The 54068-nt window shown below is 49.9% G+C and carries 26 protein-coding genes; 6 read left to right on the top strand and 20 right to left on the bottom strand.

Annotated elements, in window-relative coordinates:
* From MHN31_RS21180 to MHN31_RS21150, 7 genes are all read right to left on the bottom strand, one after another.
* Positions 1 to 8121 (bottom strand): non-ribosomal peptide synthetase (locus MHN31_RS21180; RefSeq protein WP_239445253.1); only part of this gene is annotated, 8121 nt, incomplete at its 3' end.
* 131 nt (positions 8122 to 8252) lie between these two features.
* Entirely contained in the window at positions 8253 to 9929 is a 1677-nt protein-coding gene (locus tag MHN31_RS21175; protein WP_239445252.1) for a cyclic peptide export ABC transporter, read from the bottom strand.
* 113 nt (positions 9930 to 10042) lie between these two features.
* Positions 10043 to 17494 carry a non-ribosomal peptide synthetase gene (locus MHN31_RS21170; protein WP_239445251.1) on the bottom strand — a complete coding sequence of 2484 codons (7452 nt, stop codon included), beginning with the start codon at positions 17492 to 17494 and terminating at the stop codon, positions 10043 to 10045.
* On the bottom strand, positions 17491 to 24237 hold the full coding sequence (locus tag MHN31_RS21165) for a non-ribosomal peptide synthetase (RefSeq protein WP_239445250.1): 6747 nt from the start codon (positions 24235 to 24237) through the stop codon (positions 17491 to 17493). Before MHN31_RS21165 ends, MHN31_RS21170 begins: the two co-directional genes overlap by 4 nt.
* A gap of 202 nt (positions 24238 to 24439) precedes the next feature.
* Positions 24440 to 31132: a non-ribosomal peptide synthetase gene (locus tag MHN31_RS21160; RefSeq protein WP_239445249.1), complete on the bottom strand. Its 6693-nt coding sequence runs from the start codon at positions 31130 to 31132 to the stop codon at positions 24440 to 24442.
* A gap of 379 nt (positions 31133 to 31511) precedes the next feature.
* The gene (locus MHN31_RS21155; RefSeq protein ID WP_125560616.1) at positions 31512 to 31709 is read right to left on the bottom strand and encodes a hypothetical protein; all 198 of its coding nucleotides are present in this window, start codon (positions 31707 to 31709) and stop codon (positions 31512 to 31514) included.
* Between the two features lie 870 nt (positions 31710 to 32579).
* On the bottom strand, positions 32580 to 33641 hold the full coding sequence (locus MHN31_RS21150) for a hypothetical protein (protein ID WP_194868769.1): 1062 nt from the start codon (positions 33639 to 33641) through the stop codon (positions 32580 to 32582).
* A gap of 665 nt (positions 33642 to 34306) precedes the next feature.
* On the opposite strand from MHN31_RS21150, the gene MHN31_RS21145 reads away from it, so the two are divergent.
* From MHN31_RS21145 to MHN31_RS21130, 4 genes are all read left to right on the top strand, one after another.
* Entirely contained in the window at positions 34307 to 35143 is an 837-nt protein-coding gene (locus tag MHN31_RS21145) for a pirin family protein (protein ID WP_239445248.1), read from the top strand.
* 44 nt (positions 35144 to 35187) lie between these two features.
* Positions 35188 to 36159 carry a glutathione S-transferase family protein gene (locus tag MHN31_RS21140; RefSeq protein ID WP_239445247.1) on the top strand — a complete coding sequence of 324 codons (972 nt, stop codon included), beginning with the start codon at positions 35188 to 35190 and terminating at the stop codon, positions 36157 to 36159.
* Positions 36160 to 36349: 190 nt separating this feature from the next.
* Positions 36350 to 36526, top strand: coding sequence for a hypothetical protein (locus MHN31_RS21135; RefSeq protein WP_164517542.1), 177 nt, complete (start codon positions 36350 to 36352; stop codon positions 36524 to 36526).
* Between the two features lie 17 nt (positions 36527 to 36543).
* Positions 36544 to 36903, top strand: coding sequence for a hypothetical protein (locus tag MHN31_RS21130; RefSeq protein ID WP_239445246.1), 360 nt, complete (start codon positions 36544 to 36546; stop codon positions 36901 to 36903).
* A 48-nt stretch (positions 36904 to 36951) separates the two neighbouring features.
* Here MHN31_RS21130 and MHN31_RS21125 read toward each other — a convergent pair whose 3' ends face one another.
* Positions 36952 to 37452 (bottom strand): zf-TFIIB domain-containing protein, encoded by a 501-nt coding sequence (locus MHN31_RS21125; protein WP_239445245.1) that lies wholly within the window; start codon positions 37450 to 37452, stop codon positions 36952 to 36954.
* A gap of 96 nt (positions 37453 to 37548) precedes the next feature.
* Positions 37549 to 38628 carry an EAL domain-containing protein gene (locus MHN31_RS21120; protein ID WP_239445244.1) on the bottom strand — a complete coding sequence of 360 codons (1080 nt, stop codon included), beginning with the start codon at positions 38626 to 38628 and terminating at the stop codon, positions 37549 to 37551.
* A 238-nt stretch (positions 38629 to 38866) separates the two neighbouring features.
* On the opposite strand from MHN31_RS21120, the gene MHN31_RS21115 reads away from it, so the two are divergent.
* Positions 38867 to 39460: a cytochrome b gene (locus tag MHN31_RS21115; protein WP_239445243.1), complete on the top strand. Its 594-nt coding sequence runs from the start codon at positions 38867 to 38869 to the stop codon at positions 39458 to 39460.
* A 74-nt stretch (positions 39461 to 39534) separates the two neighbouring features.
* Here the strand turns inward: MHN31_RS21115 and MHN31_RS21110 are convergent, their stop codons facing one another.
* The 11 genes from MHN31_RS21110 to MHN31_RS21060 form a co-directional block, all read right to left on the bottom strand.
* Positions 39535 to 40890: a trypsin-like serine protease gene (locus tag MHN31_RS21110; protein WP_239445242.1), complete on the bottom strand. Its 1356-nt coding sequence runs from the start codon at positions 40888 to 40890 to the stop codon at positions 39535 to 39537.
* Positions 40891 to 41138: 248 nt separating this feature from the next.
* Positions 41139 to 41486: a hypothetical protein gene (locus tag MHN31_RS21105; protein WP_194868766.1), complete on the bottom strand. Its 348-nt coding sequence runs from the start codon at positions 41484 to 41486 to the stop codon at positions 41139 to 41141.
* Between the two features lie 139 nt (positions 41487 to 41625).
* On the bottom strand, positions 41626 to 42954 hold the full coding sequence (locus MHN31_RS21100) for an ATP-binding protein (RefSeq protein ID WP_239445241.1): 1329 nt from the start codon (positions 42952 to 42954) through the stop codon (positions 41626 to 41628).
* A gap of 2 nt (positions 42955 to 42956) precedes the next feature.
* Positions 42957 to 44339 carry a sigma-54 dependent transcriptional regulator gene (locus MHN31_RS21095; protein ID WP_239445240.1) on the bottom strand — a complete coding sequence of 461 codons (1383 nt, stop codon included), beginning with the start codon at positions 44337 to 44339 and terminating at the stop codon, positions 42957 to 42959.
* 33 nt (positions 44340 to 44372) lie between these two features.
* Entirely contained in the window at positions 44373 to 46799 is a 2427-nt protein-coding gene (locus MHN31_RS21090) for an ABC transporter permease (RefSeq protein WP_239445239.1), read from the bottom strand.
* Positions 46796 to 47533, bottom strand: a complete 738-nt coding sequence (locus MHN31_RS21085) for an ABC transporter ATP-binding protein (RefSeq protein WP_239445238.1) — start codon at positions 47531 to 47533, stop codon at positions 46796 to 46798. The genes MHN31_RS21090 and MHN31_RS21085 overlap by 4 nt, the downstream gene beginning before the upstream one ends.
* Positions 47534 to 47630: 97 nt before the next feature.
* Positions 47631 to 48887, bottom strand: coding sequence for an HlyD family efflux transporter periplasmic adaptor subunit (locus MHN31_RS21080; RefSeq protein ID WP_239445237.1), 1257 nt, complete (start codon positions 48885 to 48887; stop codon positions 47631 to 47633).
* A 928-nt stretch (positions 48888 to 49815) separates the two neighbouring features.
* Positions 49816 to 50094 (bottom strand): hypothetical protein, encoded by a 279-nt coding sequence (locus MHN31_RS21075; protein ID WP_239445236.1) that lies wholly within the window; start codon positions 50092 to 50094, stop codon positions 49816 to 49818.
* Between the two features lie 121 nt (positions 50095 to 50215).
* On the bottom strand, positions 50216 to 50533 hold the full coding sequence (locus MHN31_RS21070; protein ID WP_239445235.1) for a hypothetical protein: 318 nt from the start codon (positions 50531 to 50533) through the stop codon (positions 50216 to 50218).
* 310 nt (positions 50534 to 50843) lie between these two features.
* Positions 50844 to 51167, bottom strand: coding sequence for a DUF5992 family protein (locus MHN31_RS21065; RefSeq protein ID WP_239445234.1), 324 nt, complete (start codon positions 51165 to 51167; stop codon positions 50844 to 50846).
* 1342 nt (positions 51168 to 52509) lie between these two features.
* A complete protein-coding gene (locus MHN31_RS21060) occupies positions 52510 to 52824 on the bottom strand; it encodes a hypothetical protein (protein ID WP_239445233.1) in 315 nt (104 codons plus the stop codon).
* 973 nt (positions 52825 to 53797) lie between these two features.
* Here MHN31_RS21060 and MHN31_RS21055 point away from each other — a divergent pair.
* Positions 53798 to 54068 (top strand): hypothetical protein (locus tag MHN31_RS21055; protein WP_239445232.1); only part of this gene is annotated, 271 nt, incomplete at its 3' end.

The raw sequence follows: 54068 nt of genomic DNA, 5'->3' as shown, positions 1-54068 counted from the left end.
TTTAAGGATGGCCAGCACCGCCACCATCATTTCCAGCGAGCGGCCCACACACAGACCCACCAGCGTATCCGGGCCTACCTGATGCTCAGCCCGTAAATAGTGTGCCAGCTGATTGGCGCGTTCATTAAGCAGATGATAAGTCAGAATGTCATCATCATAGCTGACAGCAACACGGCCCATGGTTTTCGCGGCCTGTTGCTCAAACAGTTGGTGTACCGAAGCTTGTGGTAAGGCCACAGCCGGCCCTTGCTGTGCACTCAGTAACGCCTGGCGCTGCTCGGCAGAGTACGCTGTCCACTGAGCCGGTGATTCTTCGGAATCTCGCATTGCGTGGTGCAATAAGTTATCGATGGCAGTATTCATCAGATCAGCCACCAGCGCCAATGGAACGCGCGCATCAGCCTGGAAGTCGAGGGTGAACTCATCACCAAAGTCATTGACCGACAGATCCAGCGGATAGTTGCTGCGTTCACGTACTGCAGCAATGTCATAAAGGCTGCTTTGTTGCTCATCGAGGTTTTCGGAGTGGCGGAAATTCAGCGTGGTGCTGAACAAGGGCGAACTGGCATCAACCTGAGAGTGGCGCTGCGCTTCGGCCAGTGCCACCTGCTCGTAAGGGATCAATCCCTGCAGCTGATCATGTACCTGAGTCAGCAAGGCTCTGGCATCTACATTGGCCAGCTGTACGCGCACCGGCAAGGTATTGATAAGCATACCCAGCATGCGTTCTACGCCCGCTTCACCACTCATACGCCCGGACAATACAGTACCAAATACCACATCCTGCATATTACAGCAGTGGCTCAGCACCTGTGCCCAGGCAGCATGGAACAACACCGCCGGACCCATTTGTAACTGCCGCGACAGCTGACGAATACGTTCACCCTGCTCTGCTGCCAGCGCATAGCTGAGCTCCTGCGAATTCGACCCATCACCCAGCGTATCTGCCAGGCCAAAAGGTAAAGTTGGCGTATCAACATCTCCCAGACGCGCCGAGAAAAATGCCGCACTGTCGAGGGTGTTGGCAATGTGTTGTGATTTGGCAACGAATTCGCGATACGGTACTTGTGGCGGTAAACTAGCCTGCTCGCCCGCCACACACATGGCCAGCTCTTCCAGGATCAATTCAACCGACACATGGTCAGTGATCAGGTGGTGATGTTTAAACAAAGCATGCACTTTACCACTGTGCTCATCCCGAATAACCTGCATGCGTACCAGCGGTGCCTGCTCTACATCGATTTTATGATTACCATGCTCAACGAACTCATTAAATGCGGCCAGCACATCTTGCTCAGCACCGAAGTCCAGCCACTCAACCAGACTGCCCACCTCGCGCTGCACCACCTGCACCGCCTGTTCACGGCCGCGCCAGAGGATCACACTGCGCAAAATATCATGACGAGCAACGACCTGCTCCAGAGCCGCAACGAAAGACTCAAACTTTGCCTCATCTGCAAAGGTCAGTACCGCAGAAATCACATACGGGTCAAACTCCTGCTGCAATGAGTGTGCAAATAAAATGCCTTCCTGCAGTGGTGCCAGCGGGTAAATATCCTGAATGTTTGCCATGCCACCCGGCACCTGCTCAGACAAGGTATCAATATCGCTTTGACTCAGGCTGATCAGAGGTAACATCTCAGGTGTAATGGCTGTGGTGTCAGCCGTTATGCCATTTGCGGGCACTTGCCAGCTATGCTGTGCTTCCAGCGTACTGACAGTTGAGGCCATTTCGGCCAGCGTCTGGGCTTTAAAGATAGCCGCCGCTTCTGCCGTATACCCGGCCTGTTTAAGGCGGGCATGGATCTTCATGACCAACAAGGAGTGGCCGCCCAACTCAAAGAAGTTCGCGGTACGACTGACTTTGCTTGTTTCAATACCAAGTAGCTGTGACCAAATCTCACTCAGCAGGCATTCAATATCGCCCTGTGGTGCCTCGTACTGGCCCTGTCCTGCGGCCATATCAGGCTCTGGCAGCGCACGCTTATCAATTTTACCATTCGCATTCAAAGGCCACTGCATCATAGCCACAAATGCGCCGGGAACCATGTAAGCCGGTAAACTATCACCCAGCGCCTCACTTAACCAGTGACTCAGCGTCTGGTCTTCAGGCACCTGAACCGCAGGCTCGACATAGGCCACTATCATGGCATTGTTACTAAGATCTTTGCGGGCAACGACTAGTGCCTGCTCAACCTGCTCCAACGCATTCAGCGTGTGCTCGATTTCACCCAACTCTACGCGGAAACCCCGGATCTTAATCTGGTCGTCTACTCGTCCGACGTACACAATCTCGCCCTGTTCATCATAACGCACCAGGTCGCCAGATCGATATAAGCGCTGAGGCTGTCCCTCACGCCCGGCAAAAGGGTTTTCAATGAAACGCTCAGCACTAAGCTCTGCCAGGTTGAGATATCCCAGCGCCAGTCCATCACCACCGAGGTAAAGTTCACCAACAGATCCAACAGGCAGAAGTTGCTGTTGTGCAGACAAGATATAACAACGGTCTCCACAAATTCCGCGGCCAATCGGCAACACGCCTCGCGCGATATCGTCGTTGTTAACCGCGTACCAGGTCGAAAAAGTGGTGTTTTCTGTCGGTCCATAGACATGAACAAACCGACAATCTGGGTTGCTGCTCAGTGCCTTTTCCCAGCTATTAAGACGAGCAGCCTCACCGCCAGACAACACGCAACGCAATGAATCCTGGGTAACGCCGGTACGGCTCCATTCATCAAACAACCCGGTCGTCAGGAACATATCAGTGATCTGCTGCTCAAAAATCACCTCGTCCAGACGAGACACGGTTAAAAACTCATCCGGGAACAGCACACAGCGACCGCCGTTAAGTAGCGGCCCCCAAATTTCTATGGTCGCAGCATCAAAGGCAATGTTGGCACATTGTAAGAAGGCTGTCTCACCACCGAGCTGAATAAAGTCAGGGTTATCCACCAGGCGTACGACCGCCCGGTGTGGTGTCATTACCCCTTTAGGATTACCCGTTGAGCCTGACGTGTAAATGATATACGCCAGAGACTCTGGCAATTGAGTATTGGCATACAGCGGATTATCAGTACCATACTGCGCAAAACGTGCACTATGGGTGTCCACAGCCAGTAATTCGGCATCGCTAAATGCCAGTCGCTCACTTAGCGCCTGCTCCGTCAATATCACCTGTGCACCGCTGTCCGACAGCATAAACTCCAAACGGGACTGAGGGTAATTAGGCTCTAATGGCAAATAGGCACCACCGGCTTTCAATATCGCCAAAGTGGCAACCACCATCTGAATGGAGCGACCAATACACAAGCCTACTAAAGTGCCATCAGCAACCTTATGTTGCTCACGTAAGTAATGTGCCAGCTGGTTTGCCTGAGCATTCAGCTCACCATAGCTGAGTGTCTGCTCATTGAGTTGTAGCGCAATGGCGTCCGGCGTTGCTGCGGCCTGTGCTTCAAACAACTCTTGGATCTGCATGTCGCTGCGATACCAGGGCGCACTCGCCTGCCACTGCACCAACTGATGTTGCTGTGCCAGCTCAGGCAGCACGCTGTAAGAGACGGGCTGATCCGGTGTTTCTTCTAATGCTGTCACAAGCTGCGTCAGCGCGTTGGTGAGATAAGCTGCAACCTGCTGTACTTCGACCTGCTGATCGATTTGATACTCAAGCGAGAAACCTTGTCCCAGGTCGTTAACTGACAAACCGAATGGGTAGTTGGTGCGCTCTTTGGCACTCAGCAAAGTCCAGGCAGCATTATCCTGCTGCAGCGCGGTCATATCATCCTGTGTCGCAGAATGACGGTAGTTCAGCATGGCGCTAAACAGCGTTGCACCGCTGGCAAGACCGCTATATTTTTGTGCTTCAGCGAGCGATACCTGCTCATAGGGCAGCAATGCTTTAAGGCTCTGATCAACTCGCTTAAGTTGCGCCAGCACCGGGGCATCATCCAGAGAAACACGCAATGGCAGAGTGTTTATCATCATCCCCATCATGCTCTCAATACCCGCCAGACCATTCATCCGACCCGACATAACACTGCCAAACACCACATCCTGCGTGCCACAACAGGCCGCAATCACCTGTGCCCAGGCCAGGTGGAACAGGGCTGCCGGACTCAATCTTTCACGCCGTGCCAGGGTACGGATTGCCTCACTCAGCTCAGCCGGTAATGTGTCATGATGATCAACGATAGTCTCACCATTGCCAGTCACTTCACTCAAATCAAAGGGCAAGGTGGGGGTTTCTATGTCGCTCAGCTGCGCCGAAAAGAACCCGGCAACATCCAGATTACGATTGTGCTCCAGGGTATGGGCAATAAAGGCACGATAAGGCAAAGGCGCAGGCAGTGCGCTATCAGGCTCATCACATAGTTGCTGTAACTGAGAAACTAAAATGTCCAGTGATACATGGTCGGTCGTCAAGTGGTGGAAAGTCAGCAATGCATAGTGCTTGCCCTGCTCATCGGCCTCCGTGATCGCCAGCTTGATCAATGGAGCCGCTTCCAGATCTAATGTATGCGGATGCTCCGCTACGTAGGCTTCAAAAGCCGTTTTAACCGGTTGCTCAGTATCGAACACCAAATGTGACACACTTAACTGTGCCTCTCGCAGTACGACCTGCAACGCCGTTTCGCGCTCGCGCCACATCACTGCCGTACGCAGCACATCGTGAGTCGCAACCATATGTTGCAATGCCCGCTGGAAATTCGCTAACTGCTTGGCTCCTTGAAACTCAAATGCCGCAGTCGTGACATAAGGGTCTGAATGCGTATTCAGGGTGTGCACAAATAGCACCCCTTCCTGAAGGGGCGCTAAAGGATAAATGTCAGCAATATTACTATGTTCACCCGGAATTTTTGCCGCAATTTCGTCAATTTCCTGCTGATTCAGCTCGACCAGATTTAGCATCTTGGGGGTCACCCGCGCACAGTCTGCCGGGATAGCGTTAACAGGCACAGTAAAGGCCTGAGACTGTTTGCCCTGCTTATCAAGCAGTTCAGCCATCTCCCGAAGCGACGCAGTGGCAAACAAATCATGCACCCGCGCTTGCCAGCCCAGACCCTGAAGCTGACTGGCCAACTGCATCAATAACAGTGAATGTCCCCCAAGTTGGAAGAAGTTCGCAGTCGCGCTCACCTCGTCTACTTTGAGTAACTCAGACCACAGAGCAGCCAGCGTAACTTCCGTGTCGGTTTGCGGCGCCAGATATTCTCCCTGCAAAGCGATGGTTGTGCTGGCCAGCAGTGCTTTCTTATCGATTTTTCCGTTTGGGGTCAGTGGCCACTGGGTTAGTAAAGTAAAATGACCTGGCACCATGTGTGCTGGCAGCTCTTGCTCAAGTTCCCGTTGCAGAGCAAAAACAAATTCAGCCTGTTCTGATCCTGTCACTGGTTGCTCCGGGATAACACAAGCCAGTAGTTGATTCGTGCCACCCTGACGCTTCGCCAGTACCACACAAGAGTGCACCGCCGACAGTTTATTCAGGCCATGCTCAATCTCACCCAGCTCGACACGAAAACCTCGCACCTTCACCTGATCATCGGCGCGGCCAACGAACTCCAGCTCACCGTTTGGTAAGTAACGAACCAGATCGCCACTGCGATACAAACGCTCTCCAGTCTTCTGATTTTGTTGGTAAAATGGGTTGACTACAAACTTATCCTGGCTCAATTCAGGACGATTCAGATAGCCCTGAGCCAGCCCGGCACCGCCGATGTACAACTCACCAATAGAGCCAATCGGCAGCATTTTTTGATATTCATCCAGAACAAACAAAGACACATTGTCGAGCGCTTTGCCGATACGAATAGGGTTGCCGGGCGACAACTTGCAAACCGTGGCACAGACTGACGCCTCTGAAGGACCATACGCATTATAGAATCCATAACGGGCAGACCATAAGTCCATCAGTTCCTGCTCGCAGGCCTCACCAGCCACAATAAGGCACTGAAGCGCATAGTCATCACGGCATTCCATGGTCGCCAGAAATGCCGGCGGTAAAGTCACATGAGTGATCTGCTGTTGGACAAATAAATCAGCCACCTTTGCTGGCTCAAGGCGCGCTTCATCACTGCTGATCACTAAAGTCGCCCCGTTTAGCAGCGCCATCACCCAGTCCCAGGTGCCTGCATCAAAACTGATCGAGGCATAATGTAAGACCCGGCTTTGTGCCGTGATAGCGAATCTGTCTTGCTGGTTTTGCGCCAGATTGACGATCCCCTGATGAGTACACATCACGCCTTTCGGTTTACCCGTCGAGCCCGAGGTATAAATCAGGTAGGCCAGTTCATCGCTGTGTTGCTGTATCTCTGTACTGAGGTTGCTCTGGCTAAACTGTGCCCATTCGCAAGCCTTTGGTTCAGTAGCTACATTTTCCAGCGAAATCACTTTGTCAGCGGCAAACGCCACCGACTCTCGACAGCGGGAATTAGTGAGGATCACGCTCACCGCAGAGTCTTCCATCATATAAGCAAGACGGTCTGCCGGATAATTGGGGTCCAGTGGTACATACACCCCGCCCGCTTTCAACGTGGCAAGGATCGCGATCATCATCTCAAGTGACCGGTTAATGCAGACACCCACATAGCTGCCCGGCATCACTCCCTGGTGCACCAGGTAATGGGCCAGTTGATTGGCTCGTTCATTCAGCGCCTGATAGCTCAGTGATGTGTCTCCAAACACCAAGGCTGACTGCTCAGGGGCGGCAGCAACTTGTTGCTCAAATACCTGCTGGATAGTCAGCTGAGAGGCATAGTCGGTCTGGTTGCCGTTCCAATCAAACAGCTGCTGCTCGATTTCCTGCTCGGTTGCCAATGCGTAATCACCAATCAGCATGGTTGGATTGGTCACAACATCTGCAATCATGGTAGTCAGACGGCTGACATGGCTATCTATTTCATCGTCATTGAAGAAATTACGATCAAAATTAAACTCGACATGAACGTTATTAATATTATCATGACTGCGCACATAAATAGACAAAGGATATGAGCCGAATCCGCTGTTCAGTACGGCCTTATGGCTAGTCACTTCGCCAAACTGGGTATCCGAAGGATGCTCTTCTACAGACAGCTGAATATCGAACAGCTGGCCTTCGCCGTCATTCAGCGGTCTGAGGTCACGAATGATTTCGTGCAGCGGGTACTTCTGATATTTGTAGCTGCGTTTGAGCTCGGCAGCGACCGATTTGAAGGTATCGGCGAAACTATCAGTACGAGAAAATGCCACACCAACGGGGATTACTGACGCCATCATGCCGATAGTCTGACGTAGCTTGGCTGAACTACGATTGTGCACCGGCATACCGATATGGACCAGATCACGTTTATCGTTCATCTGTGAAAAATAGACGGCGATCAGAGTTGTGAAAAAGTGCGTAGCTGAACAGCCATACCGTGCGGCAACAGCCCCTATCTGATTGTATTGTTGCTGCGTAAATTCGTATTCGCGACGCGCGAATGGCTGATCATCAAACTGATTAGTTTTCTTCAGCAACAATGGTTCGGGTAAAGTAGCAAACTTTTCCTGCCAAAAAGCCTGGTCTTTTTCGAACCGGCTGCTCTGCCGGTAAGCCAGGTCTTTTTCAATAAATTCACTATAGAGTGGACGCTCAGGAACCTCTCTGAGAAAGCGACCTTGTCCATCCATTGCCAGATACGTTTCGCTGAGGTATTCAATAAATAAACTGCCCGCGATGCCATCCACTATCAAATGATGGAACACCATGCACATGGCACTTTCTTGCTCGGAGATTTTTAACCAGTGAATACGCCATAAACAAGGACCATAAATATCAATGGGCGTAGACATTTGATTTTGACAGTAGTCTGCCGCACGCTGATGCGCATCCGGGTAGCCACTTAAGTCAATACACTTCCAGTCCAGTTCCAGATCATCATTGATAATTTGCGACGGCTGTGTATCTTCCAGCACCAGATTGATCCGATAGGCGTCGGTATGTGCGACAACGTGATCCAGTGCATGTTTAAAGCGTACCGGGTCCAAGGCCCCCGTCAACACAAACCGACCCCCAACGTTATACAGCGGGGACTCACTTTTGAATACTTGTTCCATCCAGACAGGTTGCTGGGATGATGTCAGGGGATAACGTCTATTACTCATGATTGGTCTATCCATACTCACTGGCCCCTCTGTGCGGGAACCTTGATAATACTCTGGCCCTAAGGCAATGCCTTTGAGCCTCGCCCGAAGGCAACGAAACGTGGCGGGCCAAAAGCCCGCCTGTCAGACGATTAAGCCAGAGCTGCTGGCTGGCGCTCGGTCACTGGCGCTGTCGCTGAGAATGACGTCGATACGTCTTCCATCTGACCGGCTTCAAATTTGAGGATCCGGTCTGACAGTGAGAAGTAATGCTCGTCATGGCTAATCACAAACACGGTTTTACCCAACGATTTCAGCTCGGGTAACAGTTCACGATAAAAGAAGTTTCTGAAGTAAGGGTCTTGATCAGCGGCCCATTCATCAAAGATATACAGTGGCGTATCTTCCATATAAGACAACAACAGACCCAGGCGCTTTTTCTGACCCTGAGACAGTTCTGTGGTGGACAAAATCCCCTTTTCTACCGTGACTTTCTGATCCAGTTTAAGCTTGCTCAGGTACTGACTAATCTTGTCATCATCTGCCAACATACCGTTGGCATCGATCACTTGTTCAAACAGGTAAAAGTCAGAAAAAATGGTGCTAAAGTGACAGCGATACCAATCCATTGCATGTGCAGCATCGCGACCATCGAGGCGGATACTGCCCTGAGTTGGCGTATATAAGCCACACAACACTTTGGCGAAGGTTGATTTACCGCAGCCATTACCGCCGATCAAAAAGACAATTTCACCCCGCTGGATCTGTGTACTAATTGGCCCAATGGAAAAATGATAGTCGTCGCTGTCATCCCGACGGTATTCATACTCAATGGCTTCAATGTCAAGGGTTTGCCAGTTATGTTCCGGATGCAATGTGTTATCCAGCTGGTCGGTCAGGATCTCCTCGGACAGTTGCAGCTTTTCAATTTTCTGGCTCGACACTATGCCTTCGGCAACCACAGAGTAAGTGTTGATCAATACTGTCAACGGCCCTATTACATACACCAGGGTCAAAACAAAGCTCACTACCACGGCCGTGGCGATACCACTTAAGAATAACTGTGACATAAAGACCACAGACCCCAGTGCCAGGAATAAGATTAAATTGGTCCAGTTGCTCAGAATGATGAAAACAATATGCGCTGATATCGTCGACTTTTTAATCTCCTGAATGTTTGGTGTCACCACATCCTTGTAAAAAAAGCGCTTACGATTGAAGTTGATGTTCAGCTCTTTACCACCGTCGATCAGCGCGCGAAAGTTCTTAAATAAGCTGTCATCCAGCTCACGCACCGCCTGGAAACGTTGTATGCCTAACCCCATCAACAACTGGGCAACCACCATAGCCAGCAACAAAACGCCACCGACAAATAAAAACAACTGCCACGACTGATAGGCCATGTAAGCAAAGCACAGCAGTACCGTTGCCAGGTTATAAGCGACATGTGGCACAGCACTCAGCGTGGCAGTGAGTGACTCAATATCTTTGGTCAGAGTCGCGAAAATACGGTGACCACCAACGCGTTCAATCTGCTCATAACTGGTCGATAAAACCCGCTGTACCAAATTCTCCCGAATACTCACCATGATTTGAACAGACAACTTCGTCAGTATGTACTGAGAAATCACACTGAAGGTTAAAAATCCCGCCAACGCAGCGAAAAAGATGGTCAGCCCCCGGATCACATCCGAGTCGGGATTAGACACATTTTCTATCTCAGCATTGACCAGTGAGATGATGCCAATGCCAGATAATGCACTGACCACGCTCAACAAAGTGGCAAGGATGAGGAGTTTCTTATGAGATAAAACTAGCCGATATAACATAAAACAGCCTTGTAATGGTTACTTAAAACTAAAATGGGTATTACTCAGGCTGAGGCACTGTTGCCTCAGCCTGCCTGTTTGGGTCAAAGAGCCCGGATTTTCGTGCTGTTAACTCATGCCAGTAGCGTCATGAGTTTGTCTGCCAGACCACTAACATAAGGACTTTTCACCATAGTGACGTGTTTGCCCTGAGTGTTGATGGTCGTGATTTGTGTACTTACATGTGCCTGCAACTGTGCCTGCTTTTGCGCCCAATACGCGTCTCCCAGTTCAGGGGTACTGATCATACTGACTGCACCTTTGAGGCTCGCGTCAGGCTGATAACGCCGTGACCAGTCAACCTGCTGGAAATAAACATTGAACAACCGCTGTGTCATGGCCAGACTCAGCCAGGAAAGTAATTGCTCCTCGCTGTCTTCGGGTTTCAACTCTCTGGCATACGACAGCATAAGTTCCTGCTTTTCAGCATCGCTGATTTCGAACTGAGCCTGATCATCGGTTGCCACTAAACACTCACACAGTAGCAGCTGTGTTTGACACCCTAATGACTCCAGTCTGAGTGCCGTTGCAAAGGCCACTGCGCCGCCTGAACTATGGCCCATCAGAACCGCAGGCTCATTCTGAGCACCACGCGCTGTGCGCTCGCTGATAATGGCGTCGGCGTAGCAATTGATGAGTGCATCCCAACTGTCGATATCCGGGTCCTGCTCGCTCATTCCCACCGGCTCCAGACTCATGATCTGTACCTGAGGTAATGCCCGCGCCAGATCCATATAGCCACCACTGGTCATGCCCGCACCTGGGGCCAGATATATCGTTGCAGCCGGGTCAAAGTCCAGTGATAACACAGGGCGAATAGCCTGCCATTCATGGTCATTGTGATCTTCGATTAGCTGCGCCATGGCTCTGAGTATGGGCCGCTCAACTACTTTGTTGATGGCGATACCGTGGGTTTTGAAAATCTGGTCAATGTTCTGCACCAGCTTCATCACCAGCAGTGAATGGCCACCCAGTGCAAAGAAATTAGCATCGCGGCTGATCTGCTCGGCTGGCAGCTTGAGTACATCGGCCCAGACCTGAGCGAGCATCACTTCGGTGTCACTCTGTGGCGCTTCATAGGCACCAGCCAGTCCCGTCAATTCTGGTACTGGTAATGCCTTGCGGTCAATCTTCCCGTTTGGTGTTTGCGGCCACTGGCTAACAAACATAAAGCTGTCGGGCACCATGTACTCGGCCAGTGCCTCACTGAGCTGTGTTTTGATGGCTGCAACTAATGCCAGCTCATCACACGCCTGTAAAGGCTTCACATACGCCACCAGCCGTTGATTGCCATGCTCATCCGTCAGGGCCATAACCAGCGCAGAATCTACGTCGCTGTGCTCACCGATATAAAACTCAATTTCGCCCAGCTCAATACGCAAGCCACGGATCTTCACCTGATGGTCCATCCGGCCCATGTATTCAATATTGCCGTCCTCACGGTAGCGCACTAAATCACCGGTTTTGTAGAGGCGCGGGCTGCTGTTCGCAGCACTGGCATCGAAAAATGGGTTGGTAATGAAACGCTCTTCAGTCAGCTCGGGACGATTGAGATAGCCACGCGCCAGGCCCTCCCCGCCAATATGCAACTCGCCACACGCTCCCTGAGGCAACAGATTAAGCGCTTCATCGAGCACCAGTAACTGAATATTCTGAATCGGCTTACCAATGGGCACACTGCTACTATGAGGTTGCGCACAATCCCAATAGCTAACATCGATGGCTGCCTCCGTTGGCCCATACAGATTGTGCAGTTGTGCCGTTGGTAAACACACCTTAAATTGCTCAACATGGCTTATCTGCAGTGCCTCGCCACTACAGAACACCTGCTGTATTGAAGTGCAGCGGCTCAGATCACCGTGCTCCAACATCACACCTAACATAGAAGGCACAAAGTGCAGCTTAGTCACACCTGTGGCTGTGATCAGCTCGCTCAGATAGGTAGGGTCTTTGTGCCCACCCGGTTTGGCAATCACCAGCTCAGCACCTTTGAGCATCGGCCAGACAAACTCCCAGACCGAGACATCAAAGCTGTAGGGCGTCTTTTGCAGGATTTTGTCTGAAGTATCGCAGCCATATTCCGTGTCCATCCAGTCGATGCGGTTGTGCAGCGCCTGATGCTCCAGTAGCACGCCTTTGGGTTTGCCTGTTGAGCCTGAGGTATAGATCATATAGGCCAGATGCTGCGCCGTAAGTCCGATGTCGCTCGCCGGGATATTGTTTTCGTCATAGGCATCAAAATCAAACCCATCCAGTGCCACAACCTCGGCCTCACCCAGTTCGACACGATTGGCTACCGCGCGGGTGCTGAGCACCACATCAGCACTGGCATTCTCAACCAGATAGTTGAGTCGTGCCGCAGGTAGCTCTGGGTCCAGCGGGACATAAGCACCACCCGCCTTGAGAATACCCCAAATACCAATCACCATTTCAAAGGAGCGCTCCACACACAAGCCAACCAGTGAATCCGGCCCTACACCATGGGTGTCTCGCAAATAATGCGCCAGCTGATTGGCCTTGCTATTGAGCGCGGTATAAGTGAGGGTCTGGGCCTCAAAACGCAATGCAATGTTGCCCGGTGTCGCTGCGACCTGCTGCTCAAATAACTGATGTACACACACGTCGCGCGCATAGTTTTGCTCTGTATCATTCCACTCACTCAGATAACGATGCTGCTCGTCATCTGGCAACACCCTCAAGGAGGCAACCGGCTGCGGTGAGTCACTTTCAAGCATCTCCAGCAACTGAGCCAGTGCTGTGACCAGATAATCATTAATTCGCTTACCATGAACACTGCTGTCCACTTGCAGCGTCAGGGAAAAATCACTGCCAAGGTCATCGACCGACATCACACACGGGTAGTTAGTGCGCTCTTTCACACCCAAGAGTTTCAGCTCCGCCTGCTCGTCTGGCGCACTGACGTCGTGAGAATGACGATAATTGAGTACTGCGCTGAACAGGGGCATATTGCCTTCGACGCCCGAAGCCTGCATGGCATCAGAGAGCGGAGCCTGCTCATGTGGCAGCAACGCCTGAAGGGCAGCATGCACGTTGTGCAGGGCATCCCGTGCGGAGCGCTGGTCCAGTGTCACACGGATCGGCAAAGTATTAATCATCATACCCAGCATCTGTGCCATCTCAGGACCACCTTGCATCCGCCCCGATAACACAGTGCCAAACACCACATCTTGCTGACCCGCGCAGGCTGCAACAACCCGGCCCCAGGCCAGATGAAATAACGCCGCCGGGCTCATCGCCTGACTTTTTGCATAATGCCTGGCCCGGCGTGCAAGCTCAGTCGGGATACGCTGTTTAAACTCATCAATGTGGGCACCATCCCCGTTTACTTCACTGAGCCCGAACGGATAAGCCGGCTGATCAAAATCCCCCAGTTGAGCTCTAAAGTACTGCTGACTGTCATGATGTTGTTGGTCATGCAGCACCCGGGCAATGAAGTGGCGATACGACGTGACAGCAGGCAAACTGGCTGCTCCCTCGCTTTCAATCTGGGCCAGCTCTGCCATCAGAATGTCCAGCGATACGTGGTCAATCAGCAGATGATGCACCTTAAGCACCGCATAAATTTGCTGCGTTTGCTTATCCTCCATGGCCTGCAACTGCATCATAGGGGCAGATTCAAGCTCAAGGCGGTGTGCACCCTGTGCGACGTAATTCTCGAATACGGTTTGCACGTCCTGCCCGACTTTAACTGGCAGCCATTGCGCGGCAATTTGCGCAGCTCTCAATACCACCTGAACCGGCTCTGTGCGGCCGCGCCATAAAATCGCAGTGCGCAATACATCGTGGCGGGCAATCAGGGTATTAAGCTGTGCTTCCAGCAATGTTAATAATTCTGGCTGTGAGAAAGAAAAAGCCATGGTCGTCACATAAGGGTCGCGACCATCGCTCAGAGTATGCATTGCCAGGATCCCCTGCTGCAACGGCGCAAGCGGATATACATCCTGGATGTTTGCGGCCCCGCCCGGTACTTGTGCTGTGATCTCATCTATCTCATCTTGCGCCAATGTGATCAGATTCAGCAACTCAGGCGTCAATTCCGTGCAGTCCGGTTTGATCGGGTTTTCGGGTACCACAAACCCCTGCCCGGTGTCTGCTGCGAGTAAGCTCGCCATCTCGGCCAGGCTACTGCTGGTGAATAACGCCTGACTGTCAACCTGATAACCGCGTGCTTTGAGCTGCGCTATCAGCTGGATCACCAACAGCGAATGGCCACCCAGCGCAAAGAAGTTAGCCGAAGTACTGAGCTGCGCCGGATCTCGGTCAAGCAACTCAGCGCATACTTCCACCATAACCTGCTCAGCGGCACTGACAGGCGCGGTGTACGCAGCTTGCGCATCAATAACGTCGGGCTCAGGCAGCGCACGGCGGTCTATTTTACCGTTACCAGTCAATGGCCAGTGTGTCACCAACACCAGCGCGTCCGGGACCATATAGCCAGGTAAAGTGCGTGCCAGAGTCTGACTTAACTGAATGCTGTCAGTACTGCCATTCTCGCGCGCCGCGGCCGTCAATTCTGCATAAGCCACCAGCCGCTTGTGGGTGTCTCCTTTAACAACCACCAGCGCGCTGGCGACCTCTTCAAGCTGTGAGATATGCTGCTCAATTTCGCCCAGCTCAACCCGGAAACCCCGGATCTTAACCTGATCGTCAGTACGGCCAATGTATTCAACCACGCCATCGCCACGCATGCGCACTAAATCACCAGTGCGATAAAGACGCTGATAGGCCGCTGGCTGAGCCTCATCGTAAAACGGGTTAGCGGTAAACTTCTCTTCGCTCAGCGTTGCTAAGTTCAAGTAGCCCAGCGCCAGTCCGGGACCACTGACACACAACTCCCCGACACAGCCCTGCGGCACCAATTCATTGCCGTTCAGCACCATCACACTGTCACCCTGCAGTGCCCGGCCAATCGGTACGGCAGTTGCCGGGTCAAAGTCGGCAGGCACCGGATAGCAACAGGTAAAGGTGGTGTTTTCCGTCGGCCCGTAGCCATTGACCACTTGTACGTCAGATAACGCCTTCTGCACCCGGGCCACCGCCTGAGGCTCCAGCACATCGCCCCCGGCCAGCACCGTGCGCAAAGCACGCAAGCGCTCAGGCGCGTCACCACATGTTTTGCTCCACTCACTAAATAGCCCGGCAGTCAGCCACATGGCATTGACCTGCTGAGTTTCAATGACCTGATCCAGCGTCTCCAGTGTGATGTGCGCTTCTGGATAAAGCACGCAACGCCCGCCATTGAGCAACGGGCCCCAGATCTCCAATGTGGCCGCATCGAAGGCCACGTTTGCGGCTTGTAAAAAGACCGTATCCTGATCCAGCGTCATAAAGTTTGGCGACATCACCAAACGGCTGATAGCCCGATGCGGCACCACAACGCCTTTAGGCAAGCCCGTCGAGCCTGAGGTATAAATCACATAAGCAGCGCTTTGTGGTTCGGGCTGAGATGTTGTAACGGGGGCAGAACCAAAACGCGCAAATTCATCACACCCGGCAATCGTCAGCTCAGGTGTCAATTCCAGCGCCTGCACCGAACTGCCACTGACTAAATCACGGTGCGCTTCACAGGTGATCACGTGCTGCAGCTTAGCATCAGCCATGATGTGATCAATGCGGGACTGCGGATAATCCGGGTTCAGCGGCACATAGGTTGCGCCACTTTTTAACACCGCCAGCATGGCCACGACCATTTCAATGCCCCGCGGTAACAATAATCCAATATGTGCCTGGCGACCTTGCGCGACCAGATAGCGCGCCAGCCGGTTAGAAGCCAGATCAAGGTCAGCATAACTCAGCTGCTGCTCACCACAAACCAAGGCAACATTCTGTGCTGCGCGGTTTACACTTTGGCTAAACAGCTCAGTCACGGTTAATTGCGCCGCCTCAACCAGCTCGCCTGGTGCCATCAGCGCTTTTTGCTGTGCCACTTCATCCGAGTGCAGTGCATTGATTTCATTCAGCAACGGATTGCCGCCACGCCTCGCGGCATTGGCCAGGCATTCGATGACCGCCATCAGCTGCGCGTTAAACCGTGCAATCAATTCAGGGCTGAACAGGGCTTTGTCGTATAACCAGTTAATCGTGACACACGACTCATCCAGGCTCAGGTTAAGCTCTATATCAAACTTACAAATGGGCTCATCGCTCATCAGCGGCGTCATACTCAGCTTAGGCAAAGCCACGCCAGAGGCTTGCTCGGCGGCAACGCCATAGTCTGAATTGGTAGTCAGTACTATCTGAAATAAAGGCGTATGAGCACTGTCACGCTCAAGGTTCAGTGCCTCAACTACCTGATCAAACGGTACGTCCTGATGGGACTGTGCCTGCTGATTGACGCTACGAATATGCGCCAAAAAGTCTGCCAGTGTCTCATGATCTGTACTTGCTCTTAGCACCAGGGAGTTTACGAAAAAGCCAATTAACTCCCTGAGTTGTGCATCACTGCGATTGGCAACCGGCGTGCCTATGACGATGTCCGAGCTGCCACTAAAACGTGCCAGAGTCAGTGCCAGCGCTCCGTGCATCAGCATAAAGGGACTGAGCTGATGTTGCTCGCTAAGCTGACCAAGCGCACTGGCAACGGTCGCATCCAGTGAGGCATCATACTTGCCCCCCAGATAGCCCTTATGAGCAGGCCTTGAGTAGCTCAGTGGCAAGCCATGTAATGCTGGAATATCTGCCAAGGTGCGACGCCAGAAATCCAGCCCACTGGCGAGCACTTCGTCATTTAGCCAGGCGCGCTGCCATTGTGCGTAGTCTTTGTATTGCAATGTCAGTGTTGGCAGAGGACAGCTTTTGCCTTGTGCCAGGCTGGCGTAGAGTGCAAAAAACTCCTGGCTGAGCACCGCCATCGACCAGCCATCCGACGCAATGTGATGCATGTTAAGCAACAGGTAACCCTGTGCCTGTGTCTGATCTGCGGATAACCCCAGGTCTACCCAGGTTGCCCGGATCATCAGGTCCTGACTCAAATCAAAAGGCGTCCGGGCGTCGTCCTGGATCAGTGAATCCAGCGCCTGTTGCGCTGCCTGCTCATCATGCTCACTCAAGTCGACACAGGTTAATGTAAAGGCCACATCATCGCGAACAACCTGAGTGGCTTGTCCCTGTTGCGACTGATACACCGTGCGCAGCACTTCATGACGCTCGACGATCCGCGCCAGTGCCTGTTCGACTAGCACTGGCTCAAGCTGGCCTTCAACCTGATAGATCTGTGGCATGTTGTAATGCGCGCTGCCACCATGCAGTTCGTTCAGCATCCACAAGCGCTGCTGGGCAAAAGACAAGGGCGCACTGTTACCGGCCGTTTTGGTCAACACCGGGCGCTTATGGCTACGGGCGTAGAGTTGATGCAAAAACGCTTTGAGTGCGTCCTTGTTCTCTGCCAGCTGACGCTTCAGCTGGCTGTCCATCTCCTTGGGCAGCTTCAGGGTGATTTTTTCATCCTGAGATTGAAAAATAACACCCGCCTGTTGTAGTTGTTGAAAAAGCAACTCAACACTCATAGCTCAAAATCCTCAAATTCATCGTTGTCTTCGCACTGCGGTTCGGCCTGATTGTGGATGGCCTGCACCGAGCCTATAAACCCGGCTATTTGCTGAATGTTTTCGCAGCGATATAAATCGGCAATTTGCAGCTCAATCTCAAGTCGCTGATTCAGCTGCTGCAGTAACTTCATGACCAATAGGGAATGGCCACCCAGTTCGAAAAAGTTAGCGCCCGTGCTGATCTGCTCAGGGGGCAGATTCAATAACTCAGACCAGATGGCCACCAGCTGATCTTCCAGCTCATTGGCGGGCGCAACATAGTCGGCCTGCATCAGGCTAAAATCGGGCTCTGGCAGTGCCTGTCTGTCAATTTTGCCATTGCGGGTTAATGGCCACTCTTGCACCAACACAAACGCCGCAGGGATCATGTACGCGGGCAATTGTGCGGCTAAAGCCGTTGCCAGCGCCTGCGTGTGTGTACGAGGGTCTGCCTGCTCACAACCGGCGTTCAATTCAATATACGCAACCAGTTGTTTGTCACCTTCACTGCGCGCTCTGATGGTTACCAGAGACTGAGTCACATCATCCAGCGCTTCCAGCTGACGTTCGATTTCACCCAGCTCAACCCTGAAACCCCGGATCTTGATTTGATCATCCAGGCGACCGGCATAGGTGATCAGCCCATCATCATTACAGCGCACCAAATCACCCGTGCGATACAGCAGTTCTGGTTGCCCGGTTTCGTTAGCGTACGGGTTGTGAATAAAGCGCTCTTTGCTCAGCGCGGGCTGATTAAGATAACCCAGTGCCAGGCCATCTCCCCCCACACACAGCTCACCGACCACCCCTTGCGGCACCCGGCGACCTTGCGGTGTTAAAATCAGTAATTTATCGCCCTGAACCCCCTGCCCGATTGGCACGCCAGCGCTGATGTCGCTATCTCGTGGTACTGGATAACAGCACGTAAAGGTGGTGTTTTCCGTCGGCCCGTAGCCGTTAATCACCGTCACCTCTGGCAGGGCCTGCTGCACTGCACTAACCGCTTGTGGGTTCAGGACATCGCCCCCGGCCAGCACACTTTGCAACGCAAGCCTGTCAGTATCTAGCTCACCACAGATCTTACTCCATTCTGTAAACAGACCTGAGGTCAGCCACAACGCCGTGATCCCCTGCGTACTCAGTACAGTATTCAGTCCCTCAAGGGTGATCAGGCTATCCGGATACAAGACACAACGCCCACCATTTAATAGTGGCCCCCAGATCTCCAGCGTCGCGGCATCAAAGGCAATATTAGCACTTTGCAAAAACACTGTGTCTGCGTTCAGCGTCATAAAGTTCGGCGCATGGACCAGACGATTCACTGCACGATGGGGCGTCATAACACCCTTAGGTGTCCCTGTGGAGCCTGAAGTATAAATCACGTATGCCAGCGATTGCGGCGTCAACCCGACAGCGCGTGGCAAATCTTCATCACTCAGCGTTGACCAGGCGCCGTGTGCATCATCCAGCACAATTTTGCTTAGCGGACTGAAAGCCAGCGTCTGTTGCTGTGCCTGCTCAGTCAATATCACCGTCAGCTGCGTGTCCTCTAACATATACGCCAGTCGCGACTGCGGATAGTTCGGGTCCAGTGGGACATAGGCACCGCCCGCTTTGAGTATGGCTAAACTGGCCACTAGCATGTCGACCGAACGGCCAATGCACAATCCGACCAGGGTACCTGCGCTCACCTGATGTGCTTCACGCAGGTAACGCGCCAACTGGTTGGCTTTGGCGTTTAGCTGTGCATAACTGAGCGCCTCATTGTCCAATTGCACGGCAATACTATCCGGTGTGGCTTTGGCATGCAGCTCAAATACGTCATGAATACAAGCACTGCGCGGATAATCGGCATCATGACTTTGCCAGCTATCCAGCATAGTCAGTTCAGGCTTGCTCAATACAGCCAGGGTTGCGACGGCTTGCTCAGAGTGTTCATCCAGCGCCGTGAGCAATGCACTCAGCGCCGTCTCCATCAGCGCAGCGATCCGCGTTGCCGATACACTTTGCTCAATCTGATAATCGAGACTGAAACTGTCTCCCTCACCCAGGTCATTCACCGACAAATCAAACGGATAATTGGTGCGCTCACGGGTGCTAAGCAAGGCAATGCCCGGGTCGGCTTGTTCCTGAGCTTGTTCAGGAGCTGCATGAGTCGCTGAATGACGATAATTTAGAATCGCGCTGAACAAAGGCGTATTACCGTCAATCCCGCTGTAACTTTGTGCTTCGGCCAGCGAAACCTGCTCATAGGGTAGCAGCGCCCGCAACGCATCATTGACTTGTTTCAGTGCCACATGGGCAGCCTGATGACCTAAAGACACGCGAATAGGTAAGGTGTTGATCAGCATGCCCATCATCCGCTCGATGCCAGCCATGCCATTCATCCGGCCTGACATCACAGTGCCAAACACCACTTCGTCGCGGCCACAACAGGCACTTAAAACCTGAGCCCAGGCGAGATGGAACACAGCCGCCGGGCTGCACTGATGACGCTTACTTAAGGTGCGGATCAGCTCAGATTGTGCGGCACTTAAAGACTGAGTATATTCAACCACCGCGTTGCCATCGCCTGCCACCTGAGCCAGTTCAAACGGCAGAGTTGGGGTGTCGATGTCGCCCAGTAATTCAGTAAAAAACTCGGCCGTATCCAGCAGCGCGCTTTGCGCCATAGAGCGGGCGATAAATTCTCGATACGGTAAAGGCGCGGGCAGTGTCTGCACATCATCAGCTTCGAGTTCATTCATCAGGATCTCTAAAGAAACATGATCCGTAATCAAATGATGGAACTTGAGCATGGCAAAGGTGCGCCCCTGCTCGTCTTGCGGGCTGGTGACTAGCTGGATCAGCGGTGCTGATTCCAGGTCAAAGCCATGTGGTCCGCTTGCCACATAGCGGGCAAACTGTGCTTTGAGATCGTCCCCACTCAGTGCCAGCTCAGTCACAGGTAATGTCGCTTCACGCAGCACCACCTGCATCGCCTGCTCCCGGCCTCGCCAGAACACTGCGGTACGCAGCACATCATGACGCTGCACTAACCAATTTAGCTGCGCCACAAACCCGGCCAGCTTGTCTGCTGAGGCAAACTCAAAACTAGCAGTGGTGACATACGGGTCATGCTCCGGATTGAGAGTATGTACAAACAGCACCCCTTCCTGAAGCGGTGCTAATGGATAGATATCCTGAATATTGCGCATCCCGCCAGGCACAGCCGCTGCAATGACCTCTATTTCAGGTTGTTCCAGCGTTACCAGCGTCAGCATCTCAGGTGTGATGGCCTCACAGTGCGCCGGGATGCGATTGTCAGGGATGGCAAACGCGTCATCAGCCTCATCAATAACGGCGGCCATCGCGGCCAGGTCTTTAGCCTGGAATAGCTGTTGCGCGCTGCTATTAAGATTGTGCTGCTGGAGTTTGGCCAGCAGCTGCATAATCAACAGTGAATGCCCACCCAGCTCAAAGAAATTGGCGGTGGCACTGATCTGATCCTGCTCCAGCCCCAATAACTCGGCCCATAAGCCTGCCAGCAAGCAGGCCAGCTCTGTTTCTGGCGCAACGTATTGGGCGCTGCTTTGTTGCAGTGCGTCGGGCGCGGGCAGGGCTTTTTTATCAATTTTGCCGTTTGGCGTCAGTGGCCACTGTGGCATCACCACAAACAAGCCTGGCACCATATGGGCTGGCAGTTGTTGCCCCAGGCGCGTTTTAATATCGGCTATCCAGCTTGCCTGTTGCGCCTCATCCTGTGCTGTCTCACATGTGAGACAGGGCTGCACATAAGCCACCAGTTGCTGCTGACCATCAGCCAGCGTGCGCGCCAGAACCTGTGACAATGCTATGTCTTCAAGCTGATTGAGACGATGCTCAATCTCACCCAACTCAATGCGGAAACCGCGGATCTTCACCTGATCATCGCTGCGACCAATAAACTCAAGTCGCCCGTCCTGGCGATAACGCACTAAGTCACCTGTGCGATACAAGCGTGGGCTGTTATCGTGCTCACCTGCCTGGTAATAAGGATTGGCGATGAAGCGCTCCTCGGTCAGATCGGGTCGGTTCAGATAACCCCGCGCGACACCTACACCACCCAGATAAAGCTCTCCGACACACCCAACTGGTAGCCGCTCCATCGCACTGCCTAACACATAGGCCTGGCTGTTCGCTATCACGTGACCAATGTCGGGCACGGACGCTAGTTGCCCGGTGAAACGCGCACAGGTTGAATACGTGGTGTCTTCCGATGGGCCATACAGGTTGCATACTTCTGCATCTGGCAAAGCCGCGAAGATCTGATTCACCTGCTGAGCGGTTAACGGCTCTCCGGCCAGGTTGACGGTCGTCAGGCTATCAGGCAATGCACCGACATCCAATAGCGCCTTCATCGCAGATGGCACTGTGTTAATTAAACTGATGTCCAGCGGCTCATCCGCCAGCGTCAGGGCATTTTTAACCACCACAACTTCAAAACCAAAGCTCAGCGGTAAGAAGATTTCATAGACCGACAAGTCAAAGTTCAGCGAGGTCGAAGCCAGTACCCGGCGCAGCGCCGCATCGTCAAAAGCGGCCCGGGCCCAGTACAGCATGGCTACCGTGTTTCGGTGTTCAATCATCACCCCTTTGGGTTTACCGGTAGAGCCAGAGGTATAAATCAAGTAAGCCAGATGTTGCGCTGTCACACCGCTTTCATTGCGGCCAATGTTCGCCGTGGAATAATGAGTGAAAGCACTCCCTTGGGCAACCAAATCGTCCAGCATCACCGCTTGTGCACCCGGCAGCGCCACCGTGTTAGTCAGACTTTGCTGGGTCAGGACGACGCTCAGGCTGGCATCTTCAATCAGATAAGCCAGTCGCTCTGACGGATACGCCGGGTCAAGCGGCACGTAGGCACCACCCGCCTTGAGAATCGCAAGCATCGCGACGACCATGTCTACGCCACGCTCCAGACACACGCCCACCGGGCAATCTGGACTGATATGATGTTCAAATCTCAGGTAATGCGCCAGCTGGTTTGCCCGGGCATTGAGTTCGCCATAGCTCAGTGACGCCGCGCCATGTTGTACGGCGCGGCGTTCTGGGTTTTGCGCAGCCTGAGCCTCAAACAGCTCATGAATACAGAGCTCTTGCGGATAATCAATGGCGTTATTATTAAACTGACTGAGCTGCTCAATCTCCAGCTCAGTCAACATAGTAATAGCCGCAATATTGGCTGCCCTGTCGGTATCCATTTCCGCCAGGAATATCAGCGTGTTATCCAAGTGCTTTGCTAGGGTTGCGATACGTTCACGAGTAAACAGGGTCAGGTCATACGTCCACTCAATGACACCGCCCTCGTCACTCATTGAGGCATTGATATCCAGATCAAACTTGGTTGTCGCTCCACTGCCAGCCATGGGAGTGATGGACAACCCTGCCAGCTCTGTGGTGTCGGAATGCGGTTCACTCACACCATAGTCTGAATTGGTGGTCAGCATGATCTGAAACAGCGGACTGTGCGCGGTACTACGAGGGACTTTCAATACCTCCACCAGCTTTTCGAACGGCAGATCCTGATGCGACTGAGCATCTAAATGCACTTGTCTCAATTGCGCCAGGAAGTCCGTTAGTGGCTGGTCCTGCGTGTCCACTCTCAGGATTAGGGTATTGACAAAAAAGCCGATCAGAGACTCCAGCTCAACCTGACGGCGGTTGGCCACCGGTGTGCCTATCACAATATCATGGTGATTACTGTTACGGGACAACACCAGCGCCAGCGCACCATGGATCAGCATAAACGGAGTCAATTCATAACGCCGGGCAAGCGCTGACAGCTTTTGACACAATTCAGCACTGAGCGGCTGTGACACCACTTCTCCCTGGTAAGCTTTGACGTCTGGCCTTGGAAAATCGAGTGGCAAAGCATGCACCCGGGGCAACTGAGCCAGTTGCTGTTGCCAATAATTGAGCTGAGTTTGCAGCACCTCGCCCTGGAGCCAGTCACGCTGCCACTGGGCATAATCGGCGTACTGAATTGTTAATTCGGGAAGTGGATTTGGCTGACCATAGCCATAAGCATGGTAAAGCGCGAAGAATTCCCGGAGCAGTATGTCCATGGACCAGCCATCGGTGGCGATATGGTGCATGTTGATAAACAACACCCCGGCATCATCCGCACTCAAAGCTAAAAAGCGCACCCGCAGCATAAAGTCCTGCGCCAGATCAAATGGCTGCCCTGCCGCATCATTAATAAACTGCTCAATCCCTGCCGCGTCATTTTGTACAGTCAGGGTCTCTTGCGTCACACAAAAATCTTGCGGGTCGAGCAATGACTGCTGCACGCCCAGCTCAGACTGACGAAACACCGCTCTGAGTACGTCATGACGAGTCACTATGTCGCGGAACACACGCTCAATCAGCGCAACGTCAATCTGACCTGTGAGTCTGAACACCATCGGCATGTGGTATTCGCTGGAGCCGCCCTGGATTTGATCCAGCGTATACAGACGCTGCTGTGCAAACGACAGCGGATAACTGCTGAGATCTTCACGACGCGCCACCGGACTCACAACAGAAGCTTCAGTATACTGAGCGAGTGCTTCAATAATGGCACTTTTATGTTGTTTGATCTGCTTTGCGATATCGACCGTGATGGCCCCTTTTTTGGCTTTGGACTTTAATGCCCCATCCTGTAAGAATAACCGGATCCCCGCCTGCTCGAGCTCAACGAGTAGCTGTTTGATATTTTCCATAATGGCTGACTAACTCATATCTGTGTTTAACTGCAAAAGCGCTGTGCCCGTATCGGAGGAACCACTCAGATACCTGAATCGCGCCCATACACCGGCTTAGCCTCTACGACTTAAAACCAGCCTGATTAATCAGACTGGCAGATTGTTTATTTTATGTATTAACGTGTGCTTGAATCTCAGGCCTGTGGCCTGACTAACCTTATTACCAGTCCATTTCCTCCAGCTCAGCATCATCCTCTGCCAACGGGTCACTTTGGCGGCTGAGCAGGTAATCTATGTGCAATGCCTGCTCTTTAAGCTGCGGCTGTGCAAACAGTTCTTTAATAGAAAACTCAACAGCGAAGCGGTGACGGATCTGGGTTTCCAGTCGGGTCACTAAAATGGAGTTACCACCTTGCTCAAAAAATCGTGCATGGCTGCTTATCTCACTGGCTTCTATGCCTAACAGGGCTGACCAGACTTCTGCCAGCGCCTGTTCTGTGGCCGTTTCAGGTGCAACATAAGGCTGCTCGCTGTCTGCGCCAGACACGTCTGGCAACGCTTTTTTATCTATTTTTCCATTCGGGGTGAGTGGCCACTGAGCAACCACCACAAAACGGCTCGGCACCATATATTCCGGCAACTGAGCATGTAAATGCTGCTCAACTTCCTGTATCACGGAAGTCTGGTCCTGCGCTTCATCGCGCGGTTGAATATACGCGATGAGCATATCCGTGCCATTACTGGCCTGCTTCACCAAAACCACGGCAGAATCCAGCACGGCACAGCGATTGAGCTGGGCCTCCACTTCGCTCAGCTCAATACGGAAACCGCGAATTTTGACCTGCGCATCGAGGCGACCGACAAACTCAATGCTGCCATCGGGCAATATTTTGGCCAAATCGCCCGTTTTGTACAAACGGGTACTGTCACGGTGAGCCGGATAATAATAAAACGGGTTTTCAACAAACTTCTCGGCACTCAGCTCAGGGCGCTGATGATAACCACGTGCCAGCCCGTCGCCACCAATATGTAGCTCACCAATTACACCCGGAGGCACCAGCGCCATATGGTTATCCAGAACATACAGGCTCACATTGTTCAGTGGTTTACCTATGGTGATCGGTGTGCCCGGGTACAGGCGCTGATATGACGCACATACCGACGCTTCCGTTGGGCCATAGGCATTAAAGAAAGGATAATGTGCCGACCATTGATTGACCAACTCCGGTTCACAGGCTTCACCTGCCACAATTAATGCCTGCAATGACAGCGAGGTGTCGAGTGGCATCATGGCCAAAAATGCCGGAGGTAAAGTCACATGGCTGATCTGCTGTTGCGCAAGCAGTGCAGTAATGTCGTCAGGCGAGCGTCTTTGTTCGCTGCTGGCTATGATCAGCGTAGCCCCATTGAGCAGTGCCATGGCATATTCCCAGGTGCCCGCATCAAAGCTCATTGATGCGAAATGCAGTACCCTGCTGCGCGGAGTAATGGCAAAAGCACGGCGTTGGTTATCCGCCAGATTGACTATCCCCTGATGCTCAAGTAACACCCCTTTTGGCTGACCCGTCGAGCCTGAGGTATAAATCTCGTAGGCCAGGCTGGTGGGCAGCAGTCCCAGCGCGCTATGATCCAGATTTTCTTCGCTATAATGGCTGAACGGCCCCAAACAGGTATCATCGAGCAAGCCATCCAACGGAATTAGCGCGTAATCGGAGAGGGCAACTGCATCACTGATAGCCTGACTGCTAATGATGGTCCTGATCCCCGCGTCTTCGAGCATATAACTTAATCGTGCCGGTGGATAAGCCGGGTCCAGTGGCACATAAGCGCCACCCGCTTTAAGCACGGCCAGAGTGGCGATGATCATTTCCAGTGAGCGGTCCAGGGCAACCCCAATCAAAGTATCCGATGTGATAGCACCCTGTTCACGCAGGTAATGTGCAAGCTGATTGGCCTTGCTATTGAGCTGTGCATAACTCAGCTGCTGATCGGCATAGACAAGTGCAATATGATCCGGGTTGCGCTCAACCTGCAGCTCAAAGGCCTGATGAATACATAAGGTCCGGTCATACTCATGATAGTTATCATTGAGAGCATTAACCAGATACTGGCTTTGTTCGTTCGCCAGTACACTCAGCTGCCCGGGCGGGTTGTTCAGACTGTGGGTCATCTCAGTTTGTACCAGACGCTCCAGCAACAACATCAGGTGCTCACTCAGGTGTGTGATATGGGTCTGTGAAAATAATGAAGTGTCATAAATCCAGTTAACCTGAAGCGCCGTTTCACCCAGTGAAAACTCCACTTCGAGGTCGAATTTTGCCACACATCCGGCCTGCATCAGTGGCGTGAGCGTCAACCCGTCGAGCGTACTTTGCTCAGACCCGGGCTGTGTTTGCGCGCTATTGAAAGACGTCATGATCTGACACAGCGGTGCATGGGCATCGCCTCGCGGGATCTGTAAAGCGTCTACCAGCTGCTCAAACGGCAGGTCCTGATGACTTTGCGCGTCCAGATGCACATCTCTGACATGTTGCAGATACGCATCCAGCGATGGCTGCTCTGTGTTCACCCGCAGTGCAAGAATATTGACAAAGAAACCAATCAGCGGCTCCACTTCGGCCTGAAGTCGGTTTGCCACTGGCGTGCCTATCACCACATCCATGCTGTTACTGTAACGGCTGATGGTCAGTGCCAGCACCGCATGCAACAACATAAATGGTGTCATCTGGTAATGTGCAGCCATATCGCTTAACTGAGCAGCCAGTTGTGCAGAAGCTTTACCCGACACCATTGCGCCTTCATAGCTTTTTTCAGCAGGCCTTGGATAATCCAGTGGAATACCATGTACACCCGGTACATCGCTCAGTTGAGTTTGCCAGTAGTCGAGTTGTTGTTGCAGCACATCTCCTTGTAACCAGTTGCGTTGCCATTGAGCAAAATCGGCATACTGGATACTGAGCGGCGCTAACGGGTTATCACACCCATTTTGATATGCTGTATATAAAGAGAAAAATTCTCTGCTGAACAAGTTTAGCGACCAACCGTCTGAAGCGATATGATGCATATTGAGCAGCAATACGCCACGAGATGGATTCAAACTGATGAAGCTGGCACGCAACATTAGATCAGTAGCCAGATCAAATGGCGCGTGGGCATCTTCGGCCAGCAGTTGATCGAGCTGTTGTTGCGCATCAGTCCCGGCCAGGTGGTGTAGCTCAATGTGGCGTATAATCACAGGCTGAGGCGTTAGGATAACCTGCACGGGTCCAGCCTGCCCTTCCTGATAAACCGTACGCAGCACTTCGTGCCGTGCCACTATGGTGCTTAGTGCTTGTTGCGCAAGCGCAAGGTTAAACGACCCTTCAATCTCAAATGCCATCGGCATATTGTATTGGGCAGAGCTGCCCTGGAACTGATCGATAAACCACAGTCGCTGCTGAGCGTAAGATAACTCAAAGCTGTCCGTATCGCGTGGTAATGCTTCAATCGCAGGTCGTGATACTTTACTGCTTTGCTCGATCAGTGTAGCCAAATCTGCCAAAGTACTTGCTGAGAAAACCTGTTTGACGGCAATTTCAACCTCAAACTCACTACGGATCAAAGACACCAAGCGTACCGATAACAACGAATGACCACCGAGCGCAAAGAAGTCCGCTTCACGAGTTAACTGCTCAGCCTCACACGAAAGTAGGGTCGCCCAAATCTCGGCCAGAGTCTGCTCTGTCTTCGTTTGGGGCGCTTGTCTCTTACTCAGAGCCTGATCCGTTTTAATCGCAGGCAAGGCACGTCGGTCGATTTTACCATTGGCAGTGAGTGGCCATTGCTCAACTAAGGCGATAGCAGTTGGCACCATATAAGCAGGCAAAACAGACCTGAGCGCAGTCAACAGTGTCGCAATCAAGTGTTGCTGCGCATCGCTTGTCTCACACGTGATACAAGGACGTACATAGGCAACGAGTTGCTTGCTCGCAGCCTCGCCGATTGCCAGTACCAGTGCAGACTCAACCTCATCAAAAGATTCCAGAACGGCGCTTATCTCACCAGGTTCGATACGGAATCCACGGATTTTTATTTGTTCATCGCTTCGGCCCAGGTATTGTAAATCACCTTGTGGTGTCAGGCGGACCAAATCGCCGGTTTTATAAAGGCGCGATAAATTAGCTGGCAACATCTGAACATTAGTCGCATCAAAGAAACGCTCATCAGTCAGCTCAGCATTGTTGTAGTAGCCCACTGCGACACCTGGCCCCGCAACATATAGCTCGCCCACACAGCCTGTTGGTACCGGGACTAAATCCGCGTCTAAAATCAAACACTGGGTATTAGCAATCGCCCGCCCAATGCTGGCTTCTTCCTGCTCAAATTGTGTGACGTGACAGGTTGTAGCAACATGGGTTTCAGTCGGACCATAATGGTTGTAGAGGTCACAAGACGGATGTTGTGCCATAAACTGACGAATGCTGGGGGTAAGTTTCAACACATCTCCGGCAACAAACACCTGTCTGAGTCCTGTCAGGTCAATGGCAGGGGTTTGATTTGCCTGCTCAGCCAGTAAATCAAAGACCGCAGGTGGAACAAACAATCGCTCTATTCCTTGCGCAGCAACCAGGCTGGCAAGATCCTGTAACTGGTCTTTCTGCTGCTGTGACATCAACACCAGACAAGCACCCGTACTCCAGCTGGTAGCCAGCTCCTGAGCCGACACATCGAAAGTCAGCGGAGTAAATTGCAAAGTACGATAGGGCTGCGTGATACCGTCAATTTCAGCCTGGTGAGCACTCAGATTCACCAAAGTGCTATGGCGTTGGTTGACGCCTTTTGGCCGACCAGTTGAGCCGGAAGTATAGAGAATATAGGCACTGTGATCGCCGTCAATGTCCGGCAGGCTATGCGCTTGTGCTGCTGGCTGCGATAAAGCTGGATTGTCCAATCGTACACAAGATAATCCGGCAAACGTGTCTTGTGTCTGCGATAAAACCAACGAGAGTGACAGCTCGCTGACAATGTAGTTTAGTCGTTCTTCTGGGGCTTCGGGGTCAAGGGGCACATAGGTTGCACCCGCTTTGAGCAGAGCAGCAACCGCGCACACAGTGGCAATGCTGCGCTGTGCCACAATGGCAACAGGCTGGCCCACAGTGACACCATGCTCCGTCACTAAGCGCATCGCCAGTGCATCAGCACGGGCATTCAGTTCTGCGTACGTCAGCTCAGTTGCGTGATCCTGCAACGCAATGGCGTTCGGGTTATGTCGGGCCTGATATTCCAGCAACTGATGCACGGCTTGGCATTCAGAAGATAGCTGTGCGCCCTTCGTTAACGCCAGCGCTTGCTGCTGTTCTTGCTCACTCACCATAGAGAGAGCACTCAGGTTGGTCGACCAGCATTCTGTGTGAGCCAGCTCGGCCATCGCACCCAACACGTTACCCAGGTGCCGATCTAACTGACTGATGTGTGCTCGTTCAAACAAAGTGACGTCGTAGGTCCAGCCAACTGATACACCCTCCTCATTCAGCGACATATGAATGTCTAAATCAAATTTGGTGGTCAGGCTAACCTCTTGCATCGCCTGCAATGACGCCTCGCCAAGCTGGACATGTTCCGCTTGCTCAGCAGCTGCACTAAATTGATTGTCTGTCGTCAGCAAAATCTGAAATAACGGGCTATAGGCGTTATTGCGTGGTACGTTTAATACTTCGACCAGCTGCTCAAATGGCACATCCTGATTGCTCTGCGCAGCCAGGTGTACCGCTCTGACGTGTGCCAGGTAATCGCGTAAGGTGTCATGGGCTGTGCTGACCCTCAGCACCAGGGTATTGACGAAAAAGCCGATCAACGGTGCCAGAGATGGATCCTGACGGTTAGCCACCGGGCTACCAATAACAATGTCTTTGCTATTGCTATGGCGACTCAGTACCAGCGCCAGTGCCGCATGTAGCAGCATAAACGGCGTCAGTTGCAGTTCCCTGGCCAATGTCAGCAACCTGGTCGCCACCTTACGACTCAGTTGCGACGTGACCAACTCACCCCGGTACTGCTTTTCAGCAGGCCGGCTGGCATCCAAAGGCAACTGATGGAGTGCCGGCACTTGTTGCAGCTGTTGCTGCCAGTACTCTAGCTGCTTCTTAAGCCCTGCTTGTGCAAAACTGTGTTGCTGCCAATATGCAAAATCACTGTACTGAATGGCAAGCGGGGCAAGTGGACTCGGTGTGCCTTGCTCAAGTGATTGGTAAATCGCGAAAAACTCTTTGGTCAGCACATCCATTGACCAGCCATCCGACGCGATATGGTGCATGTTAAAGCTCAACAGCGCCTGACAGCACTTTGCATCATCATGGGTTAATTGCAGATAGCTGGCTCTGACCATCAGATCCTGGCTGAGATCAAAGGGGCGGCTTGCTTCGCGCTCCAGATGGGCCCTGGCAGCTTGATGTGGGTCGGCCTGGTCACTCAAATCTAACACTGTGATATGCAATCTGGCATCGTCTAACACGCGCAGACACGGCGCACCATCACACTCATAAAAAACCGTTCTCAACACCTCATGGCGCTGCACTATGGCGTTCAGCGCTTGCTCCACCTTGGCTACATCCAGGTGTCCATGCACCTCGAAAGCCATCGGCATATTGTACTCGCTGGAGCCGCGATTCAGTTGATCAATAAACCACAAACGGCGCTGAGAAAAGGACAATACTGGCGGCTCGCCTGGCTGTGCTTTGGCAACCGCAATGGGCGACTCAGTAACGCCATTTTGGCGTTGACCAATCGCTTGTATGATCTGTTGTTTATTGTTCTTTAGAAAATCTTTCTCATCTGCTGTCAAAGCCTTGAGCTTACCTCTGACCAGTAACTTACCCTGTTCATCGACAGTAAGTTTGATCCCTTTTTCGCTGAGCTGTAAAAAGAACTGTTTCATATTTTCGCTTTTGCAATCAAATTAATGATAAAGAAAAACACCGGCATCAGAATCCCTAAAGCAGGTAATCTGTGATATCAGCACCAGTGATACATAAGTCCAATCAGTCTTAATCTTTTTGCCATATTGAATGAAAAGTCCAGCGCACACTGTACTTGTTCAATACCCGGCTCGATGAACACAAGCTCATACCCGGGCTGTCATGTTGTCGCGACACTTTTTCGCTACAAAACAGCGTACACAATTAAGTGAATTGGCATCGTAAAGCCCTGCATGCAAATGCAACCGGCTCTTTGGTTTAATGTTGCTGTTTATTACTCGCTGACGTGCATAAATGTCAGTCAGCGGTATTTAGGTATGTATAAATTCATAGCCTGACTTATGCGTCAAGCTCGCTGCCGCTTAATGAACGCAGTGACGAAGCCGGGCAAACGTATACACCGCTGCGCCCGTCTTTGTAACCAAAGTCATAGGCCAATTTGAAGATATGATGGAGCAGCTGTACATCTACAGCCTCTGAATTCATATTGTGAATATTCAGATTCATGCCCAGTTCTGTCAATGCGTCATTTTTCATCTTATCAGTCCATGTTAAAAAGTATTGCAAAGTGTTAAATTTTCACGCAAACGCATTATTATGTAATCTGCATCTTTTTTCTACACTTTTATTTCTCAAAATTATAAATTTCATAAACCAAATCAATAAACCTTTATTTTTATTGACTTAATTGAGTTTTTAACTTCTTTTCACTTGATCCGCAAAATTTACCCAAAACAGGTATAACTTAAAGCAACATTTCAACAACAACATTAACAACCCTCGCACCAAAGCCCTTTCAGCGGCGCCACATCGTGTCTCATAGCCTAAACCAGACCGATACTATATACGCGTTTCGATCCTGTTCAATGTGCTTCATTGGGGACATTTATACCCCATACATCGGGACAATAACATGACGGTTTAGGGAATTAATTGTTTCAAAATGGTTCAAAAGCGCTACAAGGCTTTTAGCCAGTCGCTCAGGTTAACAGTGATTATGACGTTTATAGGCTTGATTAATTTATAGATTTTATTTTCATGGACGGTGAAATAAAAGCGCCATAAAAAAATGACTTTTAGTTGTCATAATCTCCAATTCGTTCGGTTTGTTGGCACAAATGCAAAACTGACATCAATGCCCGGATCACAAATAAACACCCGGTTATACCCTGACACACGGTGCAAAGCTTACCCAAAAAGTGCACGAATTAAGCGCAGCAGACACTGATACCGGAGCACATTTTCCGGCGTTTCAGTGTCTATTTAGTGACCAAAAGTTACAGGTAGGAATTAAATAAACAGTATAAAACGCAACAAAAGAGCACGTCATTACGGCCCCAAAATATCTCCATTATGCCACTATTTTCACTGATACAATCCTAAGAGGATAACCCGCGCCTGAGGTCTTTACTCTTGCTCAAGATGGGCTATCACCTTTGCCAGCGCCGTTGACACCGCTTTTTTATCCTGCCAGTCGAGTGCAGACCAGTCGACACCACATGCCAGCTGCGTCACATCCTGTGTCAGCAATTTTTGTAGTGCGCTGGGTGAGTCAAACGAGGTGGTGATAAATGGGGTTTTGCTTTTTTCAGGCCGCTTTTTGATCCCTCGTAACTGCTGCACGATGAGATCTGAGATGGCGCGTTTATCCACGGCATTTAGGGTAGACTTGTCATGATCTGCCTTATATTGTGATTCCACAGACAAAATCAGACGTTTCATTTTGACAAAAGAGTAGCTACACCCAGTTTCATAAGCTGACATAACCACCGGGTAACGCGATAATACGTTGTAGTTATCATATGCCCCCATCGAAATGCCGAGTTTGGGGACTATTGTCCTGACAGTGAGCCGAGACATACCAGACTGCAGGCGTGCCTTGTTTAGCTGCTCAATCTCTGTCATGGCATTAGAAAATGCCTGTAACTTTCCATACTGAGGCAAATCCTCACGACTGGCATTTTCTTGAAACTGCTTAACCTTAGTTAGCAGGGGCTTGCTATCGTAAACCTTAAACTGCGCAGCCGCACCATACCCTTTGGCATACACCAGCGCAAAAAAGCGGCGATGTCCTGTGAGAATTTGAAAGCGACCATCTTCCAATGGATACAAAGTGGGTACTTGAATCATTTCTGACACAGAAATGTTGTTGCCTAGCTCAATGATGGAATCTATGGTCTGCGAAGCCCGTTTCCAGTCTTCAGTATCGCGTTTTAAACAGTTTATGATGATAGATTTACCAATCAGAACATGGTTTTCTCCCTGATAGAGCTTAATGAGCTGTGCTTTACTCAGCTTACGCGCTACAAACAGACGAGCGTCTTCATCACTCACGAAAATTGACGGTAAAAATCGGCCATTGGTGGGGTCCGGAACAACTGAGCTCAAAAAAATGCTTTTATACTCGAAAGACTCATCGTTGAGTTCAGCTTTATTGTTCAGGTTGCTCAGTAGCATTTGCTCTAACATAGTTTGTACTCTTAATCAGGCTGACATATACGCTCAGCCGGGCGCTGTGGAACTTTGCCACAAAAAACTCAAAGGTGCTTACACCTAAACCAGAGCAACGGCTCTACCTTCAAGTTTAACGAAAATTTCATCGGGTGCCTACCACCTTGCAATCTGCCCCTTGTGGGTCAAATAACACACAAAGTTAAAGTCACTTTTTTGCGCAGGTCAAGGCGCATTTCAGACAATGACTGATTTTTAAGCGGCAAACCTTTTGTGTCCCTCTGATTCTATTATTCAATCTGGGCTATATACGGCGCGAGCAATGTATTCTGTGGTCCCCCTCACTTTAGGGTATTGCATAGCTGTGGCGCTCTTCACAACTCATCCTCGAGTCGCTAGAACCCATTGAACCAGTTTATGTTCTGGTTGCACCGTCATAATCCTTATTGAGATTTTTATTATTTTTCATCCAGTCCTGATATTAACTTGTTCCTTAAGCATTTAAAACGGTGTCGTTGGCTCATTTGTGAACTCTCGCATCTCACATTCATTCTTTTTTTCAGAACAAAACCTTCAATATTTGCAAATATCATTCTTCTAACGGCATTGCTAAAGTGGTCACATCAGGCAGACACAGCGCATTGGACTAACTTTAAACTGATAGCGCGGGCAACGAGGTTTTTATGCAGATTATTCGTACCAATAAAGCACAGGCTACGCAGGATGGCGCGGGCGTGAACATCAGCCGTATTGCGGGCTTTGATGGCAAGAGTTTAGATCCCTTTTTGATGATCGACGAACTAAAATCAGACAACAGCAGCGACTATATGGCAGGCTTTCCGCCTCATCCCCACCGTGGTATTGAAACCTTTACCTATATTCGTAAAGGTGGCTTTGAGCATCAGGATCAGATGGGAAACAAAAAGGCCATCCGTGCCGGAGATGTACAATGGATGAGCACCGGACGCGGTGTCATCCACTCTGAAATGCCACTCAGTGACGTCGAGCAAGGTATGCATGGTTTTCAGATCTGGCTCAATATGCCAGCCAAAGACAAAATGCGCGCGCCGCGGTATCAGGATACCACCGAGCAAAAGGCGCCTGTAATTATCACCGACTCCGGCGCAGAGCTCAAAGCGCTTGCTGGTAGCTGGCAACTGGGCGAACAAACTGTTCGATCACCACTGAAAGATTTAGCAGGCAATGGCGCCATTGCGGATGTGACTTTACCACCCAACCAGCAGATTACACTGGATATGTCGGGCTATGGCAAAGTCCTGATCTATATTCATACCGGTACCCTGGCAGAGTCGCAATTCGGTGCCACTTATCAGCTGGAACTCGACCCGGCGCACCCGGTAGAATTGCGCAGTGGCCAAGAAGGAGCAGGTATGCTGGTGTTGGCAGGTCAGCCTATTGGAGAAAAAATTGCCCACATGGGTCCGTTTGTCATGAATACCCAGGCGGAGCTACATCAGGCAGTACGTGATTATCAGGCCGGAAAATTCGGTAGCATTTAACACCCGGCACAGTAAAGCATTTAGCGAATTAAGAGGACAACACAATGGGACGATTAATTGAAGGTAAGTGGCATGACGTCTGGTACGATACCAAGAGCAATCAGGGCAAGTTTAAACGCGAAGACGCGCAATTACGCAACTGGGTAACGGCTGATGGCAGCGCCGGACCTACGGGCGACAGTGGCTTTAAAGCTGAGTCTGGCCGCTACCATTTATATGTGTCGCTGGCATGTCCCTGGGCCCACAGAACGCTGATCTTCAGACGATTAAAACAGCTTGAAGCGCACATTGATGTCTCTGTGGTCAGTCCTGATATGCTGGAGCACGGCTGGACCTTTGACAAGGCAACTGGCAGCGGTGGTGATACCCTGTTTGATCAGGACTATATGCACCAGCTGTATACACGCAATAAAGCAGACTATTCAGGTCGTGTGACAGTGCCAGTACTATGGGACAAACACACTCAGCGCATCGTCAGTAATGAGTCGAGCGAGATTATTCGCATGTTCAACTCAGCCTTTAACGAGCTGACAGGCAACACTGATGACTACTACCCTGAAGCACTGCGCCAGGACATCGACGACATTAACGATTTTGTTTATCACAAAATCAATAATGGGGTATACAAAGCTGGATTCGCCACCGAGCAGGCTGCCTATGAAGAAGCAGTACAGACCTTATTTGAAGCGCTTGAGCAACTGGAGCAAAGACTGAGTAAGCAACGCTATCTGGTTGGGGATACTCTAACAGAAGCCGACTGGCGTTTATTCACCACCCTGATCCGTTTCGACAATGTTTACCATGGTCACTTTAAATGTAACCTCAAGCAAATTGAAGACTATCCAAATCTGGCCGGTTATATCCGCGAGCTATATCAATGGCCCAATGTCGCCGATACGGTGGATTTCTACCATATCAAGCGCCACTACTATTTTAGCCATACCATGATCAACCCGACTCAGGTTGTGCCAGTTGGCCCGGATATCGATTACTCACAGCCACACCAACGCGGCTAAGTGCCCTATACAGCCACTGTAAACCCCGTTTACAGTGGTTTTCTCTTAGCTGCTAAAATGCCAATCAAGCCTAACTCCATAACGTGGCGCAGCTATTTTTTTCATTCCCCCTTTATTGAAATAAATGGCATAAGGTGTCATTTGGTGCTAAATTAGCCACCGTCTAACGTGACTTTAAAGGAGTGAAATCATGAAGACAGATAAACAAAATCGTAAAAAGATAGCCAGTAAAATTGGCGTTAGTATGGTCACCGGGTTAGCTGTTGGTACTGCCATAGGCGTCTCTTCTGAGAATATTGTCAATGGTGTAACGCTTGGTATAGCGATTGGTGTAGCCGTCGGTATGCTGCTGGATATCAACGGTTAGTACCCGAGTTAATTCACATGCTTCGAATCGCAAAAACAACGTCAGTCCGAGTGATAAATGGAATATATGCGCATTATTCGTTTACTCGATACTGGGCATACCTCTTTATTGTGTCTGCGCTGAGCTACTTCAGCCACCCTTTAGAGCAATTTTTCAGCTTTGTAACGCTTAATCTCATGCTGGGATTGTTCAACCTGACCCAGATGAACAACTACCAACTAGGGTTTCCTATGTATATAGGCCCGCCCGAGCACACCCTGCCAAATAAGCCCGAGTTTCAGCCATTGCGTCAAACCTGGTATGCCGGTTACACGGTGGTTTTTTGGTTCGGTATTGTTATTCAGCTATCCGTGATCCTGGTTCACTCACTGAGATAACACAGCTGCTCTTTAACAAAGTTAAAGGGCGGACGCCCCACTTGCTCATCAATCACCGATCACGTCTGCAGCAATTGCAAACACTTTTTCAAGGTTGCTGCGCCCGTCCTGCTCTGACAATCTATAGCGCCTGGGGCTATCAACGTGAAAGGCCTGATGCTCTTCGAGCATTTTGATCCTCAGCATCTCACGCTCTTTCGCACTCAGATGATTCTCATGTAATGTATCCAGCTCACCGGTATCAAGCCAGATGCCACCACAGCCCGGGCACTCGTCAATTTCAACCACACGTAACGGACTAAAATAACGGCGCATCATAACGATATCAGGGCATTTTGGGCACTTAACCCGGGCGCTTTCATCACCAAGCGGAGCAGAGAACTGGCGCAGGTGTTTTGCCAGCACCTCTGAACGCAATTCAGATGGATTAGTAAAATTAGATAACACCTGGTTGTCAAAAAAGACACCACCACTGTGCTCGGATATATACACTTTAATACCACCCACTTTCACTGGCTTAAGCGGGTGTGAAGTTCTGGGACACTGCATATTACTACTCCAATCGTCTGCACTGGTTTAATAATCGCAGTATACTGATTGCGCTAAAGATTGGAAGCCGCCTTACACGAGCACAGGTTTAGGTGCTTACAGCCCGGCTTCCCTGGGTTTATCAAACAAAAACCCCTGTGCATAATCAACCCCTAACTCCCGGGCAATAGCTAACTGCTGCTGTGTTTCTATACCTTCAGCCAGCACCTTACCACCATATAGGTGGACCGTATCAACCACTTGCCTGATCTCATCAATGATCTCAGCGCCATAATCCAGGCGGCTGATAATGGTGATACACAGCTTCACCACATCGGGTTTCACCGCATTGATCAAAGTCAGCTCAAAGAATCCGCAACCAACATCGTCTAGCCAGAAGGTGTAACCTAGCTGGCGTAGTTCGGCCATTTTTGCTTTGATGGGTGCCCAGTCATCTACAGGCAGATGTTCTGTCAGCTCAATACAGAGCAAGTGTGCATAAGGATAATCTAGCAATTTGCCCGACACATCCGCGTCAAATAGTAAAGCGGGTGAGAGATTAACCGTTAATCTTACCGTGCTTTGTTGCTCACATTGACCCTGATGCGTTGCTAAATGGGTTGTCAGTGCCAGCTTTTCAATATCAAACTGTCGACCCTGTGCCATGGCAGCACCAAAGAGCTTGTCCGCACGGTGCAAGGGTGACGCCTTCGGACCTCGGATCAAGGCTTCGTATCCAAATATGCCGCTGATTTGAACATGCTGAATTGACTGCCAGTAAGGGAGCAGATTTTTGTTGGCAAACACCCGCAACAAATCTTCTTTACTATCGGGGTAAAGCTCGTTCAGAGCACAAGCTGCACCAGCCCGGATAGTTTGTTCCTGTGAAGTTTGCGCTGTCACCTGCGCTGAGCTCACCTGGATCTCGGCTTCATGAACCAGCTGACAATCCAACTCGTTTAGCAGGTGCTGCGCCACGTGCTGGCTCAGTGCTCTTTCTGCCTGCGCGGGAGAGTCAAACTGGTCAGTTTCGAACCAAAGCTCACCCAGCTCAAATATGTCCTGCTTCAACCCGGATTGGACATTTTGCGATAGTAATGTCACTAACGCACGCCATACTTTATGTGCTGTAGACTGGCCAATACGCTCAACAATATCAGACCACCCCGACAAAGAGACTAAGGTTAAAGTGTGCAAAGGACCTCCGGATGATTCCCACAGTATTCGCTTGCAGTATAGCAGGGCAAATCAAAACCAGCCTCACGCGATACAATCAGCACAACTCACACTTAATAAAATAAAGGTAATATAAATCAGAGCATTAAAATCAGTGTTCTCAAAAACAGAATACTTTATCCGGATCTTTGTGGCATTCATTTATACCTCAAACTGTTACCATCCTCGGCAGTAACAACTCATTATCTGGAGCGAACCGGTGAGCATCAAGAATACCTCACGAGATTATGGCACCATTGCAAAATGGCTACACTGGGGCACTGCCCTGTTATTTCTGGCGGCCTATGTCAGCGTCTATTATCGTCAGTGGTTTACCGAAGCCAAAACCCCGGAAAACTGGACCACATTGCAGCTCCATTTGTCGTTCGGTGTTTCAATTGCGGTGATTGTCGCACTCAGACTCATCTGGCGATGGCTCAATACTGCGCCCGCAGCCGAACCAGGCACTCGCATCGAACATCTGGCTGCCCATCTCGGCCATTACGCTTTGTATGCCGTGATGATCATCGCACCAATAACCGGCTATATTGGCACAGGTGTGGACACCGAGTTTTTCTTTTTGTTTGATATTCCTAAATTTGAAAGCACAGCGCTGTTTAGCACGCTCGTCGAGCAGGGGCTGGGACTGTCATTCGCCGAGTTTGAAAAACCCATCGACTTTATTCACAAGGAGATTCTCGGCGCCTGGCTTGTCTGGCTGCTGATCCTGGGTCATGCCGCTGCAGCCCTGTACCATCACTTGGTTAAACGCGACCGGACGTTGCTGAAAATGACCCGCGGTGGCGAGCGCTAGCCATAAGCTGAATAATAGATTTCCCTTATTTTTGCAGTAAAAAAGCAGCCTAAGCTGCTTTTTTACTTAATTGCTTAACGCGTACAACTTGTGTCCTGGCCAAGCAGCTTCCAGACACCCCAGGTGCCCGACTCACTTGGTACATCGCCGCGTGTCCACCAGCGCGCTTCATACTTAAAACCCTGATAAGTCACCTGATCTGGCTTATCATAAACCTTGTTCGCATCCCAGTTACCAGGACAGTTTGTATCACCACCCGATGTGACCGTCGCCGTGGCTTTGGCGCTGTAGTTCACCTGGCTTTCTTCCAGGGTGAAGTTGACAGCTACACCGGCTGAGCCACTGCGACTAGCACCAAATTCAACCCCCACCTGACAGCTCTGATTTGCGGCAAGCGTGCTCGCGCTACACGTATCAACCGGCTTAACCAGACCAGAAGTGACACCACTGGTGGTTACATTTAAGGTCTTAAAGCTGAATGACGTGTTACCTGAGTTGGTAATGGTGAAAGTATGTGCTTTGGTTTCGCCAACCTTGAAACCCGTGAGCGTATCGTTTGCTTTGAACGACACAGAAACCGGCTCAGCTCCACCTTTTACGCTGTCGATCCAGCTGCGCAGTGCCGCCACATCTGAGTACACACCATATTTTGCTGGACGTGCACAGCCAATCCCCCAGCTGACGATTCCCAGCTGTACGACCTGGCCGCCTGAGTTTGCTACGATTGGGCCACCGCTGTCACCGCTACAAGAGTCTTTCTGACCCTCAGGGTAGCCGGCACAGAATGCCACGCTGCCTACATTCTGGTACGAGCCGCCAGACTGACGACATACCTGATCAGAAACCAGTGGTACGTCTACCTCATACAGGTTAGTAGGACGGCTGCCGCCTTCACTCAAACGACCAAGACCTGCAACAGAAATTAAATCACCAACGCGCACATACTGCTCAACATTGCCCTGTGCCAGTGTAACGCTCGACCCCTGAGTTGGAGTACGAACCAGCTTAAGCAGCGCAATATCGTGGTTTAACGTGCTGCTGTTATATTGTGGGTGAACATACTTTTCAGCAACCGCAATGCGGTCACCATCATTGCCGCCAAGCACAAAACCCGCCACTTTAACATTAAGCCCGCTTGCCGATCTGCCACTCACACAGTGCGCCGCAGTCAGTACGTAACCATCACCGACATAACTACCACCACAAAATGCAGTGGTGCCATTCGAACTTAAGATTTGTGTATAAAATGGCCAGTCTGCGGTGTTAGCTGGATTACCACCGACAATTTCAGGCTCATAATATTCAGTACTTATGCCACCAAGTAAGTGCTCACCTACATCAGCTGGTTGCGCAACCACTGCGGCACTCAGACCTAGCCCCAGCGACACAGACAGCGCTGTCATTGAAAGTGTTTTTTTAACCTTTAACATGTGTATACCTTTGTTTTTCCTTTATTGGGAACCGAAAAATATAAACACTAATTTTACACTTGTAAACAAAAAGATTAAAAAGCACCCAAGGTACAGTTGAATTGCACCTGTATTTCATACAGAAAAAGGTTGAGTAAGCAGACAGAAATGATCTTGAAAGAAGTGGACTTTACAATATATTGGGGCATCACGGTGACGCCCCTTAAACTGCCTGGCTTTGTGCGCCAGCAGCCATACAGCACAGCGGCTTAGTATTTTGCGCTGATGCCGATCAAGGCGTTCTCTGACTCACCATCATAACAACGGGTATTGCCGCCATCGCGATTCTCAATAACCAGGTTGTAGACTGTGCGTGAGTCCTGACCTGCTTCAATGGCTTTCAGCACCGGGCCAAGCAGATAAGTGTGCGTGCTATAGATGATTACCGGCTCCATCTGATTACCAGTGCGCTCACTGTTGTATCTGACTTCAAAATTACCATTGTGAGAAGCAACGCTGGTCACAACTCCTGAACAGGTAAAGATGGTTGCTTGTGCAGCAAATGCGCTGCCTGCCATACATACGCCAATAGCGGCGCGTAACAAATGTGTTCTCATTATTCTTCCTTAAGTTGATTAGTGCCAATACTGGCAACACACAGACTAAGCCCACAGGGTGAATAAAAAGACACCAAAAAGTTAATTTTTTATTTCAGTTGAAGTGATAACTAAAAATCAATCGCCAATTTACCTGCTGTCAGCCTTCGTAATGCGGAAATAGCAAGCGCACTCGCGCGCCCTGACCGTCCGGGTTATTGTCGAGCTTAATGCTGCCGCCGTGTGCAAACATGATCTGCCGACACAGAGCCAGACCAATCCCGCTGCCCTGTGCTTTGGTCGTGTAAAAAGGCACAAAGACATTGTCCGGGTTTGCGATCCCACCACCATTATCCACCATGGTCAGAACCAGCTGGCCCAGTGAAGTAGCAGAAGACAAAGTGATTTCGACCCGCTGGCCGGGCGTGACGGCTTCCTGCGCGTTTTTTGTAAGGTTGAGCAACACCTGTTCAAACTGCTGTTGGTCAACCAGCACTGAAGCAGACTGCTCCAGTTCAAACTGCCAGTGTATATCAGGGTAAAGGGTTGTGAGGGTACTGATCACCCGGTCCAGTTTTACCGGTACTTTGTTAGGTTGAGGTAAGTGCGTCAGACGAGTATAGCCTTCTAAAAAAAACCTCAAAGAGCTGGCGCGTTCACTGATAATGCCTATGCCCTGACACAAACTGTCGGCTGATGGCTGTTTGTCAGGCTGTGATAAACGCTTGCTAAGCTGCTGCGCTATGGTGCTAATGGGCGTCAGGGTGTTGTTCACTTCATGACTCAATACCCGCAACAGACCCTGCCAGGCCGTGCGTTCTTTTTCCATCAGCAAGCGCTCAGCATTACTGATAATTAAAAACTGATGTGCTTTGCCTTCGCTAATAAAGCGCTCTCGTAATACCAGGTATTCACCGCTGATCTGGCCGTCATCGAGCATCACTATTTTACCATCAGAGGCAATCAGTTGGCGGCCCAAAGCACTGCTGGCAAGCTCGAGTGGCTGCTCTGGGCTGGGTATGCCAGTAAGCAACACGGTCTGGGCGGGCTGATTGGCCATAATGACCCGCGCTTGCTCATCCAGCACCAGTACCATGGCATCCATCTGATTAATGAACTTATTGAGCATCAGACGCGATTCCACCGCCTGGGTTTTATGATGGCTGAGGCTGTCTGCCAGCAGATTAACCTGACTGAGCAAATCAGACATGGCTTTATCGCCGCTCACCCGTCCTCGCATCGAATAATCCCCCATTGTCATGGCTTCAATCAGATTCGTTAAGGTATGCAGCTGATGCGCCACCATGGCCTTGCTCGCCACCACCAGACAGATCAGCAACAAAGCAAACACAGTCGCAATAAATACCACCAAATAGCCATTCCAGCTGGCCATATACAAGCCTGTCACCATCAACAGATAACAAGGCAGACAAATCGCGATAATCAAGCACTGCAAGTGCGTCAGGGCAAAACCAGAGACCTTGCGCATTGCTATTCGGCCATACCAAACTTGGCCAACCTACGATAATAGCCGCTGCGGCTGAGCCCCAAAGAGCGAGCTGTTTCACTGGCATTACCCTGGTGATGACGTAGCCTCTGGCGCAGTACTGCTTGCTCGATTTCATCCAGCGTCAGGCTTGGGTCGTCCACATTAGCCTCCGCTGGCTCTCCGGTTGTGATAGCCAGATCGTCCGGGGTGATCTCGGCCGTACGACACACAAACAGCGCCCGCTCCAGGATATGGCGCAACTCGCGAATATTGCCAGGCCAGTTGTACTGACAAAGCGCAGTGAGGGCTTGCTCACTCAGCTGCGACACAGGTTTGTTGTACTTTGCTGCAAACTGGGTCAAAAAGTGTTCGCTCAGCGGACCAATGTCGGCCACTCTTTCTCTGAGCGAAGGTACTCTGAGTTCCACCGTATTCAACCGATAGTAAAGATCCTGACGAAAACCACCCGATTGGATCTGCGCTGGCAAATCACCATTGGTGGCCGAGATAACCCGGACATCAGCAACCTGTGACTGACTACTACCAACAGCCTCAAACCTGCGCTCTTCCAGCACGCTGAGTAACTTGGCCTGCTGAGACAGCGGAATATTGGCAATCTCGTCCAGAAATAAGGTGCCATGACGAGCCATTTCAAAACGGCCTGCTCTGTTGGCTTTGGCATCGGTAAAGGCCCCTTTGACATGGCCGAACATCTCACTCTCAAACAAGCTTTCGACTATCGCCCCCATGTTGGCCGTGACAAACGCCTGTTCAGCGCGCGCCGAACATCGGTGCACGTAAGCCGCCAGCATGCTTTTACCGGTACCGTTGTCGCCAGTCAGCAAGATGCTCATATCGCTTTGAGCCAGTTGTTCAAGCTGAGTCAGCAACTGTTGCATCGGCTGTGAACAGGCCACAATCTCGCTGCGCTCCTGAGGATACGCGGCTTGCTGTAGCAACTGGTTTTGCTGTTTCAGCCGCTCATTTAACCCCTGTGACTGTGCAAGTGTGATATGGGTTTGCAAGGTGTGCAGCAAACGCTCGTTGTCCCAGGGTTTTTGCACAAAATCCTGAGCACCACTGCGCATCGCATCTACCGCCAGTTCAATGGTCGCCCAGCCAGTCATCATCACTATCGGCAGGCGACTGTCGAGCTGTCTGAGTTCAGCTATCAGGGCAAGCCCTTCTTGTCCTGAGGTGGTGTCTTTGCCAAAGTTCATGTCCAGCAAAGCGCAGTCAAACGACTGCACTTTGACTTTTTCCAGCGCGGCCTGAGCCGTGGTAACACAACTCACCTCATAGCCTTCGTCCTGCAACAAAAAAGACAAACCGGCAATGACGTTCATATCATCATCGGCGACCAGAATATGTTGTTTTGTGCTCATGCCAGTTCTTATACTTCCTTCACTTTTATGGGATTATTCATAACGCAGCGCTGCGCTCGGTTCAAGCTTAATCGCCCGTTTGATAGGCATATACACCGCCAGCAACACCACAGCGCTTAGCGCAGCACTTACCGCCACAGCCAAAGCATAATAGGCACCAACGGGGAATAAACCCTCAGTAAACTTCTGAAAACCCATCGCTAACAAAGCAAACAGCAACAATGCCAGCCCAAGGCCAATCACCAGCTGAACCGCCCCCTGACGCATAAACAACCCCACAATAATACTGTCACGTGCGCCCACGGCACGACGAATGCCAATTTCATGCGTGCGTTGTGCCACGGCATTGGCTGTCAGGCCATAAATACCAATGACCGCGAGCACCAATGCAAAGCCGCCGGTTGCAAAGGTTAATTGAGAAATAAACTTCATCGACTCGCGCATTTTATCGCGATTTTTAATGGCCGGCATCACCGTCTGCGTAACCTCCAGATTAGGCGCAATTTTGTACATCGCCTGATAGAAGATTTCGTCAGCATTGCGGGTGCCGGGCAAAATGCGATACGACAGCTTTTGCAGAGTTTGCACGAACTGACTACCACTGATGTAAATTTCATCGGCTGAGTCCAGCTTGCCAAACAAAGATTTCGGGTTCATTAGGTTCGAGACCACACCCACCACAAACACTTGCTGATTTTTGCCCTCCAGTTCCATGGTAAAGTGCTGCTCCAGTGCGGATTGTCCCGGCCAGTAACGCTTTGCCATAGAGTCACTGATGATCACCACCTTGCGCTTGTCCATGGTATCGCCGAGGTTAAATAAACGCCCTTCGAGTAGCTTAACCCCGGTGGCCTGGAAATCCCCCAACATGGAAATCGTGTCAATTTCAGTGCCCGCTTGCTCATCACCATAGGCTTTGTCGGCAAAAAAGACATTGCTTGGGCCTAACCACTGTGCCACCGATACATGTGTGACTGCGTTGTGATTTTGCACCTCATTCATCAGTGCATAGGTCAGGTTAAGGCGCTGTTGTGGGCTGGGATACTCGTGTTCTGGAGTATTGTAACGCGTGCTCATCACATTCTGATAATCATCGCCCAGGTCAAGATTAACAAATTTATTGGCGATCAGTGCTGATATCGAGCCTATCAACATTAACAAAGCCACTAAAAAGACCTGAGTGGTTACCAGAACACGAGACAAGCGACCAGCTTTACGACTTTGCGCTCCTCGGGTGCCATCTCTGAGCGTGGCATTGATATCCTGACGCGTACTGCGCCAGGCAGGCAAAAAGACCGCCAGCATTACGGTACTCAGCATATAGGCCAGCGCCATCAATAAGGTTGCCCCATCAAGCCCATATTGCCACCAAAACAGGCCGGCACCAGGCAACCAGGAACGCAGCGCCACGTTAACATAATCCAATACTGCGCCAACCAGGCAAACACTCAAAAATGTCCCCAACAGAGTGATTAACACGCCTTCCCACATCAACTGGCTGATCAGGCGCCCGGAACTTGCCCCCAGCGCGTTACGAATAGCCGTCTCTTTTTGTTTTTCAAGAATTCTGGCCAGCAACAGGTTGCCCACATTGATACAGGCCAGCAGTAGCACTACCCAAGAAACCGCACTCAGAAAGAAAAACACCGTGGCGCCCTCTCCGCCAGTTTGCGCCATCTGAAAGGTGAGGATGCGCACCTGTTTTTGTACCGGCTCCATGCCATAACTCTGCTGATTTTGCAGTTGCAGGGTACGCAGTATTTGCGTCATTTCGCGCTCAGCCGTGGCTATTTCAACACCTTCTTTGAGGCGAATATACGCATTAAACTGCTCGCTCACCGGGGCTTGCGCGTCGAGTACCTTGTCGGGCAGAGGTAACCAGATACGCGCAATATGTGGAAAACGATACCCCTTCGGCATAATCCCCACCACTTCGGTCTGTACACCATTGAGCTCAATAGCCTGACCCAGCATTTGCGGGTCGCGGTTAAACTCATCCTCCCAGACCTCTTCGCTGATCACCGCCACAGCTGGGGCGCCTGGCAGGCTGTCCTGAGCATTGAGCGTGCGTCCTGTCAGTGGTTTTATACGGCTGAATTCAAAAAAGCCTCCCTGTACCGCAGCACCAAAAAAGTTGCGGCCAGCTTCGCCTTTACTCATCCGCACATCCTGATCGCGAAAGATCCCCAGTTCAGAGAAGGCTTGTGCACCTTGTCTCAGGGCCTGAAACTCGTTGGCAGTGGGCATATCGAATTCGCCATCATTATAAACCACTAGACGTTTTGCTGACTCGCCCTCTGGCAAAGGCAGCGCTTTGTAGATAGTGGTATACAAAAATGAAAACGTGAACAGGGCTATCGACAGGCCCCCAAGCAGCACCCCCAGCGTCATCACGGTAAACTTGGGCGACTTATAAAGCTGACGCAATGCGTATTTTAGGTCCAGCAACATGGCCATCATAACGCCTCCAGATCCAACGCGTTGTGTGCCAATGTCTGTGATGTCTGTGTATTACGGGTGTCTCCTACCAGGCGGCCATCAAACATTTCCAGGCTGCGCTGCGCACGCAATGCAGACGCGGGGTCATGGGTCACCATACAGATGGTTGCGCCTTCGCTATGCAACTTGTCGAACAACGTCAGCACCGCCATGGCGTTTTTAGAATCCAGGTTACCTGTGGGCTCATCGGCCAGAATAATGGCAGGGTCATTCACTAATGCCCTGGCAACGGCAACGCGTTGCTGCTGACCACCGGATAGCTGGGATGGAAAATGCGCAGTACGATGGCTCATTTCGACTTTCTCAAGCACTTCCTGCGCCTTGGCCTGCATTTCCTTGCGGCTGATCCCGGACTGATAGCTCAAAGGCAACATGACGTTTTCTGCCACCGTGAGGTCAGAAATGAGATTGAACGACTGAAATACAAAGCCAATTTGCTTACTGCGGATGAATGCACGCTGATCACGCGACAACCGGGATACATCCTGATTGCTCAGTATATAGTGCCCCTGTGTGGGTGCATCCAGCAATCCCAGCAAGGACAACAGGGTTGACTTACCGCACCCGGATTGCCCGGTCAGGGCCACATACTCACCCTCTGTGATGCTCAGGTTAATGCCGTGCAATGCCTGAGTTTCTATTTCATCGGTATAAAAACTTTTACTGATATTTTCTAATCTTATGAGTGCGCTCATGAATGACTCCATTTCAGAGCCAACAGGGTGCAGCAAACAGCCACTGTTGGCAAGGTTAAGGCGTAACGGCCTGCTTGTTTCTTCTAGTAGAAACGCATTAATTCAGCTTGATTTCGGCATGATCCTGCCAGTCACTGCTGTCGGATATAATCACTTCATCCCCGGCGCTTAGCCCAGACACGATCTGCACCCGATTGACAGACACCTGACCCAGGGCCACCGCCGTTTTGTGAGCAAAACGTCCAGCCTGATCAAGTTTATAGAGCTGGATCCGGCTGGATTTGGGTGCATAAGTTGGACGGCGGACATACAATGTATTGCTCAGATGGCTGACCTGAACCTGTGCGTCTACCGTCAGCTCAGGACGGGCATCCGCAGGCAGACTGTCGGGTAACGCAACATCCACCAATACCATGCCATTTTCCACTGCGGGGTCTATGCGTGTGACCGTGCCGGTTATTTCATTATTTCGGGTATCCAGCGTCACGCTCTGGCCAATCTGAATATCCTGAACCCTGACTTCCGGTACTTGCAACTCGGCGTATAAATTCTGTTGCGATGCCAGCAATGCGATGCTACCGCCCAGGCTCACCTGCTCACCCAGCTCCAGCGAAATTTGCTGTACGACACCGCTTTTATCTGCACGTACCTGCAAAGCATCAACCTGTTCCTGCATGCGCCTGAGATTATTCTCCAGCAGGCCAAAACGGGCAGTTTGTGCGGCTTTGGTAGCTTCAATTTCAGCGCGCATTTTGAGCGCCTTTTGCTTCGCGGCCTGCCACTTTTGTTGCTCACGCTTTACTGCCAGCTGACTTTTTTGATAATCCAGTTGAGACACAGTGGCATTGCCTTGCTCGATCAACAGGGTTTCGGCGTCGAGTTTTAGCTTTTCTGCCTGATAACCCAGATCTGCCGAAACCACCTGATTGTCGAGTTCGACCAGTTGAGATTCCAGCGAAACTATGGTGGCGTTATTTTCAGCTTTAGCGGCTTCTTGCTCCCAACGCGCCTGCTCAAGTTCTCGTTGCAACTGCGGATTAGATAACTTGAGTAGCAATTGCCCGACTTCGACCTCAGCACCCGCTTTAACTAGCACCTGCTCTACCCGACCGGATACCTGCGCTGCCACCCAACGGATCTCTGCGGGCTTTAGCACACCGGTAGCCCGAACATTGATCTGAAAATCGCCCTGCTCCACCTTCGCCGTAACCACGGTTTCCCGATCCACGAAATAAGACGCATCACCGGTGAACTCCTGCATTGCCAAGTAACCCAAAGCCAGCGCGACAACCGGCAGCAAATAACTCAGTTTTTTCCAGCGCACTGGCTGTGTAAGATCTCTTTGTATGTCCATCTGCTTTTCCCTTCTGTTATTGGGTCTGGTTTGCAGAAGGTGTTACAAGGGATGTGCCAGATTTAAAACCACTGTACACAACTGTTTTAATTGATGTTTATTTCTTTCCCTGGAAAATGGATTTTGCAGGTGTATCGGTTTTGAGACAGGTGAAACAGGTCAGTGTGTCGAATTTGACACAGGCGTTTAATTGACGAAGTCGGTTGAGGGAAGAGTTACGAAACCACTGTGTAAAACAATATGCGAAATAGCATGACGACTAAAAGTGCCAGACACTAAACAGGCTTTGAACACTACCAAAGAATGATTTGTCTCTTTGTAAAAAGGCCTGGCAAAAACTCATCGTATCCGGATGAAAAATCACAGGCATTGGCTTTGCCGTTGATATAGCACAAATGTGATTCGCGTAGCTTGCCTCTGAATGTGCTAGAACAATACCGCGATTCTGTAACCTGGCACCTGATCCGAGCAACTTAGATTTTATTCAAGCTTGTCACATGATGTACTGAGATTATGATTTATCTGCTTTATTAATCGTGGAAAGCCAGTGTCTGTTTTACAACTAAATCATCGACTATTTTTAGCGTGCCAAACTCAACTTTTAACTCGTTCTCAAACTGGCCTACCAAAACTGAATATTCTCTCATGATCGAAGCTATCAGCTGATCATCATGTTGCTCATCTTCTTCCTTTAAATACCGTGACTTGATAATTTCATAGTCAGCCTTATTGGCTTCTATTAGACCATAAACCAAGTTAGTTATGTCTTCTGGGGTATTACACTCTTCCTTAAACTATTCTTCTGACCTTCAAGCACAACGCTCACCTTGAGCATCCACTTAAGGTATCAAAAAACTGGGCACTTACTGACAACACCATTACTAAAAATCTACGGTCACTAAGAATTATGACATTGATATTAAGCTCGTTAATTTGACTCTCGCCAGACTTCAATGGCAGTAGCCAGGTCAAACTCAGTTCTTAAATTGGATTTTCTTCGAGCATAAGCGCCGGGGTTAAAAGCGACACTTTTAGCCAACTCTACGATAAACCCACGCCCAAAACTCCTGTATGAAGCTATTTCGGTTTGAGTGAGCTGAATATCAACGTTAAACATCGCGACACCACCGCAAAGAACAGATAAATACATGTCATTTTGATTCTGGAATAATAGCCATGACCAGTTTTCTTCATCTACAACAAACATATCACCTCTGATGTTCATTACACTTTCACAAGCTAACCATATCAACCAGATGTTGCGCATGAGTCAAATAAAAATACCAAGCGGCGAATTGTCCGCCGATTTTAATGCACTTAACTAATGTCTAGTCCGATATGCCATGCAACATTTCACCTTTATCCAGGGCATAACCTATCGCAGCTAAAAACTTGTGCAATAAGTGTCTTTCCCCATCAGACAAATCACCAATAAGCAGTACACCTAATTCAGTTCTGGCTTGGCGCAGCTCAACAATAGAAAACGAGCTATCGCTAAACTGATCACACATCCTTCTCAGAAAGAAGTTATCTGACTTCTTCAGCAAAGCGCATATTAACGGATACTCACTGAAACAAATCGAGGCCACAATGACAGGAGCGTCCTTAACATATTTACTTTTTCCAACTGCCAGATCGTACGCCATGACTTAGTTTTCCTGTCTTACTGATGAATGAAAAAAAGGACAGCCACCTGAAATCTAATACAGCCACTTTAATTTACTTTTTTGGCCCAGCATTGATCAAAACTTGAAAGTAACATCAATATACTTGTTTTAATGTGCATCAATACAAGAAGAATGCAACTATTGCCTAGCTATTCAGTCATTTCCGGCAAGCCATAGCCAGGGGATCTGATTTAGCAGGCGCACAACCGCAACATAGTATTTAAACTGAGTAAATCATATGCTCAACTACCGTGCACGCCAACCCTGATAAGTCGTAATCTACAATTTACTAGTTTGTGAAAATACCAATAAAGTTTGCTCCGCCACACGCATTGTTTGAATAATTGTGTATTCTGATCTTCTTTCCACTCATTGCCGCTGCAAGGGCAATTGAAAAGGCTTGGTTGTAAGACTGCTCTGATTGAGACTGACTTGCAGGAAACTCAACAGATCCGTTTGCACATGGACCTGTCCCTCCACTTAACTTAACGTAAAACACATCTTTATTACCACTGGAACTCGCAACTTCAGTAATGACAGCATTCCTTACCAGCTCCCCTGCTCCACTGAAAAAAGATGACAAAAGCAAAGTCGCACAAATTAAATGTCTCATAAATTTTCCTTTAAAACTAATGTATACATTAACGAAAAATTCCTCATAGGCATGTTTATCGCGAAACGACTCGCGAAAAATCGGCCAGAGAGTAGGCCTCCGTTTTGACTACACTTGTTATTTTCTATTAATTTAAAACGAATTAAAAAGGCACTTTACTTTACTAACTAAAAACTTACAACAACGTTACCCCCCTGCTTGAGAAAATAAATTATTCCAAGCACTAGCCCAACAAAAAATCTAAAAGTCGATATTTCATACGAGAAGTAGCACCATTTACCTTCAAACTAAAAAGACCTTTTTTACTTAAAATAAAAGATAAAATAGCTATAAAAAGGTTACAATCTGCAACTTCTACCGTCACACACTGCTCTGTTAGCTTCTGTGCAATGGAGCGCTATGTCATTAAGATAATTAATTTTCGCGTTCTTGATCGCGAGTACATAAAGTATGCCAGCTTGATTATCATTGGTGGCAGGTAAATCCACGCCGATGGGATTAGCATCTATATGTCTGTGCGCAGTCGATACCTTCATGATCATCTCCTCAGTAAACTCCTTGACCTGTCCTAAAAAGTCATAGGCATTCGAACTAGTGCAGGTTTGCTGTTTACAATGCAACCCGCTGAAACTCGAAATACATAACATTCTTCCACACAGTAATCACTGGATGCAAAAAAGTGATTTTCTATATAAATGCAAAGCTAACTGATGTTGAGTAATACAGTAGGAGGGGATAAAACGATTTTTAAGCTTAAAATTCTTGCTAAAAAAGCAATCAGAGCTGCTCAACGGCGTGACAATTAAAATAGCAACTTCCTTTGTATTGGCTCAACCTCTCCTAAAGAAGCCTAACCATAAACCTCATAAAAATCACAATATAACTAATTAAACCCCCTTTAAAATACTAATTAACATCTCTATTAACCCGCCTGATTAGCCAGAAATTATAGGCAATCACAAGTAAACCCAACGGAAAAAAGACCAACCAGATAAAACTCGTTTTTTTACTCAAACCTACTGCCCATGGCTTATTTTTTACCAAATAGAAACCACTGAATGCACTAACGAAAAAACATATGCCAACAAGCATTTGCAACCACCATTTTATAGTCACGATAGATTCTAAGTTGCTAAAATTGGTAGCAATTAACAGTATCGAAATCAACATACCGAACATAAATTGAACCAGGCCTAAAATTATACAATGTTTCTTCATAAATTCCTCATGGTAGATAGCTCAACACACAGGTTCCTGGATATTCAAAAAGATATGATAAAAGTGTTTTGCCCTGAACCAGTAAAAAAACCTCCATCATACAATGCTTCTTTACCTCAATTTATTAGCTGGAGTAGATTAGCTGGAATTGTATCCTTTGGTTATCAAATTCATTTAACAGTCTGCTTTTTAACTTCTCAACTTCCGCTTCTTGCCATGAGTTAGCAGAAATAACAACCTTCACTTTACTCACAGTTATTTTATCACGTATTTCATCAACATATGCTTCAATGGTGGGCTGAGGTGCTCGTGCTCTCATGAGCCCTTTTTCTGAGAGCCTTATATGTACTTCAGATGCAGGAAGCGCTTCTGGTTTAATAAACCGTGAAAATAGAAACAAACACAATACCAACGTAGGAAAATAAAGTAATGGCTTCATAAATTTATGCTCAAACAGCTCTCAGAAAACCAGCAGCGAGCCGCTAGTTTTTTAACTTATTATTACAACACATCGACTTAGGGTTGGCATCGTCCATTTTAATGCTATCTCAGGCGTCTTTCCTGCTGAGCTCTGTGATACCCTCTCAAGCAAGCTCCCCTACCTGAGCAACGCCTATGTACCCATTAAACTAATTTTCTACTTATTTTACAAGCGTCAGAAGGTATAATGCTGATGTAATTCATCATCCTAAATAATCTATCAATGCGAATTAACTACTTAACACCAGGATAAAGTCTAAGCATGAGAGGCTATTTTATACTTCTTGCTTTTCGCGCAAAACCCAATATACAACCCTGACAAACAATATAAAACAGCAAAACCAATATAGAAAAAGCAAATCAAAGATGAAAACCAAACAAAAAGAACCGCACAAAAAAATAACCTCAAAACTATGGTGCGACTAGGATAAAACCGGCGTTAAAGATGGTAAAAACGAGCAAAATGATGAATACAAAAGCTACACACCTAATTTATACAAAGTATAATTATTAGATGATTGCAAATATATAAACATTGAAATTTTACAAACTCTAAAAATTTATTATTTCAGTAAAAATATCACATAGCAAGACCGCGAAGTTAAGCATATAATTATTCATGTAAGCTTTCGCCACCCCACATGATGAATTTAAGCACTTTAAAAAATCAATATCGGTTATGATTTTTATCACAACACTGACAAAACCCTATTAACCCTACCAACTTATAATGTGAAAACTGAATAAAAAATGCCCGACCGCAAGCCGAGACGAACCACCAGACCAGCCTTTATGAATCGAGTACACACTATTTTCTCGGCAGCTCAGCCTCTGCAAAAGATCCAGGCCTCCAGATAAAAACCAACAAAGGTCTGGCGCTATGAAAGGTCTAGGCTATCCTGAGTAGTGTTTAAAGGATGAAAAGGTGGCTTATGCAACAAATACTGAAGCTCTTACTATCCATTGTAATAGTGGTCATTACCTTTATCTCTTCAGCGACGCTTGCTGGTATGTTGGCCGAATACGCGGGTTGGTGGAAAAAGCCAGTAATAGGTGGCGTCGCGGCTGCCTGTGTTGTGCTCTCGGGTTATATGAGTGCGCCTCGGCATAAACTGTATTATGCTGCAGCCTGGTTAGTGATTGGTGCGGTGGTGGCCGCAGTGATGTCTAACATATTTATGTATGACGAAGATGCCAATACGT

The organism is Pseudoalteromonas sp. McH1-42 (assembly GCF_022347845.1).
In the GTDB taxonomy this organism is placed as follows: domain Bacteria; phylum Pseudomonadota; class Gammaproteobacteria; order Enterobacterales; family Alteromonadaceae; genus Pseudoalteromonas; species Pseudoalteromonas rubra_D.
Note: the sequence above shows the minus strand (reverse complement) of the source record. Positions and strands in the feature narration are given on the sequence as shown.

Bases quoted from the DNA above. Each gene is read 5' to 3' on its own strand.
- MHN31_RS21175 (WP_239445252.1), bottom strand. From the start codon at position 9,929: ATGTTATATCGGCTAGTTTTATCTCATAAGAAACTCCTCATCCTTGCC.
- MHN31_RS21170 (WP_239445251.1), bottom strand. From the start codon at position 17,494: ATGAGTGTTGAGTTGCTTTTTCAACAACTACAACAGGCGGGTGTTATT.
- MHN31_RS21165 (WP_239445250.1), bottom strand. From the start codon at position 24,237: ATGGAAAATATCAAACAGCTACTCGTTGAGCTCGAGCAGGCGGGGATC.
- MHN31_RS21160 (WP_239445249.1), bottom strand. From the start codon at position 31,132: ATGAAACAGTTCTTTTTACAGCTCAGCGAAAAAGGGATCAAACTTACT.
- MHN31_RS21155 (WP_125560616.1), bottom strand. From the start codon at position 31,709: ATGAAAAATGACGCATTGACAGAACTGGGCATGAATCTGAATATTCAC.
- MHN31_RS21150 (WP_194868769.1), bottom strand. From the start codon at position 33,641: ATGTTAGAGCAAATGCTACTGAGCAACCTGAACAATAAAGCTGAACTC.
- MHN31_RS21145 (WP_239445248.1), top strand. From the start codon at position 34,307: ATGCAGATTATTCGTACCAATAAAGCACAGGCTACGCAGGATGGCGCG.
- MHN31_RS21140 (WP_239445247.1), top strand. From the start codon at position 35,188: ATGGGACGATTAATTGAAGGTAAGTGGCATGACGTCTGGTACGATACC.
- MHN31_RS21135 (WP_164517542.1), top strand. From the start codon at position 36,350: ATGAAGACAGATAAACAAAATCGTAAAAAGATAGCCAGTAAAATTGGC.
- MHN31_RS21130 (WP_239445246.1), top strand. From the start codon at position 36,544: ATGCTTCGAATCGCAAAAACAACGTCAGTCCGAGTGATAAATGGAATA.
- MHN31_RS21125 (WP_239445245.1), bottom strand. From the start codon at position 37,452: ATGCAGTGTCCCAGAACTTCACACCCGCTTAAGCCAGTGAAAGTGGGT.
- MHN31_RS21110 (WP_239445242.1), bottom strand. From the start codon at position 40,890: ATGTTAAAGGTTAAAAAAACACTTTCAATGACAGCGCTGTCTGTGTCG.
- MHN31_RS21105 (WP_194868766.1), bottom strand. From the start codon at position 41,486: ATGAGAACACATTTGTTACGCGCCGCTATTGGCGTATGTATGGCAGGC.
- MHN31_RS21100 (WP_239445241.1), bottom strand. From the start codon at position 42,954: ATGCGCAAGGTCTCTGGTTTTGCCCTGACGCACTTGCAGTGCTTGATT.
- MHN31_RS21095 (WP_239445240.1), bottom strand. From the start codon at position 44,339: ATGAGCACAAAACAACATATTCTGGTCGCCGATGATGATATGAACGTC.
- MHN31_RS21090 (WP_239445239.1), bottom strand. From the start codon at position 46,799: ATGATGGCCATGTTGCTGGACCTAAAATACGCATTGCGTCAGCTTTAT.
- MHN31_RS21085 (WP_239445238.1), bottom strand. From the start codon at position 47,533: ATGAGCGCACTCATAAGATTAGAAAATATCAGTAAAAGTTTTTATACC.
- MHN31_RS21080 (WP_239445237.1), bottom strand. From the start codon at position 48,887: ATGGACATACAAAGAGATCTTACACAGCCAGTGCGCTGGAAAAAACTG.
- MHN31_RS21075 (WP_239445236.1), bottom strand. From the start codon at position 50,094: ATGTTTGTTGTAGATGAAGAAAACTGGTCATGGCTATTATTCCAGAAT.
- MHN31_RS21070 (WP_239445235.1), bottom strand. From the start codon at position 50,533: ATGGCGTACGATCTGGCAGTTGGAAAAAGTAAATATGTTAAGGACGCT.
- MHN31_RS21065 (WP_239445234.1), bottom strand. From the start codon at position 51,167: ATGAGACATTTAATTTGTGCGACTTTGCTTTTGTCATCTTTTTTCAGT.
- MHN31_RS21060 (WP_239445233.1), bottom strand. From the start codon at position 52,824: ATGAAGCCATTACTTTATTTTCCTACGTTGGTATTGTGTTTGTTTCTA.